At 46.2% G+C, this 56,062-nt stretch carries 60 protein-coding genes, 3 tRNA genes and 2 pseudogenes (2 of these 65 only partly in view); 34 read left to right on the top strand and 31 right to left on the bottom strand.

The features are described from left to right. The 4 genes from GACE_RS00970 to GACE_RS00985 all read right to left on the bottom strand — a co-directional run. Window positions 1-161, bottom strand: the beginning of a protein-coding gene (locus GACE_RS00970; protein ID WP_048090443.1) for a DNA recombination protein RmuC. Its footprint begins 865 nt before the window's first position; 161 of the gene's 1,026 nt are visible here — the first part of the coding sequence; the start codon lies at window positions 159-161; its stop codon lies beyond the left edge, outside the window. Window positions 162-320: 159 nt separating this feature from the next. Beyond that, complete coding sequence (locus GACE_RS00975; protein WP_048090444.1) at window positions 321-1,022, bottom strand: HFX_2341 family transcriptional regulator domain-containing protein; 702 nt, start codon at window positions 1,020-1,022, stop codon at window positions 321-323. A gap of 69 nt (window positions 1,023-1,091) precedes the next feature. Continuing rightward, window positions 1,092-1,481, bottom strand: coding sequence for a hypothetical protein (locus tag GACE_RS00980; protein ID WP_148305887.1), 390 nt, complete (start codon window positions 1,479-1,481; stop codon window positions 1,092-1,094). Between the two features lie 14 nt (window positions 1,482-1,495). Next, window positions 1,496-2,515 carry a hypothetical protein gene (locus tag GACE_RS00985; protein WP_148305888.1) on the bottom strand — a complete coding sequence of 340 codons (1,020 nt, stop codon included), beginning with the start codon at window positions 2,513-2,515 and terminating at the stop codon, window positions 1,496-1,498. A 176-nt stretch (window positions 2,516-2,691) separates the two neighbouring features. On the opposite strand from GACE_RS00985, the gene GACE_RS00990 reads away from it, so the two are divergent. Continuing rightward, entirely contained in the window at window positions 2,692-2,964 is a 273-nt protein-coding gene (locus GACE_RS00990) for a hypothetical protein (protein WP_048090449.1), read from the top strand. 52 nt (window positions 2,965-3,016) lie between these two features. Here the strand turns inward: GACE_RS00990 and GACE_RS00995 are convergent. The 12 genes from GACE_RS00995 to GACE_RS01050 form a co-directional block, all read right to left on the bottom strand. After that, a tRNA-Val gene (locus tag GACE_RS00995) sits at window positions 3,017-3,089 on the bottom strand. A gap of 23 nt (window positions 3,090-3,112) precedes the next feature. Beyond that, a complete protein-coding gene (locus tag GACE_RS01000; protein WP_048090450.1) occupies window positions 3,113-4,075 on the bottom strand; it encodes a nucleotidyltransferase domain-containing protein in 963 nt (320 codons plus the stop codon). Further along, on the bottom strand, window positions 4,056-4,625 hold the full coding sequence (locus GACE_RS01005) for an HVO_0476 family zinc finger protein (RefSeq protein WP_048090452.1): 570 nt from the start codon (window positions 4,623-4,625) through the stop codon (window positions 4,056-4,058). The genes GACE_RS01000 and GACE_RS01005 overlap by 20 nt, the downstream gene beginning before the upstream one ends. A gap of 2 nt (window positions 4,626-4,627) precedes the next feature. Then, a complete protein-coding gene (locus GACE_RS01010; RefSeq protein WP_048090454.1) occupies window positions 4,628-5,416 on the bottom strand; it encodes a DNA-directed RNA polymerase subunit D in 789 nt (262 codons plus the stop codon). 28 nt (window positions 5,417-5,444) lie between these two features. After that, on the bottom strand, window positions 5,445-5,846 hold the full coding sequence (locus tag GACE_RS01015; RefSeq protein WP_048090456.1) for a 30S ribosomal protein S11: 402 nt from the start codon (window positions 5,844-5,846) through the stop codon (window positions 5,445-5,447). Window position 5,847: 1 nt separating this feature from the next. Then, on the bottom strand, window positions 5,848-6,372 hold the full coding sequence (locus tag GACE_RS01020) for a 30S ribosomal protein S4 (protein WP_048090458.1): 525 nt from the start codon (window positions 6,370-6,372) through the stop codon (window positions 5,848-5,850). Between the two features lie 10 nt (window positions 6,373-6,382). After that, on the bottom strand, window positions 6,383-6,829 hold the full coding sequence (locus GACE_RS01025; protein ID WP_048090460.1) for a 30S ribosomal protein S13: 447 nt from the start codon (window positions 6,827-6,829) through the stop codon (window positions 6,383-6,385). A gap of 130 nt (window positions 6,830-6,959) precedes the next feature. Then, a complete protein-coding gene (locus tag GACE_RS01030) occupies window positions 6,960-7,202 on the bottom strand; it encodes a hypothetical protein (protein WP_048090462.1) in 243 nt (80 codons plus the stop codon). Window positions 7,203-7,329: 127 nt separating this feature from the next. Further along, window positions 7,330-8,292 carry a diphthamide biosynthesis enzyme Dph2 gene (gene dph2, locus GACE_RS01035; RefSeq protein ID WP_048090463.1) on the bottom strand — a complete coding sequence of 321 codons (963 nt, stop codon included), beginning with the start codon at window positions 8,290-8,292 and terminating at the stop codon, window positions 7,330-7,332. Continuing rightward, window positions 8,264-8,824: a hypoxanthine/guanine phosphoribosyltransferase gene (gene hpt, locus GACE_RS01040; RefSeq protein WP_048090466.1), complete on the bottom strand. Its 561-nt coding sequence runs from the start codon at window positions 8,822-8,824 to the stop codon at window positions 8,264-8,266. Before hpt ends, dph2 begins: the two co-directional genes overlap by 29 nt. Then, window positions 8,824-11,085 (bottom strand): pyruvate, water dikinase, encoded by a 2,262-nt coding sequence (gene ppsA / locus GACE_RS01045; protein ID WP_048093470.1) that lies wholly within the window; start codon window positions 11,083-11,085, stop codon window positions 8,824-8,826. Before ppsA ends, hpt begins: the two co-directional genes overlap by 1 nt. Window positions 11,086-11,483: 398 nt before the next feature. Next, window positions 11,484-12,698 carry a dihydroorotase gene (locus tag GACE_RS01050; RefSeq protein ID WP_048090468.1) on the bottom strand — a complete coding sequence of 405 codons (1,215 nt, stop codon included), beginning with the start codon at window positions 12,696-12,698 and terminating at the stop codon, window positions 11,484-11,486. Between the two features lie 74 nt (window positions 12,699-12,772). Between GACE_RS01050 and ftsZ the strand changes: the two genes are divergently transcribed. The 7 genes from ftsZ to GACE_RS01085 all read left to right on the top strand — a co-directional run bounded on the left by ftsZ (window position 12,773) and on the right by GACE_RS01085 (window position 16,999). Continuing rightward, on the top strand, window positions 12,773-13,861 hold the full coding sequence (gene ftsZ / locus GACE_RS01055; protein WP_048090470.1) for a cell division protein FtsZ: 1,089 nt from the start codon (window positions 12,773-12,775) through the stop codon (window positions 13,859-13,861). Between the two features lie 33 nt (window positions 13,862-13,894). Then, window positions 13,895-14,068, top strand: a complete 174-nt coding sequence (locus tag GACE_RS01060; RefSeq protein ID WP_048090472.1) for a protein translocase SEC61 complex subunit gamma — start codon at window positions 13,895-13,897, stop codon at window positions 14,066-14,068. Beyond that, window positions 14,065-14,520, top strand: coding sequence for a transcription elongation factor Spt5 (locus tag GACE_RS01065; RefSeq protein ID WP_048090474.1), 456 nt, complete (start codon window positions 14,065-14,067; stop codon window positions 14,518-14,520). Before GACE_RS01060 ends, GACE_RS01065 begins: the two co-directional genes overlap by 4 nt. A gap of 3 nt (window positions 14,521-14,523) precedes the next feature. Further along, window positions 14,524-14,997 carry a 50S ribosomal protein L11 gene (locus GACE_RS01070; protein WP_048090475.1) on the top strand — a complete coding sequence of 158 codons (474 nt, stop codon included), beginning with the start codon at window positions 14,524-14,526 and terminating at the stop codon, window positions 14,995-14,997. Between the two features lie 161 nt (window positions 14,998-15,158). Further along, window positions 15,159-16,385: a translation initiation factor IF-2 subunit gamma gene (locus GACE_RS01075; RefSeq protein ID WP_048090477.1), complete on the top strand. Its 1,227-nt coding sequence runs from the start codon at window positions 15,159-15,161 to the stop codon at window positions 16,383-16,385. Then, the gene (locus GACE_RS01080; protein ID WP_048090481.1) at window positions 16,352-16,771 is read left to right on the top strand and encodes a PIN domain-containing protein; all 420 of its coding nucleotides are present in this window, start codon (window positions 16,352-16,354) and stop codon (window positions 16,769-16,771) included. Before GACE_RS01075 ends, GACE_RS01080 begins: the two co-directional genes overlap by 34 nt. 9 nt (window positions 16,772-16,780) lie before the next feature. Next, entirely contained in the window at window positions 16,781-16,999 is a 219-nt protein-coding gene (locus GACE_RS01085) for a hypothetical protein (RefSeq protein ID WP_048090483.1), read from the top strand. On the opposite strand, the gene GACE_RS01090 is transcribed toward GACE_RS01085, so the two are convergent. Genes GACE_RS01090 through GACE_RS01100 form a run of 3 tightly spaced genes read right to left on the bottom strand, consistent with a single transcriptional unit; the run spans window position 16,996 to window position 19,801 of the window. Beyond that, window positions 16,996-17,865 (bottom strand): ATP-binding protein, encoded by an 870-nt coding sequence (locus GACE_RS01090; protein WP_048090485.1) that lies wholly within the window; start codon window positions 17,863-17,865, stop codon window positions 16,996-16,998. The genes GACE_RS01085 and GACE_RS01090 overlap by 4 nt on opposite strands. Next, window positions 17,862-19,316, bottom strand: coding sequence for a site-2 protease family protein (locus GACE_RS01095; protein WP_048090487.1), 1,455 nt, complete (start codon window positions 19,314-19,316; stop codon window positions 17,862-17,864). The genes GACE_RS01090 and GACE_RS01095 overlap by 4 nt, the downstream gene beginning before the upstream one ends. A 32-nt stretch (window positions 19,317-19,348) precedes the next feature. Beyond that, window positions 19,349-19,801, bottom strand: a complete 453-nt coding sequence (locus GACE_RS01100; RefSeq protein WP_048090489.1) for a hypothetical protein — start codon at window positions 19,799-19,801, stop codon at window positions 19,349-19,351. Between the two features lie 53 nt (window positions 19,802-19,854). On the opposite strand from GACE_RS01100, the gene cutA reads away from it, so the two are divergent. The 9 genes from cutA (at window position 19,855) to GACE_RS01145 (ending at window position 29,643) form a co-directional block, all read left to right on the top strand. Further along, a complete protein-coding gene (gene cutA, locus GACE_RS01105) occupies window positions 19,855-20,166 on the top strand; it encodes a divalent-cation tolerance protein CutA (protein WP_048090491.1) in 312 nt (103 codons plus the stop codon). 35 nt (window positions 20,167-20,201) lie between these two features. Beyond that, window positions 20,202-20,864, top strand: a complete 663-nt coding sequence (locus GACE_RS01110; protein ID WP_318249243.1) for a nucleotidyltransferase domain-containing protein — start codon at window positions 20,202-20,204, stop codon at window positions 20,862-20,864. Between the two features lie 23 nt (window positions 20,865-20,887). After that, window positions 20,888-22,387, top strand: a complete 1,500-nt coding sequence (gene lysS, locus GACE_RS01115) for a lysine--tRNA ligase (protein ID WP_048090495.1) — start codon at window positions 20,888-20,890, stop codon at window positions 22,385-22,387. Beyond that, window positions 22,384-23,376 carry a radical SAM protein gene (locus GACE_RS01120; RefSeq protein WP_048090496.1) on the top strand — a complete coding sequence of 331 codons (993 nt, stop codon included), beginning with the start codon at window positions 22,384-22,386 and terminating at the stop codon, window positions 23,374-23,376. Before lysS ends, GACE_RS01120 begins: the two co-directional genes overlap by 4 nt. A 4-nt stretch (window positions 23,377-23,380) precedes the next feature. Continuing rightward, entirely contained in the window at window positions 23,381-23,689 is a 309-nt protein-coding gene (locus GACE_RS01125; RefSeq protein WP_048090497.1) for a DUF2551 domain-containing protein, read from the top strand. Further along, window positions 23,670-24,431 carry a polyprenyl diphosphate synthase gene (gene uppS / locus GACE_RS01130; protein WP_048090498.1) on the top strand — a complete coding sequence of 254 codons (762 nt, stop codon included), beginning with the start codon at window positions 23,670-23,672 and terminating at the stop codon, window positions 24,429-24,431. The genes GACE_RS01125 and uppS overlap by 20 nt, the downstream gene beginning before the upstream one ends. A 10-nt stretch (window positions 24,432-24,441) precedes the next feature. Beyond that, the gene (gene prf1 / locus GACE_RS01135; protein ID WP_048090499.1) at window positions 24,442-25,665 is read left to right on the top strand and encodes a peptide chain release factor aRF-1; all 1,224 of its coding nucleotides are present in this window, start codon (window positions 24,442-24,444) and stop codon (window positions 25,663-25,665) included. Next, window positions 25,665-27,314 (top strand): arginine--tRNA ligase, encoded by a 1,650-nt coding sequence (gene argS / locus GACE_RS01140; RefSeq protein WP_048093472.1) that lies wholly within the window; start codon window positions 25,665-25,667, stop codon window positions 27,312-27,314. The genes prf1 and argS overlap by 1 nt, the downstream gene beginning before the upstream one ends. A gap of 112 nt (window positions 27,315-27,426) precedes the next feature. Next, on the top strand, window positions 27,427-29,643 hold the full coding sequence (locus GACE_RS01145) for an amino acid permease (RefSeq protein ID WP_048090501.1): 2,217 nt from the start codon (window positions 27,427-27,429) through the stop codon (window positions 29,641-29,643). On the opposite strand, the gene GACE_RS01150 is transcribed toward GACE_RS01145, so the two are convergent. Both GACE_RS01150 and GACE_RS01155 read right to left on the bottom strand, forming a co-directional pair. Then, complete coding sequence (locus tag GACE_RS01150) at window positions 29,644-31,740, bottom strand: minichromosome maintenance protein MCM (protein ID WP_048090503.1); 2,097 nt, start codon at window positions 31,738-31,740, stop codon at window positions 29,644-29,646. A gap of 117 nt (window positions 31,741-31,857) precedes the next feature. Beyond that, window positions 31,858-32,589, bottom strand: a complete 732-nt coding sequence (locus tag GACE_RS01155; RefSeq protein ID WP_048090505.1) for a histone deacetylase family protein — start codon at window positions 32,587-32,589, stop codon at window positions 31,858-31,860. A gap of 90 nt (window positions 32,590-32,679) precedes the next feature. On the opposite strand from GACE_RS01155, the gene GACE_RS01160 reads away from it, so the two are divergent. From GACE_RS01160 to GACE_RS01170, 3 genes are all read left to right on the top strand, one after another. Then, the gene (locus tag GACE_RS01160; RefSeq protein ID WP_048090507.1) at window positions 32,680-32,928 is read left to right on the top strand and encodes a hypothetical protein; all 249 of its coding nucleotides are present in this window, start codon (window positions 32,680-32,682) and stop codon (window positions 32,926-32,928) included. 100 nt (window positions 32,929-33,028) lie between these two features. Further along, window positions 33,029-35,356, top strand: coding sequence for a formate C-acetyltransferase/glycerol dehydratase family glycyl radical enzyme (locus tag GACE_RS01165; RefSeq protein WP_048090509.1), 2,328 nt, complete (start codon window positions 33,029-33,031; stop codon window positions 35,354-35,356). 2 nt (window positions 35,357-35,358) lie between these two features. After that, complete coding sequence (locus GACE_RS01170) at window positions 35,359-36,252, top strand: glycyl-radical enzyme activating protein (protein ID WP_048090511.1); 894 nt, start codon at window positions 35,359-35,361, stop codon at window positions 36,250-36,252. Between the two features lie 21 nt (window positions 36,253-36,273). Here the strand turns inward: GACE_RS01170 and GACE_RS01175 are convergent, their stop codons facing one another. Further along, complete coding sequence (locus tag GACE_RS01175; protein ID WP_048090512.1) at window positions 36,274-36,846, bottom strand: hypothetical protein; 573 nt, start codon at window positions 36,844-36,846, stop codon at window positions 36,274-36,276. A gap of 218 nt (window positions 36,847-37,064) precedes the next feature. Beyond that, window positions 37,065-37,244, bottom strand: a pseudogene (locus GACE_RS12040) (IS6 family transposase); the annotation flags it as partial. Window positions 37,245-37,563: 319 nt separating this feature from the next. Here GACE_RS12040 and GACE_RS11855 point away from each other — a divergent pair. Then, window positions 37,564-38,058, top strand: a pseudogene (locus GACE_RS11855) (LabA-like NYN domain-containing protein). Between the two features lie 563 nt (window positions 38,059-38,621). On the opposite strand, the gene GACE_RS01185 reads toward GACE_RS11855, so the two are convergent. Further along, window positions 38,622-38,693, bottom strand: a tRNA-Cys gene (locus GACE_RS01185). 70 nt (window positions 38,694-38,763) lie between these two features. Continuing rightward, window positions 38,764-39,669, bottom strand: coding sequence for an IS481 family transposase (locus GACE_RS01190; RefSeq protein ID WP_048090395.1), 906 nt, complete (start codon window positions 39,667-39,669; stop codon window positions 38,764-38,766). Between the two features lie 320 nt (window positions 39,670-39,989). Here GACE_RS01190 and GACE_RS01195 point away from each other — a divergent pair, with 320 nt between their 5' ends. From GACE_RS01195 to GACE_RS01205, 3 genes are read left to right on the top strand one after another with little or no spacing between them, the layout of a single operon-like run. Next, the gene (locus GACE_RS01195; protein WP_048090519.1) at window positions 39,990-41,069 is read left to right on the top strand and encodes an AAA family ATPase; all 1,080 of its coding nucleotides are present in this window, start codon (window positions 39,990-39,992) and stop codon (window positions 41,067-41,069) included. Between the two features lie 2 nt (window positions 41,070-41,071). Next, a complete protein-coding gene (locus tag GACE_RS01200) occupies window positions 41,072-41,707 on the top strand; it encodes a DUF3226 domain-containing protein (RefSeq protein ID WP_048090520.1) in 636 nt (211 codons plus the stop codon). A 37-nt stretch (window positions 41,708-41,744) separates the two neighbouring features. After that, window positions 41,745-43,025 (top strand): thymidylate synthase, encoded by a 1,281-nt coding sequence (locus GACE_RS01205; RefSeq protein ID WP_048090522.1) that lies wholly within the window; start codon window positions 41,745-41,747, stop codon window positions 43,023-43,025. 6 nt (window positions 43,026-43,031) lie between these two features. On the opposite strand, the gene hxlA is transcribed toward GACE_RS01205, so the two are convergent. Further along, window positions 43,032-44,330, bottom strand: coding sequence for a 3-hexulose-6-phosphate synthase (gene hxlA, locus GACE_RS01210; RefSeq protein ID WP_048090523.1), 1,299 nt, complete (start codon window positions 44,328-44,330; stop codon window positions 43,032-43,034). 83 nt (window positions 44,331-44,413) lie between these two features. Between hxlA and GACE_RS01215 the strand changes: the two genes are divergently transcribed. After that, window positions 44,414-44,800: a hypothetical protein gene (locus GACE_RS01215; protein ID WP_048093474.1), complete on the top strand. Its 387-nt coding sequence runs from the start codon at window positions 44,414-44,416 to the stop codon at window positions 44,798-44,800. Here the strand turns inward: GACE_RS01215 and GACE_RS01220 are convergent. Together GACE_RS01220 and GACE_RS01225 are read right to left on the bottom strand one after the other, a co-directional pair. Then, on the bottom strand, window positions 44,794-45,972 hold the full coding sequence (locus GACE_RS01220; protein ID WP_084063632.1) for a tripartite tricarboxylate transporter permease: 1,179 nt from the start codon (window positions 45,970-45,972) through the stop codon (window positions 44,794-44,796). The two genes, GACE_RS01215 and GACE_RS01220, sit on opposite strands and share 7 nt — an antisense overlap. Further along, the gene (locus GACE_RS01225; protein WP_048090525.1) at window positions 45,936-46,604 is read right to left on the bottom strand and encodes a hypothetical protein; all 669 of its coding nucleotides are present in this window, start codon (window positions 46,602-46,604) and stop codon (window positions 45,936-45,938) included. Before GACE_RS01225 ends, GACE_RS01220 begins: the two co-directional genes overlap by 37 nt. A 40-nt stretch (window positions 46,605-46,644) precedes the next feature. Here GACE_RS01225 and GACE_RS01230 point away from each other — a divergent pair, with 40 nt between their 5' ends. From GACE_RS01230 to GACE_RS01250, 5 genes are all read left to right on the top strand, one after another. Then, window positions 46,645-46,911, top strand: a complete 267-nt coding sequence (locus GACE_RS01230; RefSeq protein WP_318249323.1) for an NMD3-related protein — start codon at window positions 46,645-46,647, stop codon at window positions 46,909-46,911. Next, window positions 46,901-47,857 carry a TPD domain-containing protein gene (locus GACE_RS11115; RefSeq protein ID WP_052400169.1) on the top strand — a complete coding sequence of 319 codons (957 nt, stop codon included), beginning with the start codon at window positions 46,901-46,903 and terminating at the stop codon, window positions 47,855-47,857. Before GACE_RS01230 ends, GACE_RS11115 begins: the two co-directional genes overlap by 11 nt. 87 nt (window positions 47,858-47,944) lie before the next feature. Further along, window positions 47,945-48,481 carry a hypothetical protein gene (locus GACE_RS01240; protein WP_048090529.1) on the top strand — a complete coding sequence of 179 codons (537 nt, stop codon included), beginning with the start codon at window positions 47,945-47,947 and terminating at the stop codon, window positions 48,479-48,481. A gap of 58 nt (window positions 48,482-48,539) precedes the next feature. After that, complete coding sequence (locus GACE_RS01245) at window positions 48,540-49,082, top strand: hypothetical protein (protein WP_048090530.1); 543 nt, start codon at window positions 48,540-48,542, stop codon at window positions 49,080-49,082. Window positions 49,083-49,120: 38 nt separating this feature from the next. Then, window positions 49,121-49,882, top strand: a complete 762-nt coding sequence (locus tag GACE_RS01250; protein ID WP_048090531.1) for a DUF169 domain-containing protein — start codon at window positions 49,121-49,123, stop codon at window positions 49,880-49,882. On the opposite strand, the gene pdxT is transcribed toward GACE_RS01250, so the two are convergent. Together pdxT and pdxS are read right to left on the bottom strand one after the other, a co-directional pair. Next, the gene (gene pdxT, locus GACE_RS01255; protein WP_048090532.1) at window positions 49,874-50,461 is read right to left on the bottom strand and encodes a pyridoxal 5'-phosphate synthase glutaminase subunit PdxT; all 588 of its coding nucleotides are present in this window, start codon (window positions 50,459-50,461) and stop codon (window positions 49,874-49,876) included. The genes GACE_RS01250 and pdxT overlap by 9 nt on opposite strands. After that, window positions 50,458-51,465 (bottom strand): pyridoxal 5'-phosphate synthase lyase subunit PdxS, encoded by a 1,008-nt coding sequence (gene pdxS / locus GACE_RS01260; RefSeq protein WP_048090534.1) that lies wholly within the window; start codon window positions 51,463-51,465, stop codon window positions 50,458-50,460. Before pdxS ends, pdxT begins: the two co-directional genes overlap by 4 nt. A gap of 60 nt (window positions 51,466-51,525) precedes the next feature. On the opposite strand from pdxS, the gene GACE_RS01265 reads away from it, so the two are divergent. From GACE_RS01265 to GACE_RS01280, 4 genes are all read left to right on the top strand, one after another. Further along, window positions 51,526-52,608, top strand: coding sequence for an LUD domain-containing protein (locus GACE_RS01265; protein ID WP_052400170.1), 1,083 nt, complete (start codon window positions 51,526-51,528; stop codon window positions 52,606-52,608). Between the two features lie 30 nt (window positions 52,609-52,638). Then, complete coding sequence (locus tag GACE_RS01270; protein WP_048090536.1) at window positions 52,639-53,526, top strand: malate dehydrogenase; 888 nt, start codon at window positions 52,639-52,641, stop codon at window positions 53,524-53,526. Window positions 53,527-53,593: 67 nt separating this feature from the next. Further along, window positions 53,594-53,676: transfer RNA gene (locus GACE_RS01275), tRNA-Ser, on the top strand. Window positions 53,677-53,811: 135 nt separating this feature from the next. Continuing rightward, window positions 53,812-54,591 carry a PDDEXK family nuclease gene (locus tag GACE_RS01280; protein ID WP_158413782.1) on the top strand — a complete coding sequence of 260 codons (780 nt, stop codon included), beginning with the start codon at window positions 53,812-53,814 and terminating at the stop codon, window positions 54,589-54,591. Between the two features lie 3 nt (window positions 54,592-54,594). Here the strand turns inward: GACE_RS01280 and GACE_RS11120 are convergent, their stop codons facing one another. Continuing rightward, on the bottom strand, window positions 54,595-56,062 hold the 3' portion of the coding sequence (locus GACE_RS11120) for an N-6 DNA methylase (protein ID WP_052400171.1). Its footprint extends 578 nt past the window's final position; 1,468 of the gene's 2,046 nt are visible here — the last part of the coding sequence; the start codon falls outside the window, past its right edge; the stop codon is at window positions 54,595-54,597.

The following is a 56,062-nucleotide window of genomic DNA, read 5'->3' on the forward strand; positions in this document are numbered from 1 at the left end:
GCACCCTCGACCCACTCTGGCAGACTTCTGTTCATGTCCTCGAATTTTCTGCCAATCTCCTCGATCCTGCTCTCGGCACTTCTCTGTCTCAGTATCACGTAAACCAGAACGGCAAGAACAGTGATCAGCAGCGCCACGTCATAAAATTCTGTCACCTGCATTACACCACCTGAAGTTGATTGGTCTGATATTACTTAAATCTTTTGTTCAAGTTTAAAAATGCTTGGATATAAAACGCGTTCGATGTATGATGAACGCTGAATGGATTCACAGAGATGCAAATTGGAAAATAAAACCATATCGTTTCAATGCAGAAAACCTTATTGCCTGTCCAGAGCTGCGGTTATCGCCTTTCCAAGCTCTGTCAGTATTATTTTCACATTTCTGCCATGCTTTTCTCTCTTAACAAACCCTGTCCTTTCAAGCTTTGAGAGGTGGTGGCTAAGCCTGCTCCTTTCACTCTGGAATTCTCTTCTTCCCTTGCCAATTTCCGGATTGAGCTTTATTACCAGCTCATCGAGGGATGATACACCGTCTCCTATGGCTTTTAAAATCTCCATCTGCTCCCTTCCGGGGAAGCTTACCGGCAGAATGGGCAGCTCCACGATCTCCTCTATCCCTTCTTCCTCGTCGTTTTCGCCGTACTTCGGAATTGATGAGAACACCCTCGAGTTCGTGATGCTTGCGGCAATGTATGCTGCAATGGCGAACGTTCTGAGAGAGCCGGAGACGTTGAACACGACCTCATTGCCGGTCTCCCGTTCTCTCTCGGCTATCTCCACAAGCTCGAGAACGGCGTTCATGATGTTTTTCTTGTCAATCTCCACGATCTCGACGTCAAATATTGTTTTGAGCTCGTCGGCTATTTCCTTAGCAACTCGTCTGGCCTTCCTCTCACCGCTCGTGTCGGGCTTTCCAACTGCGAGAATGATTCTGGTGACGGGCAGTTCCCTGAGGGTGCGGATGGATTCGATAATCCTCTCCTTCGTGTGTCCAACGAACGTAATCTGGGTTACAGGCATGTTGATTGATGGAATCAGTAATACTTAAACTTTGCGTTCAAGCTAAATAAAAAATGGAAGAGTTTATTCTCACCAGAACTTCCTGTAGGCCTTTTTGAAACAATCACTGTGGTAGTAGAGGCCCACGTAGTATGCCCAGCTTTCAAACACCGGCTCACCGCACACCGGACAGAGAGCCTTTCCCTCCGGTTCACCCATGTAGCGGACGGGTTTTATCAGGTCTTTTTGCCTGAGCTCTTCAACCCTCTCAAGCTTCCTTCTGTCCACCTCTCCCAGAAACACACGATTTTCTCCAGCAACAGCCTCGGCTCTCACCACCGTTCCATCACAGACGATCTCCACGTAATCAGCCTTCTCGACGTCATTTCTATTCTTGCGGTAGTACAGATAGTAGGGTAGCTCGACGTCAATAAGCTTCAGGAAAAGAACGGGAGGAATCCGAATTCTGTCCACAAACATCACCTCCTCAAAAATCAGCAAACGTGCTCCAGTATGTGGAACAATTTCTTTTCAAACTCTCTTTCGAGCTTTTCCGCTATTTCAAATGCCTCAAAAATGTCCTCAGGAATGCTCACACGCAACCCTGTCAGCTCTTCGAGCGAAAAAGTTCTGTCCTCCGGAAGTCCGTCCCTGAACCTTTCCTCCAGCACGATTATCAGGTCGTAGTCGAGAACGGGCTGTCTGAAAACCTCGAACTCGAGACACTCCACCGATTTTGGTTTGAAGTCGTCGGAGTTTCCGTACAGCTTATCTATCACTTCCCGTGCAAACTCGTGCAGCTCTTCTGGCTCCAGATACGCTGCAGAGTCAACGAAAATTCCCAGCTCACGATCGTCCACTGCTCTCTGGAGGGCAAATCTGGCGATTGGCCCGATGAGCGAGTCATCTTCGGAGACGATCAGAATTCTTTTCGGCACCATGGGATCGAATATATCGAAGTATGTGCTGTAAAATGCATATCTCTCGTCAATGCGGCAGTTTAACTCTCTGCCAATATCGATGAGCATTTTCTGCATTTTTTTCAAGTTCTCTTCATCTCTCACCCTGCCATTCACGTCCAGAAACTTCCCGTTGACAATCGCCATAAGCCTCGCGAGAGCGTAACGGGCATCACTCCCGAAGTGGCCGTAAACTGAGTAAACCGGAAGGTCGTTCAGAACGACGTCGGTCAGCCCGAACCTTAGGCCTGTTATGAACAGCCTGTCTATTCTACTAATCCCAGAGCTTGGATCGCTTAGCACGTAGATTTTGGCACCCTCAAAAACCTCGCCGGTTCTCGCCCCCTCCACGCCGGGCTCCACCACAACAGTTGTTCTTCCAGCCGGAATAACGAAAAACCCTTCTTCACTCAGGATTCTTCTGATCTCGCCAACGCAGCTCACACATGCTTCTTCTTTAAGCTCCGCAATCGTGCACCTGTCTCCTACGGGGCACGAGTAGCCAAAGGTTCTGCATTCTCTCAGCTTCAACCTCTCGTCTTCTACACGCAACATTTTCGCACCTCCGGCCCCCACTCTCAGCAGGCAGGTTGTCGGGGCCAGGCAAACCTGCCTGCAGAAATAGTTGAATATGGTTATGATACTTAAATTTTTTGTTCAAGTTTATGTGAACGAAATCCACAGTAGAATGAGGGTTATGCATTTAAATACGAATCTCGCCAAACAATTCTATGCCCTATCCTGTGAAATTCTTAAAAGCCGCCGCCGAACTCGCTTTCAAATACGTTGATGAGGATGACAATGAACCGGACAGCTCACCCGCTGTCTCTGTAAGGAGTCCTGAAGACCCGGGAACCCCCATCTTGCTCACTGGCAGAGAAAAGAACGTTGAAACTTTCGTCAACTACATCCTCGCAGGATACGGGGAGCATAAGGTCTCGATCGACGGACGCTTTGGGTCTGTGGGTTTTGAGGGCAATGGGATTGTCATGGACTTCATGTGACCTGCGTTAAAAGCCGCAAAATTGTGTCTTAATTTTTTACTCAAGGGTAGCATGGGTCCGCCCGGATTCGAACCGGGGACCTTCGCCTCGTCAAGGCGACGTCATAACCACTAGACCACGGACCCTCACTCATTCAAATCGAGGTAGATTAATAAAAATTTTGGTTAAGATACACATCCACTTCCGCCTTTTCGAGCAGGGTTTTCGAGACGAGGTACTCGTCTTCGGTCTCTCTCGTGGTTCCGACTATGAGGTAGTATTCGCCGCTGATTTTTTCCAGAACACCGTAAGCCTCGGCAACTTCCCCTTTAAAAACCTGACCTGCGTAGGTGTGAGTGTAGCTGAGTACTGCCTTTACTTTTTCGTGGTCTATCGGGTAGTATGCAGGATAATCGAAGATTGAGGACTCGTCAACAACTCTTGCGATCACCTTTGCCTTACCCAGCTTTTCGCCCGTTTCTTCCGGGATTGGTTTGTCCAGCTCGTCGTAGCCTCTCACATATAGAAGGTCGAAATACGTGTTCCCGATAAACGCCCGGTGGTATTTCCTTTTCTCGTGTGCAATAAATGCATCGTAGGATAATGGCGGCTTTCGCTTCCGGTATATGAATTCCCAGGTGTCGCTATCAGGCTCAAGGAGTTTCTTTCTCTCAATGCCTTTTTTTATTTTTTCTCTGCCTTCAAACCAGTATTTTCCATAGATTATGAAATCGACATCGCTTTCGCCGGTCTTCAGACCTATGAGTCTCGATCCTGTGACTCCCATCTGGTTTTCTGGAATTCCGGAGAAAAATGAGACTACCTTTTCAACCTCTGCATCCATGACGTCCATCAGCCTCTCTTCCGGTTTGAAGACCTCATCTATCATGCTGTAGTCAACCCTGAATATTCCCTCTGAAGGATAAAAGAATTCTCTGCCTGCTTCAATTGCCTCTGCATGGCTCAGTTTTCTGTATTCTCTACCACCTTTAAACCTGCCACCCTTTCCGGGGGCATATCTCAGAAAGCACTTCACACTCTGCTCGTTCCTGTAGCCAACTACTGAAAAATAGAGGTTCTCCACTCTGATGAAGTCCCGGAGCCGGATGGGTTTATCTGATGAACTGAGCATAAATCCTTCTGATTTCCTTTGCTTTGGCGCTTCTCCCATCCTTCCTGAGCAATCCGCCATTTATCAGCTTTATTCTTGTTATTCTGTATTTCCTTCCCTCGATGGGGATTACCTCTCCAACACTGAACTCCACTTCTCCGGGAGTGAATATCTCGTAGGGTGTTGTTACAGCGCCTTTGTGAAGGCTGAACCTGACCTTAACCTCTCCAACGTCTCTCAACCACACAGTTTCAATATCTCCAGCACCAGCAACGTCAACCCTTTTCCCGTTTTTCAGTTCCAGAGATGTTATCTCCCCGAGCCTGTATCCTTCCTCAGTCTCCACAACGATTTCTTCTCCCACTGTCAGGGTTTCCGAGGGGCTGGCTTCAATCTTCCCTCTTTCCGAGTAATTGTCCTTGCTGATAATTGCTCTGATCTCGATTTTTTTCTCTTTTTTGTATTCTGTAACGCTGCTGCAGACTTCACACTGAAAAAGATTTTTTGAGGGATTTATGAGCCTGTGGGGGGTCTCATCTTTACATGTATCGCAGAATATCTCTTTTATCATTTTTACAGCTCGTCAACGATTTTTATCATCTCTTCAGCTTTGCTCCTGAGTGCGGCGAGTGCCCTTCTGGCTATTTCTTTGACATCCATCTGCCCAACAGATTCAACTTTGAATGCGAAATCATCAGTCTCTTCAATTTCAATGGCATCCTGTTCACAGACTTTTATGCAATCTCTGCACAGAGAGCAGGCGTATTCGTTAACAACCTCCGCTTTTTCGTCTTTTATTTCAAAAACGCCCTTTGGACATATTTCGAAACATTTACCGCATCCCGTGCAATTTTCTCCATTGACCCTTACCTTTGCAAGATTCCTGTATGTGCATACAGAGACGGGCTGAAACTTTGCATGCTCTCTTCCAAACCCGAGTCTTGCCACAGCCTCGAGCATTAACTGCTGCCCCTCGTAAAGCTCCACAACAGGGATGTTGTCGAAAACTGGCCTGGTGTCGGGATCGTCGGATATGAAGTCTCCCGAATAAACGACCTTCGGCCCCTCAATGTTGAGCCTCAGTGACACCTGACAGCTCGGACATCCCTCACCCTCGCACACGCACTGGTCCTGCAGGTTGAACTTGTCAATGTTTGTTTTCAGGGGAATGAGTCCGATTCTGTGAGCGAGTATTTCGTCGTAAAGGTAGGATGAGTTCATGTAGAAGTCGACATAGTCCACGGCCAGTGTTGGGACGAGGCTCTTCATCGCCCTTCTCCAGGCGTTGGCGAATGCAGGATAGGAATCTCTGAGGATAAATTCGGCATAGGTTTCATCAGCCTTAACAAACTCCACTTTCATACTGTTTCACCAAAAAAGAATGGGGGGTTTAGACCCTTCTACCCCTCTTGCCGCCTTTGGGCCTTGTTCCGTCGTGAGGTATCGGAGTTACATCTTCGATTCTTCCGATTTTGAGACCTGCTCTTGCAAGAGCTCTTATGGCTGCCTGTGCTCCAGGTCCCGGGGTTGTATGCTTGTTGCCACCTGGGGCCCTTACCTTTATGTGAACGCCCTCGATTCCCTTGTCCTTGGCAACCTCCGCAACCCTGAGCGCTGCCTGCATTGCTGTGTACGGGTTGGCTTCATCTCTTCCCGCCTTCACGACCATACCGCCGCTGATTCTCGCTATTGTCTCGCTACCTGTAATGTCCGTTATTGTTATGATCGTGTTGTTGTAAGATGAGAAGATGTGAGCAATACCCCAGACAGATTTCTTTTTCTTTTCAGCCATATTATCCCTCCACCACCTGCTGTTTTGTAAACGGTGAGTTTGCATAATACCCTATCTTGCCCTCCATTTCTCTCTCAACGATAAAGCTCGGAGATGTTACTCTCCTTCCATCCACGGCGATATGCCCGTGTACTATCATCTGTCTCGCCTGCTTTATCGTCTTTGCGAGGCCCTGTCTGTAAACTATCGTCTGCAACCTTCTCTCAAGGAAGTCCTCAACCTTGAGGTTCAGGATATCGTCAAGGGTAGCGTTCTCGGGAAGAATACCCATCCTGTGGAGCTTCTTGATTACCTGCTGTGCCTTGGCTTTGGCTATTTCACCCTCTCTGCCGGGATAGTTAACCTTTGCAAGCAGGTCTCTTGCAACTCTTCTGTACTTTCTGAGGAGGTTCTGAAATCTCCAGAGTTCTCTCTTGTTTCTGAGGCCGTATTTGATCACTAATGGCATCTCCCTTTCGAGTCTGACTCTATCCCATGGCTTGGTTGGGGTGGTGTACTTCTTTCTTGCCTTTTTAGGATCACCCATTCAGCTCACCTCATTTCTTCCTTCTAATAACTCCTACCGTGGCACCCTTTCTGCCGGTAGACCTGGTTCTCTGGCCTCTCACCTTGTGGCCTCTGGCGTGCCTGACTCCTCTGTATGCCTTGGCTCTTATCATTCTCTCAATGTCAAGCATCCTCGCGAAGTCTATATCCTTGTTCAGCAGGTGAAGGTCTTTACCGGTGTGGTAGTCCTTTCTCCTGTTCAGCATCCATGTAGGCAGGGACTCTATTTCCTCTTCGACAAACTTCTTCAGCTTTTCCAGGTTCTCGTCGTCCAGTTCTCCAAGTTTAACCATTCCGTCCACGCCGAGCTGGTTTACTATTGACCTTGATAATCTCAGCCCTATGCCCTTTATTCCTGTAAGAGCGTGAATTACTGGCTTGTTCCCATCCAGGTCAGTATCAGCAATTCTCACAATGTGTTTGAAGCCGTCCTCCATAGTTATCACCTTCTGCCAACTGCCTTTAAGAGAAGATATTTAAAGATTGCTGATGCGCCGATGGCAGAATCCTGCCTCCCGCCGGGAGTGGGTTTCGGAAAATCTGAATAATGGATTGACAAAAAACCGATCAGTTTTTGTTGAGTACGATAACTTCCGCTTTTGGCTCCCTCCTTCTGAAAGCAAAATCTTTTGCTGCGACTATGGCTTCACAGAATGGAACGCAGTCAAAACATCTGTTTCTCAGCAGGTTGCATTCAAGAACATTGACTTTTCTGTTCTTGATATCTATAACAATTTTGGTTTCGGTTCTTCTGACCCTCACCTTGACTGTTAATTCACATCCATCGCATGGGTCTTCATACCTGTTCATAATATCTCCTCATTATTGTTATTGTCATCAGTAAATGAAATCTGGATTTGAACCCATATAAGTTTTGCGATACTGATCCGGTTGTGAGAATATGTGACCCAGGTACAAAAATTAAACATTGTTAATTTCAAATAAAATCGAACACGTATTCATCTCTCAGCCCCATGGCTATCTCGAATTCCTGGGGCGTTATTATGGGTCTGCTGAATCTTCTGGTGTCGTCGTAGGCAATTCTCGGGCATGCAGTGTTTACATAGCAATCAAACCTGAAATTTTCAACAATCTCTGGGGTGATCTCATCGGCGACTATAATTTCCACCTTAAATCCCCGTCTGTTTGCCTCTCTCTTTAACCTTTTTGCGAGGTTCAGTCTGAACTGACCGGGCTTGGATGATACAAGTATTCCAAAGCTCTCAGACATCTTTGCCTTGGATATGAGGATGTACCTTTTTTTGATGAAGTCCTCAGTTTCCACTTCGATAACCTCGTCAGAGTGAGGCTGGTAGGCATATGTCTTCTTTCCAGAGTATATTCCTGCCCCTATTGCGTGGAACATTCCGTCGCCTATGAACAGCACTGCATCACTTTTGCTCTCTCTGAGGCATGAATAGTTGCAGCCGAGAACCTGGCCTTCAAATTCCACCCCTCTGCCTGACTTAAGCTCAACCTGAAATCCTGCATTCTCGAGAATTTTTTTCACCTCTTTGAACTTCCAGGCGTACGTCAGAGTTCCTACGATGGCGATCTTTCTCTCGGGAATGTGTTTCTTTATTTTCTCCGGGTTAACTTCATAGTTCACCGTGTACGGTACGTAGATAACATTTGGTATGTCGACAAATCTGCTGTGGCCGAAGTGAACGAGCACATCCACATGTTTTAAAAGCTCGGTATCGAGATCGCATGCTCCGTATGATGCCTTTCCCGATATTATCGTTTCAAGGCCTCTTTTTTCGAATTCACCGGAAATTTCCTTGACATAATATTTCAGTCCATCAGGAAGCTGCAATCCAACTGTTCTGGCATCTCCAATTTTTTCAAAAATATTTGGAAAATTGATTTTATCAAATATGGTCGATGACTCTGACCCCATCTCTGCTAACCTCTATCTTCACGAGGCTTTTAACGTTGTACCCTGCCTCTCTCAGCTTGTTTGCTCCTTCCCCCTTCTCCACAACTGCAACGAAGTCTTTCACAACCGCTCCGGCCTTCTCAAGAGCTTTGAGGGTGGCAAGCGCAGTCCCTCCTGTGGAGATCACATCGTCAACCAGGATGACTCTGTCGCCTTTGTTAACTCCGTTGATGTACAGTTTTCCCTTCGAATATCCCGTCTCCTGATCGACCACAATCTCGTTTGGAAGGTCGTATGCTCTCTTTCGGACAACAACGATTGGAATGCTTACCGCGAGGCTGAGGGCCATCGCCACGGGTATCCCCATTGCCTCAACGGTAACGATCTTGTCCACGTCAAGGTCCGCTATTCTGATTATGCCCGAAACTGCCTCCCTCACTATGTCCGGGTCAAGCTCCGGAACACCGTCCGTGAGGGGATGAATAAAATATGGATAGTCCCCCTTCATTATCACCGGAGCGTTTTCAAGGCTTTTTACGAGCTTGCTCAGCATCACTCATCCCTCAGTCTGTCGAGCATTATTCTCTTTTCTACCCTCGCGACAGTCTCTCTAACCCTCTCGACAGCATCAGGGTTGGCAGACACACTGTCTATTCCGAGCCTAACGAGTTTTTCGACCACCTTCGGGTAGCTTCCTGCCTGTCCGCATATCGATGTCTTAACACCATGTTTTCTGCACACCTTTATCACGTGCTCTATGAGCTTCATGACTGCTGGATGTGTCTCGTCATACAGATATGCGACGTTTTCGTTGTTTCTGTCCACGGCTATTGTGTACTGGGTGAGGTCGTTTGTTCCGAAAGATACGAAGTCAATACCCTCTTTTACAAGGTCCTCTATTATGATTGCAGCTGCGGGGGTTTCCACCATAATGCCGAACTCAATTTTGCTCAGCGGAAGCCCTTCTTCCATTATTATCTGCTTGGCTCTCCTCACTTCATCCACTCTTGTTATCAGCGGGAGCATTATACCTATGTTCGTGTAACCCTCTTCGACAAGCCTCTTTATTGCTCTTATCTCCGCTCTGAAATGTTCCTCTTCTATGAGGTCTCTCCTTATTCCTCTGAATCCCAGCATGGGGTTTGCTTCGATTGGTTCGTCTTCTCCGCCTTCCATTGCCCTGAACTCGTCTGTCGGTGCGTCAATTGTCCTTATCCAGACTGGCTTTGGATAGAATGTGTCAACAACGACTTTCATGCCTTCGTAAAGTTTCTGGACGTATTCCTCGACTTCTCCGTCTTTTATGTATTTCATCGGGTGTTTGGGCAGGCCGAGAACCATGTGCTCTATCCTGAACAGCCCCACTCCATCTGCCCCTGTTTCAAAGGCTCTTTTTGCACCGTCAGGGATGGAGATGTTTACCTTGACTTCGGTGGCCGTGATTATTTTTCCGCCACCAGCCAGAACTTTTGGTTTATCTTCTTCCGTTTTAAGCTCCACGGCGCCCTCATAAACATTGCCTTTTTCACCATCCACAGTAACAATCATTCCGTCCTTCAGGATCTTAGTCGCCTCCTTTGTTCCTACAACTGCCGGCACTCCAAGCTCCCTGCTGACAATTGCGGCGTGGCAGGTCAGTCCACCCTCGTCAGTTACAATGGCCGATGCCCTCTTCATCGCCGGAACCATGTCCGGGGTGGTCATGGTTGTAACGAGAATGTCGCCCTGTTCAACCTTGTTTATCTCCTTCTCGCTGAAGATAACCTTCACCTTTCCAATGCCAATACCTGGAGAAGCTCCAAGACCTTTGATAATAACCTTCAGATCACCGCTCACCTTACTCTCCTCCTTTGTTCCTCCTTTAATGGTCGTTATGGCACGTGACTGCAGGATGTATACCCTGCCCTTTTCCATTCCCCATTCAACATCCTGGGGATTGCCGTAATGGTTTTCTATAAGCTCGGCATACTTCACAAGCTCCTCAATCTCCTCGTCAGAGAGAACTCTTTCATTGGACTTTTCCGGAGGAAGGTCGACCGTTACCGTCTTTCCGTTCTCGTCTTTTGTGATCATAATTTTCTTTTCTCCAATTGAAACATCAACGAGTTTTCCTGCGTTTCTGTCATAGATATAGGTGTCAGGAGTTACAGAACCGCTGACAATTGCCTCACCGAGACCAAAAGCGGCCTCGATTATACACAGCTTTTCTCCGGTTACGGGGTGTGAGGTGAACATCACTCCGCTTTTCTCGCTGTTCACCATCTTCTGGACAACAACAGCTATGCTTACTTCCTCATGTTTGAAGCCCTGCTGAACCCTGTAGTATATCGCTCTCGGTGTGTAGAGGCTGCTCCAGCACTTTCTGACCCTGTCCACCACATCTTCTTCGCCTCTTACGTTGAGGTAGGTCTCCTGCTGACCCGCAAAACTCGCCTCAGGCAAATCTTCTGCGGTGGCCGAGCTTCTCACCGCAACGAAGACTTCCTCACCCTCTTCTTCACAGAGCTTTCTGTAGGCCTTTTTTATTTCTTCTTCAATGTTTTCTGGAATTTTTGCCTCTTCAATGAGTTTTCTTATTTTTCCGGAAACCTCGTTGAGGTTATCGGTATTTTCAACATCAAGACCCCTCAACAGGTCGTTTATGTGATACCACAAGCCCGTAGCTTCCATGAACTCGATGAACGTTCTGCTATCAACCACAAAACCGTTTGGAACCGGAATTTCGTTTCTCAGAAGCTCTCCAAGGTTCGCACCCTTTCCACCGGCAAGTGGAACATCGTCTTTTCCGATTTCGTTCAGCCAGAGAATGCCCATAAACATCACCCGATTGAGAAATGGTCAGTAAATTAAAAAGATTTTTCATAGTGTGCAGGGTCGTGTGAGGAATATGTCGTCTGGCCATTTGACTATAAAAAATAATTGCAGATAAAGTGTTGCTCCGCCAACCGACCCGAGATCACGTTTTTCACACGGGCGTGGGAAGCGGAGCAATAATACTATGGAGTATTCTCTATTAAATGTTTCTACCCGTGCAGTATCTGTTATTGGTGCGGGAACACCCACCTGGATTTATTTCTGGAATTTCCTTAGTTTTGCTTCAACGAATCTCTTGCTGAGCCTTTCCCTCCTGCAGACCTTTCTGCTCTGGTTCAGCTCGAAGTAGTAATCCAGCAATTCGTCATCATCCATGCCCTAATTCTGAGTACAGGTATTTATAACACTGTACCGGTTTTGTAAACCCTCCCAAAACCCTCCGCAAGCTCACCCCTCTCTTTTGCGAATTCTCCTCTCAGAATAACTGTGTGGGGAAATACTGCCGGAAAACTCTCAAAGGGACTCCATTTGTGGAAATAATGGAGTTTCTGTGGCTTGATTTTCTCCACCTTTGAAATATCAAATACTGCGAGATTTGCGTAGTTTCCTGGTTTTACTGCTCCGTATCCATTAAAACCGAATATTTCTGCAGGATTTTCCGAGATCACCTTCGCCACATCAAAGATGTCCAGTTTTCCATAGAAAACAAGTCCCATGAGGAGAGGGTAGAGGGTTTCAACGCCGGGATAACCTGAGGCTCCGTTCTCTTTTTCCTCTGGGGAGTGGGGGGCATGATCTGAAGCAACAACGTCTATCTTTGAAAAATTGTCGAGCAGAAACTTCCTGTCATTTTCGGTCCTGAGCGGAGGGTTGACGTTCACGAAGTTTCCGAGTCGGCTGTGATGGGATGCATCAAGCAGGAGGTGGTGGGGAGTAACCTCTGCGTATGCGCCTTTTTCTCTGATGGTTTCAAAAGCCTCTCTTGTGGATATGTGGCAGAAATACCTGCCCTCAGATGCAAGTTTTTTAACTGCAAGAATTTCAGCTTCTCTTTTTCTGTGTAAAAAGTTAGGGATTTCGTTAGATTCCACAAACTCTGGAAGTTCAGCATGTATTGTCGAGAACGATGTAACCTTTTCCACCATTTCTGTCGTGGCTTCCACATCTTTGTTTTCGTGCTGCAGGAAGATCTCTCCAACTGCCGGGTTGTAGCCGTTTTTCTTTATTTTTTCTGCAATACTGTTTATCTTGGGGAAATTTCTTCTGGTAAGACCAATGTTCAGGGAATAATCCACGTTAACGAATTTGCTTGCAAGTCTCATCCTTTTCTCGTACATTTCCTCGCTGTCGATAAATGGCCTGGAGTTTGGCTGATCGACGACAAGGCAGATTCCGCCGTTCAACGCGGACAGGGTTCCATTTCTTATCGTTTCTTTATGGCTTTCGTCAAAATCTCTCAGGTGAACGTGAACGTCTATGCCTGCAGGCATTATAATTCCCTTCAGTTTTTTTCCTGAAATTTGCTTGCTTATTTCTACTATTTTGCCATCTTCGATTTTCATTCCTGCAGTTACTATGGTGTTTCCCAGCAGAATTTTTCCGTGGATGAGCATTAAAGAGAACCCCTAAACAAAGATTTAAATACTATTCTGGAAATTTAGGTAAAAAAATCAGCGGGGAGAGGATTATGGATTCAATAGTGAAAGAGGCTTTAAAGAGGGCAAATCAGGAGAAGAGACCTTTTACGAAAGAGGATGAGGATGACGAAATTCTCGAAATGCTTCACGAGCTGAGAACCGTTATAAGGGTTGTGGGAGTTGGGGGAAGCGGATGCAATACTGTTACAAGGATGTACGATGAGGGAATCGAAGGTGCAGAACTCATCGCAATAAATACGGATGTCCAGCATCTTTACTATACGAAGGCTGATAAGAGAATACTGGTTGGAAAGAAGAGAACAAGGGGTCTTGGAGCGGGAAGCCTTCCACAGGTTGGTGAGGAGGCAGCAAGAGAGAACGAAGAGGAGATCAAGGCACTGCTCGAAGGTTCTGACCTCGTATTCATTACATGTGGTCTCGGTGGTGGAACTGGTACCGGGGCTGCTCCGGTTGTTGCTGAAGCAGCTCAGGATGCCGGAGCTCTTACCATAGCTGTTGTAACTCTGCCATTTACGGCAGAAGGTGCTATAAGAAGGGCGAACGCTGAAGCAGGGCTTGAGAGGTTGAGGGAGGTTACAGATACGGTCATTGTCATTCCGAACGACAGGCTGCTGGACGTTGTGCCAAACTACCCGATACAGCTTGCATTCAAGGTGGCGGATGAGGTGCTGATGAGGGCGGTCAAGGGCATAACTGAGCTCATCACGAAGCCGGCTCTGATAAACCTGGACTTTGCAGATGTCAGGACAGTGATGGAGAAGGGCGGGGTTGCGATGATTGGACTCGGTGAGGCCAGCGGCGAAGACAAAGCATCTGAAAGTGTGAGGAAGGCATTGAAGAGCCCGTTGCTCGATGTGGACATAACCGGCGCAAAGGCGGCGCTGGTCAATGTTACCGGTGGTCCGGACATGACCATTGAAGAGGCAGAAAGCATCGTTGAGGAGATTTACAGCAAGATAGATCCCGATGCCAGGATAATCTGGGGTGCAATGATCGATCCATCGCTTGAAAATACGATAAGGACTCTGGTAATAGTCACAGGCGTCAAATCACCTCAGATCTTTGGAAGAAAGGGTCCAGCGGTAACGAAGAGATACGGAATTGACTTTGTCAGGTAAACCTTTAAAAACCGAGTTTGGTGAGCGGAAGATATGCTCAGTGAAAAATTCAGGGATTACATCAACATACTCAAGATGACCAGAAAACCGGATAGGGAGGAGTTCGTGACTACTCTGAAGGTATCCGTGGCTGTGATGCTGGTAATTGGTCTGATAGGCTTCATAGTCTATCTGCTTATGGATGTACTGCCGGGGTATCTGGGATGAGCAAGTTCTTTATAGTGAAAACGACGGCAAATCAGGAGAAAATAGTGGCGAACCTGATGGCAGCGGCTGTTAAAAAGAGAGGCATAAATCTTTATTCAATTCTGTCTCCGAAGGAAATCAAAGGATACATCATTGTTGAGGCGGAGAGCAACGAGGATATTGTCAATGCAATAAAGGGTATTCCTCACATCAAGGGGCTTGTGAAGGGTGAAGTGAGCTTCACGGAAATTGAACATTTTCTGAAGCCCAAGAAAGCTGCTGAGCAGATCAGGGAAGGTTACAAGGTCGAAATCATCAGCGGACCGTTCAAGGGTGAAATGGCCATTGTGAAGAGAGTGGACGAGGCGAAGAATGAAATAACGGTCGAACTCCTTGAGGCTGTAGTTCCAATTCCTGTAACGGTTAAAGCTGACAACGTTAGGATTCTTGAAAAAACGGATGAGGAGGTGTAATGGATGCCACAGGTTGTTGAAGTTCTTGTTCCAGGAGGGAAAGCAAGCCCGGGACCACCACTTGGTCCGGCCATAGGTCCTCTCGGACTAAATGTCAAGCAGGTAGTGGATAAGATCAACGAGGCAACGAAAGACTTTGATGGATTGCCGGTTCCTGTCAAGATAATAGCAAATGAAGACAGAACCTTTGACATCGAGGTGGGTGTTCCACCTGTTTCGGCACTGATAAAGAAGGAACTCGGAATTGAGAAAGGCTCCAAGGCAACAGGAAGGGAGTACGTCGGAGATCTCACAATGGAGCAGGTGTACAAGATTGCGAGGATAAAGGTAAAACAGATGCTCTCGTATGACCTGAGGGGAGCGGTGCTGGAGGTTCTCGGAACTGCCGTTTCAATGGGCGTAACTGTGGAAGGAAAGCATCCCAAGGAAGTTCAGCAGGAAGTCAAGGAAGGAAAAATCGAAATTCCTGCCGAATAATCCCCTGTTTTTTAATTTTAATACCTTTTAGAGACCGTGGTGTTCTATCTTTTTCCTCTGTGGGTTGCCTCAACTTTCCCCCAATACGTTTCTTGTATGTTATCCAGTTAAGGGCATCTGGAGTAATTATGTTTAAATATCATTTCTTCCTGCTTAGCCCTATGAGTGATGACGTTCCATTGCCAGAAGTAAATATAGGTATGGTTGGTCATGTTGATCACGGTAAAACTACTCTTGTTGCTGCATTGAGTGGTGTGTGGACCGACAGGCACAGTGAAGAGCTCAAAAGGGGAATTTCGATCAAGCTCGGTTATGCCGATGCAACCTTCAGAAAATGCCCCAAGTGTGAGGGGACAGAGGCATACATGGTGGAAAAGGTGTGCCCGAAACACGGTGTTGAGACTGATATTCTCAGAACCGTGAGCTTCGTAGACAGTCCCGGGCATGAGACGCTGATGGCTACAATGCTGAGCGGTGCCGCTCTGATGGACGGAGCAGTGCTCGTTATTGCTGCAAATGAGAAATGTCCCAGGCCACAGACCAAAGAGCATCTGATGGCTCTGGAGATTATAGGTGTCGACAGGATTGTCATCGTGCAGAACAAGATCGACATCGTTTCAAAGGAGAGGGTTTTGGAGAACTTTCAGGAGATAAAGGAGTTTGTCAGAGGTACCATAGCTGAAAATGCCCCTGTAATTCCGGTATCTGCCCAGCAGAGGGTTAACATTGACGCGCTGATTGAGGTGATTGAAGATACAATACCGACGCCTGAGAGGGATCTGGAGTCTCCTCCGCTCATGTATGTTGCCAGGAGCTTTGATGTCAACAAACCCGGAACTGATCCGGAGAATCTTGTGGGAGGTGTTCTGGGAGGCAGTCTCTCGAGGGGCAGACTCAGGGTGGGAGACGAAATAGAGGTCAGACCGGGAATAAAGGACGAAAGGGGGAATTATAACCCCATTCACAGCGAGGTCGTGAGCATCATGGCCTCAGGCAGACAGATTGAGGAAGCCACGCCCGGAGGCCTCATCGGCGTTGCCACAAAACTCGATCCGTTCCTGACAAAGGCTGACGGGCTTGTGGGGAATGTCGTGGGCCATCCTGACAAGCTTCCCGACGTCCTGTTCGACTTCACGATGGACGTGCATCTCCTTGAAAGGGTTGTTGGTGCTGAGGAAGAGCTCAGAGTGGAAAAGATAAAGATGAATGAACCGCTGATGCTTGCCGTTGGAACATCCATCACACTCGGGGTTGTAACATCTGCGAGAGATGATGTTGTTGAGGTAAAGCTGAAGAGACCCGTCTGTGCTGAGAAAGGCTCTAAGGTTGCTATAAGCAGAAGGGTTGGCTCGAGATGGAGGCTGATAGGCGCCGGAACTCTAATCTGAAGAGCGTAATAATTGACACGAATGTTTTAATTTACATTTTCACACACAGGGTTGACGTTTTCAGTCAGCTGAGGGAGCTTGGATTCAGGAGATTCATATTTCCGGAACAGACCATTGAAGAGCTGAAAAAGCTTCAGCTCAGCCTCGATGGGCTGGAAAAGAGGGCTGCGAAATTTGCCCTGAAGCTGATTGAGAACTGCAATGAATGTGAAATTTTTCACGTGGATGCAGAGGGGAACGACAACGCAATTCTCAGGCTGGCGAAGATGTTTTCATCCACCGTAATAACGAACGATAAACGCCTGAGAAAGAGGGCCAAACTGGAGGGAATCCCTGTGGGGTATCTGAGAGAGCTGAGATATGTCGAGGTTGAGGATGATTTTTGAGGAATCTCCATGAATTCTCAGTTTGACGGCCTTGCAGGGCGATACGACAGATGGTATGATACACATTCTGATTTGTTTGAAAAGGAGCTTGGGACAGTCTTTAAGCCTGACCCTCTTTCTCCTGAAATTGGTGTTGGGACAGGAAGATTTGCAGTTATGGAGAAAAAGATGAGCAGGCTTGTTTGCACGGATAACGACTTTGTATGCTATCTGTGCAGGCCGCTTTAGCTGGACTTTTTCGAATACTTCATGACGTTTCTGCAGAACTGGCAGATGCTGGATGTCGTTATCTCTCCACACTTCTTGCAGTACTTGTACTCGGTTTTCTCATCCCTGCGCTCTCTCGCCAGATTTCTGAGGACCGAAACTCTGTAGCCCGGAACCCTTTTTTCTATGTCATACACTATCTCCTTCCACACGGTTGATGGGGCGTGCGGACACTCCTCGCTGACAAAGGGCAACTCTCTTGCCAGAACGTAGAGGAGATTTTCACGCTCGCTCATTTCGTACAGGGGCCTTATTCTTCCAATCATCCTGTCGTATCCCTCTATCCTTGGTTTCTGCTTTTCACTCCACTCAATGTTTCCCGAATACATGTTTTTCAGCAGGTTCGCCAATATGTCTTCAGCACAATGCCCTGTCGCAATCAGATCGAACCCGCTTTCCCTCGCAAACCTGTTGAACAGGTACCTTTTCACATTGCCGCAAACGGAGCATGTTTTTCTCTTAACATCGTCTATCCTGAATCCGTAATCCTCTATTCTCACCACGTTCAGCTCGACATCAAGGATGCTGGAAACCTTCTGCGAGACTGCAAGGGATTTATCTGAATACCCTCCTATTCCGAGGTGAATGAAAAATGCCTCAAGCTCGAAATTCAGTTTTCTGGAAAGGGACTTCAGAGACATGAGCATTGCAACACTGTCCTTCCCGCCGCTCAGCGCTGCGAGGACTCTCTCATTTTTCCTTACCATTCTGTATCTTCTGACGGCAGATTCGACGGCACCCTCGTATTTCCTTATGAAACATTCCCTGCAGTAATATCTTCCCCTGAATTTTTCGAACGCCTTTTTCCCGCACGATGAACACATCATCTCGGCATGTTCGGTATGACGATTGAAAGAATTATCGAACCGAATATCAGTATTGAGAGGAACCTTGTGGATGCCTCTGCCACCCTTCTGCCACCGATCTTCTCCACAACGTCATAGTACACCCGTCCACCGTCCAGTGGGAGGGCTGGCAGGCAGTTGAAGAGACCAACATAGAAATTGATCCATCCCACCCAGTAAAATGTGTTCAGCGCAAAGAATATCCAGTCTCCTACCTGGGATGCAAAGAACGCTGTTATCGGGTATGAAAAGCTGTTGAAATAGACGATCGGCATTGAGATGAGGAAGAGCCAGCCTGCTGGATGAAGCAGCATTGACGGGATGTTTCTGAGAGTGTTAAGAATATTTTCAGCATAATAGTAGCTGAATGTGACCCCTGCAAAGTATTCCTCTACCTGAACACCTATGATGCCCCTTCCATTGCTGTCCCTGAGAGTGATGTCAAAGTTCCTGAACCTGTGTCCGTCGTAAACCTGGAGTGTTACCTTGTCCCCTCCTTTTTTCTCCTTCATTATTTTGAGAAAGTCGTCGAGTGTGTGGATTCTAACTCCATCAACACCTGTTATTATCCACCCTTCTCTGAATCCAGCTTTGTCTGCCGGGTAGTTTTTCACCACTCCGGCAATTTTCACTCCTGTAACTCCTTCAATCGTAACAGTCCTTCCATCCTTGAGTGTCAGAGTTATCCTGTCTGAATTTCCAACCGCTTTTGAAATGTCCTCCGGAGAGTGTATTTCAACGCCGTTGATCTCCATCACTATGTCTCCCGTTTTCAGCCGGGGATCATCGGATTTCAGCACGGCTACGGATGGTGTTATGAACCCGAGCAGGTAGAAAAATACTGAAAACGCGATAATGGCTGTTATAAAATTGCTTATAACCCCCGAAGAAAAAACTCTCAGTCTTGTTGACCTCCCTGCTTTTTGCATCAGTTCCTCCTCATCTGGCTCTGCAAATCCTCCCACAGGCACTAAGGCAACGAGGATTCCCAAGGATTTCACCCTTATGTTTTCTGAGAGGGCTGAGACTGCGTGGCTGAACTCATGGACTATGAGTGTTACAATAAGGCCGATAAGGCCCCACACTAAGGGGATGAATTTGTTCACGCCGGGGATGAGAAGGGCGTTTCTCGGGCTTGTAAGCTCCGAGGGTGGCGGTGGGGAGGTCAGCAGTGAGTAATCCATGAACAGTATCAGGATGAACATGAACACCATTCCAGCAAAAACGGCAGGTATGCCGGCGTTCCCGAGTATGATCCAGAGCCTTCTGTACCTCGCAAGTTTTTTGAGCAGATTGAGGCCTTTTTCTGTTCTTATCATCAGTATCGGACCATAGGAGCTGATGTTCCTCCTTTCGAGAACGCCTTTCTGTTTCAGCAACTCAACGATTCCCCAGTATATGAAGAACACGAGTAATCCGAGCTGAACGTTCATTGGGTTAAGGATTTGGTATTAATTAATAAAGTTTATTCAAACTCCTTTCCAAGAATGCGCTCTTCAATGCTGATTGTTTTTTCGAATTCGCTTTTGATCTGTGGTCTTGTAAGGTAAAAGAGCAGTCCTGCACCAATGGCGAGATTTGGGAGTGAAATGGAAATCATTCCGAGGGAAATAAGACCATACATGAGATGAAACGCTGAAACAATTATTGCGACATTTCTTCCCCAGTTTCTCCTGAGCAGGAGGCCTATGCCGGATAGAAGATACAGTATGGAAAAAACGACAGATGTGACAATGAATGCATTTGCAATCTGGTCTGTGTCTATGTTTTCCGGTATTTCATAACCTGCGGAACTTACACTTTTTTCAAACTCACTTATAAAGTCTTCTTTGGTCAACGCCACCGTCATGGCAATGTATGCCGAGACAGAGAACATGGTGAGCATGAAAACCGACACAATCACGATTCCAGTTTTCATACTATCCTGCTCAATGGTTAAAAATTTAAATACGTTGCGAATGCCTACTCATTATGTATTATTTCATTTACGTTACCACTCCCACCGAAGATGAAGCAAAAAAGATTGCAAAGCATTTGCTTGAAAAAAAGCTCGTTGCCTGTGTTAACTTCTGGAAAATAAACTCGATGTACTGGTGGGAAGGAGAGGTGCAGGAAGACGGAGAGTATGCGATGATCCTTAAAACAAAGGCTGAAAAGTTTTCTGAAGTCAGGGATGAGATAAAGAAAATACACAGCTACACCACTCCATGCATCTGCGCGATCAGCATTGAGGAGGGCAATCTGGAGTTTTTAAGGTGGATTGATAGCATTGTGGAAGGATGAGAGGGAAAACTGCTACCTTTGGTCAGCGGAAGAGAGTGAAGTATTCACACGAGAGATGGAAGTTGCTTGCGGAGAAAAGGAAGATAGCTGAAGAAATCATGGACACTCTTGAGAACCATGGAATACCCTCTATTGTCTACGGCTCTGTTGCGAGAGGGGATGTGAAAAAGAGCAGCGATGTTGACATTTTCATACCTCTCAACATCCCGTCTTACAAGGTTGAACTGGCTTTAAGGGATTTCAGCATTCTGGAGCGAAGGATAATTCAGGCCACGCCGAATTATGCCATTAAAGGTGAGATTGCGCTTGACATGGCCAATGTGAGCTTTCCACTTGTGAAGATGCGGGATAAGGAGCTTGACTTTTACAGGTTTGGCGGTTTTCTCGATCTCGATATGCTCAGGAGAGATGAGCGGGTTGCCGGAGTGGATAAAAGGCTCATGTTGATTGTTCCCGTGAAGGATGGTCATATGGAGATTCCTGCCAACGAGATGGACAAGAGTGAGCTTGCAGATTATCTCGACGTCGGTATAGAGATTGTAGAGGAGAGATTCAGAGTTCTTGAGAGGAGGAGAGAGATTGGGCGAACTGGGGTGTTTGTAAACGAACCCGTTCCGGAATTTGAAAGTTTTGAGTCCCATCTTTCTTCTCTTGCTCTTGAAAATGTCTTTCTGAGAAGGAGGATGAAACTTTTTTAAAACCTCTCTTCGGCTGAAAAGCGATGAGCGATATAATTCACTGGGCTGATGTTATTGCTGAAAGGATTCTATCTGAAAAGGATAGTGTGAGGATAGCCACCGGAATAACTCCCAGCGGTCACATTCACCTCGGAAATCTGAGAGAGATGCTCACGGCAGATGCAATACGAAGGGCGATCGATGAGAAGGGTGGTAAAGCTGAGATTGTTTACATTGCGGATACATTTGACCCCCTGAGGAAAAGATATCCGTTTCTTCCTGAAGAATATGAAAATTACGTGGGAATGCCTTTGAGCAGAATTCCTGATCCGGAAGGATGTCATGAAAACTACGCAGAGCATTTTCTCCAGCCATTCCTCGAGTCCCTCGAAATTCTTGGCATTCCTGTAACGTTGAAAAAGGCTCATGAGATGTATGAAAGCGGAGAGTATACCGGAAAAACGAGGACGGCTCTTGAAAAGAAAGATGAGATAGCAAAAATTCTGAAGGAGGTATCCGGGAGAGATGTTGAGGATGGCTGGAGCCCGTTCATGCCTGTGTGCAAAAACTGCGGCAGGCTGAATTCCACAAGAGTTACGGGTTTTGATGGAAAAAAGGTGAGCTATATCTGCAGAAGCTGCGGACATGAGGGGGAGAGCGACCTTACTGAAGGCAAACTGGTCTGGAGGGTTGACTGGCCTGCAAGGTGGGGTATCCTTGGAATTAATGTTGAACCATTCGGAAAGGATCATGCTGCTGCTGGAGGCAGTTATGATACCGGAAAGAGGATAGCAAAGGAGATCTTCGGAATAGAACCTCCTTTCCCCATCGTCTACGAATGGATAAATCTCAAGGGCAAGGGGGCAATGAAGAGTTCGAAGGGCATAGTCGTTCCGGTCAGAGAAATGGTTGAGATTCTTCCTCCAGAGATCGTTAGGTACATCATCATAAGATCAAAACCTGAGAGACATATCGAGTTTGATCCCGGTATTGGTTTGCTGGATGTGGTGGATGAGTTCGAAAATGCCTATCACCAGGGAGACAGAAGTGTCGAACTGTCTCTGGTCGAGAATGTTGTTTATTCTGATGTGCCATTCAGACATCTTCTGGTTGTCGGGCAGATTGCTGAATGGGACCTGGAAAAGGTACTGGAGATTCTGGAAAGAAATGGACATGAAATTGACGAGGATCTTAAGAGAGATGTTGAGAGAAGGCTGAAGTATGCAAGAAAGTGGCTTGAGAAATACGCACCGGAGAACCTCAAATTCTCTGTCAAAAAAAGCAGAGATGAAATCAAATCCGGGTTCAGCGAGGACGAAAAGCGGTTTCTGAACGAGTTTGCTGGATCTCTTGAGGATGACATGGATGCAGAAAAGCTACACAAACTGGTTTATGAAGTCGCTCAGAAAGTCGGTATAAAGCCTGAAAAAGCTTTTCAGGCGATTTACAAGGCAATTCTCGATACGAAGCATGGTCCGAGAGCCGGATACTTCCTGAGTTCTCTTGGGGTTGATTTCGTAAGAAAGAGGTTCATGGAGATATGAAGTTCAGAAGGATCGAGGCTGGCAGCTATTACTCCTATCTGTCTGAGGGCTGCAGGCTCTGCAGAAAAGGGGCCAAGATGGTCCTCTTTATAACGGGGAGCTGCCCCCATAACTGTTTCTACTGCCCAATATCTGAGGACAGGCGTGGGAAGGATGTGGTCTTTGCGAATGAGCGTTTCGTGGAGAATCTTGACGACATCGTTGATGAGGCTCTGAGCATGTCGGCGGAAGGTGTTGCGATAACGGGGGGTGAGCCTTTAACAAACCCGGAGAGGGTATACGAATTCCTTGAAATCTTCTCGCATGCCGGATTGCACACCCACATCTATACAAGCATCCCCGTCCGGGAGAGCATGATTTCGAAACTGTCTGAAAAGGGCCTGGACGAAATAAGATTTCACCCTCCAGAGCTTGAAAATGCTGAAATGTATGAGGCACCCCTGAAGGCAGCGAAGAAATCCGGAATTGAAGCTGGTTTCGAGGTCCCTGCTTTGAGATTTGATGAGGTTGTTGTTAAAATCGTGAACGGGAATGATGCATTTCTCAACGTAAATGAGCTCGAGTTCTCCGATTCCAATTACCGCAGGCTTATGGAAAGTGGCTGGGAACCGGGAGACTTTTATCAGGCCATAGGGAGCAAAGAGGTTGCCGATGAATACGCCCGGAAGGTCGATAAGTTTCACTTTTGCAGCGTGAAGTTCAAGGAAATAGCCCAGTTCAGGCGAAGGCTGATAAGAATGGCCTTCAATATGCCTGATTTTTACAGAGTTACAAAGGAAGGGACGGTGATATGTGGACTGGTTGAAGGCAATAAGGATGAAATCAGAAAATTCTTAATCCGCATGAATGCCCAGTTTACTGAGGTTGATGAGGGCTTTGAAGTTGATGTAGGTGTGGCTGAAAAGCTGAAGGACAGGTTTTATGCGTCGATTATTGAAAGGTATCCCACTGCAGAAAGGTTGATACTTGAAAAAGATCCGCTGAGGTGAGGACTTGAGGGCAGAGGAAATTGAAAGACGATTGAGGAAGTATCTGGAAAGAGACAGGACAGGTGTGAGGAAGAGCCTAATAAAACTGCTCATTGGAGGCAGAAAGTATACGACTGGGGAAATACACGAAATGCTGAAGAATCAGGGCTTCGAGTTAAACCCGAGGGGAGTTTCAGCAATGGTCGGACTCATGAGTGCAAGACTGGGCATTTTAAAGGTGGAGATGGGAGAAAAGAATAGATACTGTCTCAAAAGCGAGTATCTTGACCTGGTTAAGAATGTTTTGACGGAGTATGATAGCGAAAATCTATGAGCTCAGATTGTTGAGGAATGTCAGGAAGGGGGAAATCCCCAAGCATGTTGCGATAATAATGGATGGTAACAGGAGGTATGCCAGAAAGAGAGGCATGCCATCCCACATGGGCCATTTTTTTGGATCCCGCAAAGCCGAAAAGGTTCTGGACTGGTGCAGGGAAATCGGAGTCAGGGTAGTCACACTCTATGCCTTTTCAACCGAGAATTTCAGGAGGAGCGAAGAGGAAAAGAGGAATATCTTTGATCTGTTCAGGAAGGAGATGAACAGACTCCTTGAAGATCCAAGAACGCACAGAAACCGGATGAGAGTAAGGGTGGTGGGATACAGAGGTATGCTTCCCGACGACCTTGTTGAGGTGATTGAGCGGGTTGAGCGAAAAACTGCAGGATATGACAGGTTTTTCCTGAATATTGCCTTTGGTTATGGGGGAAGGCAGGAAATAATTGACGCTGTCAGGAATGTACTCCGGAAGGTCAGGGAAGGGAAAATTAAGCCGGACGATATTGATGAGAGGTTGATCTCCCACCACCTCTACTCGGATAATGGTTACGAGAACGTGGATATCCTCATAAGGACCGGAGGGGAGCAGAGACTTTCCAACTTCCTGCCCTGGCAGTGTGCCAACAGCATAACGTATTTCGTTGATGTTTACTGGCCGGCCTTCAGGAAAATAGACCTTTTGAGGGCTATAAGAACCTGGCAGAGTTTGAGGGCGAGGTATTATAAAGCAATGGTGTGAGGTGATGGTCATGGATAGCAGGCTTAAATATGAATTCAGAAGAAAACTCGAAGAACTTGAAAAGTTTAAGGGTAGGGGTACCGAACTGATCACCCTTTACATTCCTCCTGATAAGAATATTGCGGATGTCTCCGCTCAGCTTAGGAATGAGCTGAGTCAGGCCCAGAACATAAAATCTAAACAGACAAGGACGCACGTCACTGCTGGACTCGAAGCGATACTGCAAAGGCTGAAACTTTACAGAAAACCTCCTGAGAATGGAATGGTGATCATCAGCGGAGTTATTGATCTCGGAGGTGGAAGGGAGAAGCACATAACTGAGATCATTGAACCTCCCGAACCCGTGCCTCTCTACAAGTATCACTGCGACTCGACATTTTACCTTGAACCTCTGAAAGAGATGCTTGCCGAGAAAAAGGTATACGGATTGATTGTGCTGGACAGAAGAGAGGCGGCAATAGGTATCCTCAGGGGCAAGAGAATAGAACTTCTTGCATACGCAACTTCCAACGTTCCCGGGAAGCACAGACAGGGTGGTCAGAGCAGCGTGAGGTTTGAAAGGCTCAGAGAGATTGCCATCCATGAGTTCTACAAGAGAGTTGGAGACAAGGCAACGGAAGCTCTGCTTCCCTACCGGGAGGACCTGCTTGGGATTCTAATTGGGGGGCCCTCACCGACCAAGGAGGAGTTTTACGAGGGAGGTTACCTCCACCACGAGCTTCAGCAGAAGGTTATCGGGCTGTTTGACGTCAGTTATACTGATGAAAGTGGCCTCTATGAGCTTGTGGAAAAGGCAAGCGATGCGCTGCAGGAACTCGACCTGATGAGGGAGAAGAAGCTGCTGAACCGGTTCATGAAGGAGGTTATAAAGGACGGGAATGCAGCTTATGGTGAAGAGGAGGTTAGAAAGTATCTGAGTCTGGGTGCAGTTGACACTCTGCTGGTTTCTGAAGATCTGAGGTATGAGAGAGTCAGGTACCGATGCCCTGTCTGCGGAGAGGAGAAAGAGGTTACCATGAAGGAAAATACTGATAAAGAAATGATCTGTGAAAAGGATAATGTCAGGATGGAGGAAATCGAGAGAAAGGACGTCATTCTTGAGCTTGCCGAGCTTGCGGAGGCAAGCGGAGCTAAAGTGGAGTTCATTTCAGGGGAGTCAGAAGAGGGCGCCATGCTTAAGAACGCATTTGGGGGTATTGCAGCCATTCTCAGGTACAAACCAGAGGGATGGTAATGTTCAGGCTGTTTTATGATGAGGTTAAAAAAGCAACCGGGTTTGAAGATAAATTTCTGAGAGAAAGCGAGCATGCAGACCTTGCAAGCACAGTTGCGTTTAAACTTGCAAAAGAGCAGAAAAGAAAGCCCCAGGAAATTGCCGAGGAGCTTGTGGAAGATTTTGAATTTTCAGGGGATTACATTGGTAAAATTGAGATAGTCAATGGCTATATCAACTTCTTCGCCAGCGAGGAGTTTTTTGAAGATACTGTTAATGCCGTGCTGGATGAAGACTTCAGGTACGGAGAACTGAAGCTTGGGGGAGAGGTCCTTATAGAACACACGTCTGCAAACCCCGATGGGCCGCTGCATATCGGCCATATAAGAAACTCCATAATTGGCGACACTCTCGCAAGAATTTTCAGAAAGGCTGGCATTGATGTTGTGACTCAGTATTATGTCAACGACATGGGAAGGCAGGCCGCAATGGCCGTGCTGGGAGTTAAAAGATACGGTCTTGGCGAAGGAAAACCGGATCACGAGGTTGCAAGGGCATACATAAGGATCAATGCAGATGCTGAGGAAGACGAAGGCATAAATCAGGATGTGGAGAAACTGATGATCGAGTATGAACAGGGAAATGAGGAGGCAATCAAGCTGTTCAGAGATGTGATCGGCAAGGCTCTTGAGGGTATAAAGGAAACACTTGAGACGCTCAACGTCGAACATGATGGATATGTGTGGGAATCGGAGTTCATCAGGAACGGTTATGTCGACAGGATCTTTGAAATGCTTGAGGAAAAGGGGTTGCTTGAGCAGGATGGAGTCCATTACATCGACATGAAGAGGTTCGGGTTTGACAAGGATGTTATACTCAGGAGGGAAAACGGGACCACTCTGTACATAACGAGAGACCTTGCATACCACCTCTGGAAGAATGAAAATTACGAAAGGTTTGTGAACGTACTCGGGGCAGATCACAAGCTCATAGCAAAACAGCTTTCTGCAGTTCTTGAGGCGATAGGGCTTAGGCCTCCAGAAACTGTGTTTTTTGAATTCGTATCTCTGCCGGAGGGGTCAATGAGTACAAGGAAAGGCAAGTTCATCTCGGCGGATGAACTTATTGAGAAGACTCTGGTTGAGGCAGAGAAGATACTGGCCGACAGGGATTTTGATGCGGAAGAGAAGGAGAGGGTGGCAAGGGCTGTGGCGGTCGGTGCACTGAGGTTTGACTTTGTCAGGGTTTCGCCAGAAAAGCCCATGACCTTCGACTGGAAAAAAGCTCTGGACTTTGAGAGGCAGACTGCGAGCTACATTCAGTACACCCATGCCAGAGCGTGCAGCATAATGCGGAAAGCAGTAGAGAACGGCTACGCTGACCTCGAATTCAGTTATGAGCACATGGACGAAGTGGAGAGATCTCTGATTCTCCTCCTTTCGAAATTCTCGTATGTGCTGGAAAGAGTCGTGAACACTCTGAGGCCGAACGTGTTTGCCGAGTATGTCATGGATGTCGCCGAGAGATTCAATGATTTCTATCATCGAAATCCTGTTCTCGTTGAGGACAGTCATCTGAGGATGCACAGGCTTGCCATTGTTGATGCCACGAGGATTGTGCTGAGAAACGGTCTCGAACTTCTTGGAATTGAGGCTCTGGAAAGAATGTAGACCTGCAGTATCCTTAATTTACTGTTTTTTATAACTCTCTTTCCCTTCAGGTTCACTGCAGTTAAAGAAACCTTTATCTTCTCAGCGCTTTGAAAACCTTTCAGGTGGTTCTGTGCAGCGGAGTGTTCAGGTGTCTCTGAGCAGAGATCTTTCTTTTTTTGACATAACGATGATCGGAATTGCCGGGATGATAGGTGCCGGCATTTTTGCATTAACGGGCATAGCAGCTGGAATTGCTGGGCCGGCAATACTGTTCGCTTTCCTTCTTAATGGGCTCATTGCGACGCTTACGGGTCTGGCGTACGCAGAGCTTGGGTCATCCCTTCCTCAGGCTGGTGGAAGTTACCTCTGGATAAAAGAGGCGATGGGCAAGTTTCCGGGATTTCTGGCAGGCTGGGTTGACTGGGCAGCCCATACAATAGCCTGTGCCCTTTACGCAGTTACGTTTGGAGCCTTCTTTGCTGAACTTGTTATCGGTTTTGCAGGCATCCCCCTTCCAAGACCAGCTCTGGCAAAACTCTCTGCCTTCTTGATGATCACTTTTCTTGCCTACGTTAACTACAAGGGTGCCAAAGAGAGCGGAAAACTTGGTGGAATAGTGACGATTCTAAAGGTTATGATTCTGGTGGTTTTCGCATTGTTTGGCATTTACAAAACGTTCACGTATCCTGACTGGTTGGGATCATACACGCCATTCATGCCAAACGGAGTTTCGGGAGTTCTTGCGGCCATGGGTCTCACGTTTATTGCGTTCGAGGGCTTTGAGATAATTGTCCAGAGCGGAGAGGAGGTTAAGAATCCGGAGAGAAACATTCCAAGGGCCATAGTTGTCTCACTCTGGACTGCTGTTGCAATTTACATCCTGGTTGCATTCTCTCTGCTTGGTGCTGTGAAGGCAGATGAACCAAGCTGGATGTTTCTCGGAAAGCTTGCTGAACTCAGTCTTGTGAGGGTTGCTGACGGAATAATGCCCTTCGGTGGCTACATGATTCTGGCGGGAGGTATTATCTCCACGATAAGTGCCATGAACGCAACAATTTATTCATCCTCGAGAGTTGTGTTTGCGTTAAGCAGAACCGGTTATCTCCACAGAATTTTTTCTGACATCAATCAGAAGACCAGAACTCCACATTACGCGATATTTTTCAGCTACATCATTGTTGCAGTCTCTTCTCTGGCACCCATTGAAACTGTGGCGTCTGCTGCAAGCTTCATGTTCATAATTCTGTTCATCCTTGTGAATCTGTCCCTTGTGGTTCTCAGGCTGAGGCGTCCGGATATAAAGAGAAGCTTTAAACTTCCTCTGGCCCACGTTCTGTCCATAGTGGCGATAGTCTCCCAGCTTGTGGTTTCATATTACCTGATAACTCAGCTGGAGCACGGCCTGCTTGTATTTGCCATAACGCTTGCCTGGATATTTCTCGGGGCGTTTGTTTATTTTGCATACTCGGAAAAAGAGATGGAGAAGAGAATTCAGGAAGAACTTGTTACCGTTTACTCAGAAGCTCCGGTTGAAAGAAAAGAGTTTACGATCCTTGTACCTGTTGCAAATCCGGTCATAGCAAAAAAGCTTGTCCGGTTTGCCGAGATTATCGCCAGGCAGAGGGATGGAGCGGTAATCGTCATGAGTGTTGTTAAAGCCCCAATGCAGACACCACCTTCCGCACTGAGGGGTGAGGTTAAGGAGGCAAAGGAGCTCGTTGAGAACCTGATATCTGGTCTCACTGTACCCTCCGGGGGGATTGTCAAGGTGGGACACAGTATTGCTGAGGCAGTGATAGCAGCCTCGGAAGAGGTCGATGCAGACCTGATTGTCATGGGCTGGAGAGGGAGGACCTTCAGAAAGGACGCAGTGCTGGGTAGCACCATTGACCCTGTCCTGATGAAGGCCGCATGTGATGTCCTCGTTGTCCGGTTTGAGTATGGAGAACATGTACCTGATTTCAAGACGATTCTCATTCCCGCCGCCGGTGGCCCGCACGTCGAACTCGCCTGCGAAATAGCAGGAAACATTGCAAGGGAAAGGCACGGGATGGTAAAGCTGATTCACGTTGGAAGATCTGCTGAAGAGAGGAAAAAGGCGGAGAAGGTGTTTGAAAAGCTCGCTGAAATGCTGGAAGGTATAGATGTTGAGACCGAGTACGTGGTGGACAGCGATCCTGCCCTGAGAATCGCCAGAGAATCTGAAAAATTCGATCTCACGATCATTGGGGCGAGCGAGAGGACCTTCCTTTACAACTTTCTGAGAGGTCTCTTCCCCGAAAAAATCATTGAGAATACTGGCAGAACTGTGGCCGTAACGAGAAAATGGGTGAGGTTTGTTAAGTAATCAGTAATTGTGGACGACTCTGTAGTGGTCCGGTCTCGGGCAGTAGATTTCTCCTCTTTCTCTCATTTTTATCAGCAGTTCTCTTGTTTTGACCTTATCTATTCCCTGCTTCTCAGCCTCATCAAAAATCTGTTCCTCCGGGACTCCTTTATCATATTCTTTTTCGAGCTCCTCTATTATCTTCTTCAGAACCATTATCCTGTCTCTCTGCGTTTTTGACGTGCCGGAATATGCGTAGTCTATGTCGATCTCTCCTGTCTCAGGGTCCATCGCTATCTGTTCGAGACTCTTCCTTATTATTCTGATTACTCTTTCAACGTCCTCTACTTCGACTCTGTCGGAAAGTCTGATTCTTGCAGATGCTTCGGCCAGCCTAATGAGTGCTTCAAGCTGTCTTGCTGTTATCGGAACCGGGGAATTTTCCTTGGCTTTTCCTCTCATTCCCACGTAGAACTCAACTATTCTTCTCTCAGCCTCCTCTGTTAATACCGGAAAAACAGTCCTTTTGGCGTAGGCAACGTATTTCCTGAGCAGATCTGGCTCTATTGCCGGTGTAACCTTTTGAATCTCTGCCTCAAGGCTCTGTCTTGTGTATTCGCTTGAAACATTCTTCATTTTTTCGAGCTTTTCTCCGAGTTTGTGGGTTTTCAGTATATGGGTGGCAAGGGCTTTGTCCCTTTCGACGTCGGGATCGTCAGTAAGGACGAAGGTCAGGTCAAACCTTGACATGAGGGTTGGAGACAGATTTATCTGCTCGGCTATTGGCTGATATTTGTCGAATCTGCCGTATTTCGGGTTTGCAGCTCCAAGGAGGGCACATCTTGCCTTCAGAACAGCATTGATACCCGCTTTTGCAACGCTGATCGTCTGCTGCTCCATTGCTTCGTGCAGAGCGCTTCTGTCTTCAGCCCTCATCTTGTCTATCTCGTCCACCAGCGCGATACCCTTGTCTGCAAGAACGAGCGCACCGGCTTCGAGAGTCCATCTGCCATCGACTTCATCTCTCACCGCAGTTGCCGTCAGTCCGGCTGTGGTTGTTCCCTTTCCAGTGGTGTAAACGCTTCTCGGTGCTATTCTGTGGACGTATCTCAAAAGCTGAGACTTTGCAACTCCCGGATCTCCCACGAGGAGGATATGAATATCTCCTCTGATCTCCGTCCCGTCCGGGAGTCTTTTGGGCACGCCGCCAAAAAGCTGCAGGGCTATTGCGAGCTTTATGTCCTCGTATCCGTAAATTGATGGTGCAATACTCCCCACTATTTTTCTGTATATTCCCTCGTCCTCAGCAAGCTCGAGAATTTTCTTTTTGTCCTCTTCCGTTATCTCGAATTCTTCGTACTCCTGCTGCAGAATCTCTATTGAATTTCCCTCGATGAAGAGATCCATGTGGGTCAGCTTTTTCATCCCCTGGCCTCTCGGATTGGCTCTCACGATGCCGTTTATCACAACCCTGTCTCCGGGGTTTATGATCCCTGAAATATCTCCCTCCAGGTAAACATCGATGCTCTGCGGCTGCTCTCCACCCTTCAGATTTTCCGGATATTCCTGGATTTTTATTCTCTGGCTGTCTATAAGCACGCTCTCTTCTGGCACAAACGTGAAGCGTTTGGATTTGCATGCCGGACACTCATAAGGAGGCTTCAGAACACCCTCTTCCTGATAGACCTTAACCTTCTTGCCGCAGTTGCCACAGAAGTATGCCGCCTCAACAATTTTCGGCCTTACCTCCGTAACCTTCCTTACTATCCCCTCTATTGCCACGAACCTGGATATGTGTTCCGCTCTCAGATCTCTTATCAGTATTCTCCTTGCGAGCGGGAGGTTGAAAAACCTGGGAATGCAGTTCTCGAGTTTAACATCGTAAATGTTGTCTGTAAGCTCGATTCCTCTTCTGGCATCGTCGATTACCTTGTCTGGATTTGAGAAAAGCTCCTCTGCAAGAGTACCCTCTTTGAAGATTGTGAGGTGTGACAGGACATCCACGTTTATACTTCTGACTCCAAAACTCCCAGTTGAAATTCTCCCGGCTATTTTGTTAAGTTCATCCTGGTAGTAATTCTGAAAGAACTCTCTCCAGATTGCGGGACTGCTCAGCATGGTATCTACCTGTGTGAGAGGACGGAGTATTAATCGATTGTGGATGTGTAATTTTATAATATGCCTCAAATTAGTATGAATGAAAATCTGGCAGACCCAGTTTCATTGTGTTTGCATTCATTCGAGACCTCTGAGGAATGCCTTTACGTTTTTCCCGAGAACTGCGTGGTTGTATCCTCCTTCAAGCACTGCAAATCTCCTGCCATTGCACCGATATTCAGAATACTCCTTCAGAATTTTGCCTATCTCGGTGTAGTCTCCCCTGTCGAGAATACCTCCCCAGTCCTCTTTTGCACGATCGAATCCAGCGGAAGCGGCAACAATATCATATTCAGAGCTTTCAAGGAACTCTGCAATGCCGTTAACATCTCCGCCTTTCATGTGGAAGTAACTCACCCTCTCATTATCTCTGAAGGTGTTTGCAGTCCCGTCACCAAAATGCAGGTCAAAATCCACGATTGCTGCACTCTTGATCTTTCCCCAGATGATGAGCTTTCTCACGGCTATTGCAATGTTGTTGAAATAGCAGAACCCCCATGCGCTGTTTGGACTCGCGTGGTGCCCGGGAGGGCGTACGGCGGCAAAAGCCGGCTCCTCAAATGCAATCTCCGAGGCAAGAATTGCCCCACCTGCTGCAAGAACAGCCACATCGTAAACTCCTGTTTCGTTTCTGACCCACTCATAATGCCGTTCGGTGTGGACAAGAAGAATGTCTTCTTTTTCGGCCTTTCCAGGCTCCACGATTTCGTAGTCTTTCAGCTCGCTTATTATTGCCTCCATTCTGCCCTCTTCAGCAGCGGGGTCTGCCGTGTAAACCCTGTAAAATTCTGGATGAAACACGATTTTCATAATGTTGATTGCTCCTGTTTTTACTAAACCTTTCCCGATAACCTTAACGGAAACGAAAATGTTATCTAACTTTCTTCTCTCCTCAAACCCATGACCTGGCTTTCAGAGCTTGTCGGCTCTGAAGAGGTCTCTTCTATCGAGCTTCTGAAGTGGTTCAGGGATAATTCAGGAGGAGTAGCATGCACGGGCTGCGGGGCAGACCTTGAAAAGGTTGTGTGGTATCTTGACTACAGGGATGGCGGAGATATAAAAGTGAAGGACAGAGGAAATGTCGGTGTCTTTGTGGTCTGCTGCAGCTGCGGAAAAGAGATCCCGCTCAAAGAATTGTTCTGTAACTGATTTCCGGTTTTTCCCTGTTTTTTGCGGGTCCGGAAACTTTAATTATTAATACTTCACTTTTTGCGAAACCTCTAAATATGTACTTCACGAGACTCGTTTTATGGACCGAATTTCTATGCTTGTTTCGAATGTTCAGAAGCCTGCCAGGCTGAGCATTGAAAGGGCGGCACTCTACACAGAATCCATGAAGGAGAGCGAAGGAGAGCCGATGCCCGTAAGGCAGGCGAAGGCTTTGAAGCATATACTTGAGAACATCCCGATTCAGATTCTGCCCGGAGAAATCATTGTCGGAACGATGCTTCCAGACCCTCCGGGAGCGATTCTGTTTCCGGAAGGGGTTGGTCTGAGGATAATAAACGACCTCGAAAGCCTTCCCGGGAGGGAGAGCAACAGGCTTGTGGTTGATGAGGAGGATGCCAGAATTCTTGTGGAGGAGATAGCTCCTTACTGGGAGAGCAGGAACATTGAGGCCTTCGCGTCAAAGCTCATGCCGGACATAATGGAGGTCATGCTTTCAGGCTCGCTTTTCGTTCTCACGGAGCTTGCCGGGATATCTCATGTTGCCGTGAACTACCCGTACCTGCTCAATAGGGGTTTCAGGTGGTTCGTGGAGGAGAGCGAGAGGAGGATTGCCGAGATCAGGGAAAGCGGATGTGAGGATGCAGAAAAGCTCGTTTTTTACGAGGCCACAAAAATTACAGCTGAAGGGATGACCCGCTTTGCCGAAAGGTATGCCGGGCTTGCGAGGAATATGGCTGAAGAGGAGGGTGACGAGGCAAGGAGGGAAGAGCTTATCAGAATTGCAGAGATCTGCGAGAGAGTCCCTGCCGAACCGCCAGAAAGCTTCCACGAGGCAGTGCAGTTCGTGTGGTTCGTTCAGTGCGCACTGCATCAGGAGAACTACGAGCAGGGAATATCCATGGGCAGGATAGACCAGTACCTGCTGCCCTATTATCTGAAGGACCTCAGGGAGGGCAGAATCGACAGGAAAAAAGCCTTCGAAATCCTCGCGAACCTGTGGGTGAAGCCCAACGAGATCGTTCCTCCGTTCGACTCTCTCTTGGAGCTTTACTTCTCAGGGCAGGCCACGAATCAGGCTCTTACCATTGGAGGGGTTGACGGCAGCGGCAGTGATGCGACCAACGAGCTCTCGTACCTCATGCTTGAGGTCACGAAAGCGATCCCGCTAAGGCAGCCCAACGTCCACGTCAGAGTCAGCTCGAAAACGCCCGACAGCTTTCTGGAGATGCTTGCCGGGATCATCGCCGAGGGGAAGAATAACGTGGGGATATTCAATGACGAGGCTGTCTTCAGAGCGCTCAGGTTTGCCGGGGTTGAGGAGGGCGATGCGTGGAACTACTCCACGATCGGGTGTGTGGAGATCTCACCGTTCGGAAATGCCTTCACGTCAAGCGATGCCGCGCTGATAAACGTTGCCAAGGCTCTGGAGTATGCTCTCAACGGCGGACAGGACATGGTCTTCGGCTATGAGTTTGGCGTGAAGTCTGAAAAAAGACCGCAAACTCTCGATGACGTGATCTCCGCGTTCAGGGAGCAGCTCGCCCACATAGTGAGGCTCGTCGTTACAGGCTCAAACATTCTTGAATACGCAAACGCGTGCGTGAAGCCAACCCCTCTGCTGTCACTCTGCGTGGAGGACTGCTTTGACAGGGGGCTGGATGTGACCGAAGGAGGGGCGAAGTACAACTTCACCGGAATTCAGGCTGTCGGCATTGCGGATGTTGCAGATTCGCTTGCGGCAATGGAGCATGCGCTGAAGAAGGGCTACACGCTCGAGGAGATCATAGAGGCGTGCAGGAGCGACTTTGATGGATACGAGGGGCTGCAGTCAATCCTGCTCAGCGCTCCGAAGTATGGAAATGATGGCGAAGCTGACAGGTACGCAAGGATGGTTCTGGAGGTGTACTGCGATGAGGTTGCAAGATACAGAAACTTCAGGGGCGGGAGGTTCACGGCCGGCTGCTACCCGATGACCACAAACGTGGCCTTCGGTTTCATGACCTCCGCACTCCCATCAGGCAGGAAGCAGGGAATGAGCCTGAACAGCGGAGTCTCCCCGTCAACGGGAATGGACAGGGAAGGCGTGACGGCGGCGATAAAGTCAGTAAGCAAGATCAACTATGACAAGCTATCGAACGGAGCTTCCTTCACGGTCAACCTCGACTCCGGAATTCTCGGAGGTAAGGGCACTGGAATTATCAAAGCCTTAATCAGGAGCTTCGTCGAGCTGGGAGGGATGCACATTCAGTTCAACGTTCTCAACGAGAACGTGCTGAGGAAGGCTCAGGAGGAGCCGGAGAAGTACAGGTGGCTGCTCGTCAGGGTTGCGGGGTGGAGCGCCTACTTCGTGGAGCTCTCAAGAAACGTCCAGGACGAGCTGATCGCAAGGATTTCCTGCAGGCTGTGAGCATGAAGGGAAGGATATTCAGAATCCAGAGGTTCTCGATCCATGACGGCCCGGGGATAAGGACGACCATCTTTCTCAAGGGCTGTCCCCTCAGATGTGTGTGGTGCCACAACCCGGAGTCGCAGAGGTTTGAAGCTGAGATTGCCTACAGGGCTGAGAAGTGCACCTCATGTCATAGATGTGTGGCTGCATGCCCCGCAAACGCATTAAAGCCAGAGTCTTCAGGGATTGAGGTGGACAGGGATGTCTGCAATGGATGCGGAGAGTGCGTGAAGGTCTGCATGAGCGAGGCTCTGTTCATCTACGGGCAGGACGTTGAGCCGTCCGGGATTCTGGATGAGATCAGGAAGGACGCTGTTTTTTACAGAAACTCCGGTGGAGGGGTCACCTTTTCAGGAGGTGAACCGTATTCTCAGCCCGACTTCCTTCTGGAGACGCTCAGGCTGTGCAGGGATGAGGGAATAAACACGGCCGTAGACACATCCGGACACACGCCATGGAAAAACATCGAAAGAACTCTGGATCTCGTAAACCTTTTTCTTTACGACCTCAAGGATTACGACAGCGCGAGACACAGGCTGCTGACCGGGACAGGGAACGAGCTGATTCTGGACAACCTGAGAAAGCTTCTTCCCGCATCAGATGTTGTGGTCAGGATTCCATTCATCCCCTCGTGCAACTTTCAGAGCCATGATGATTTTCGCGCTTTCCTCGACCTGCTGCTGAGGCTTGATGCCGGGAGGGTGGATGTGCTGCCCTACCACTCACTTTCGAGGGACAAGTACAGGTGGCTCGGCAGGGAGTTTTTCGAAGTGAAAGAGGGGCCCGATTACAGGGAGTTCGTGGAGATGCTGGGTGAAGCGGGGATTGATGTGAGTGTGGGAGGTTACTTCTGATGGAAGCACATCTGCCAGCCCTCACTTCTCAATCCCGTGTTTTTCATCGATCCGGTTTTTCAGAGAGTACCCATCAAACGTGTCGGAATGCCTGTAAATCATTTTTTCCAGCAGTTCGAGCGTAAAGAACTCCGTTACGGTGTTTTTTTCAAAAACAGTCCTGGGTCTGATGTCCACCATCTCCGGAAGATGGAATCCCGCAGGCAGCTCGTCAATTATCTCATGCAAACCCCATCTAAGCTCATGCCAGAGTGCGCCAAACTCGTCCATCTCCCGCAGGAAAATCGATGCCTGGATGTACGATTCCGGAGTTCCATCTCCGTCGAGGACCATCGACGGTAAAAGCGCTTTCTCGGGCTTTGGTGTGCCGACTTCGTCAAGCTTAGCGCACTCCCCAACTTCTGGAAAATGCCCCTCAGGGACAGCCCAGACCACGCCCTTTCCCTGCAACCCGTCCCTGAACACATAGGCAATAAGCTCGAAACCCTCTCTGACCTTCAGCCTCCCGAATAACCTCAGGACCTCCATCGGGCTTACAGGAGATTTCTGCCAGCCATTTTTTGCTGGAACTCTCCACAGGTCTTCAGCATCCATGTGGAGCTTTTGAAGCTTTTTTGCTGGAAAATAGAAGATTTTTTTTAGTTTTTTTCAAATTACCATCTCCGGAGTGTACTGTATTACCAGTCTGCTCTGGAAATATATATCCTTTCGCCATTGTTTGAATCGGAGAAAGTTGTGTGCTGTTGACGAAACTAAGGTCTGAACTTGAAGAAAGCGCATTTAGAAATTGATTTCGAGCATTGTCAAGATAACTACCTCTCCACATTATACAACCCAACAAAATTTTCCAGCCAGCTTTGAACAGACTCAAAGGAACTCCTGAAAGGAAATCTATTCCAGAACCTCCCAGTCCTGCCCTTCAGAATAGAAAAGAACTCTTCAACCGCATTTCTCGTTCCAAAGGTCTCATGCCTGTAACATAATTCCTGTCTTTATAAAGCCCACCTGTGCTTTTCCCAAAGAGAGTCCGTAGAAGTAGAGCAAAGCTGGGAGTATTTTCAGCTCTAACTTCTTTTTGTTTCTGCGAAAGACTTTTTTAGCCTTGATCTTTTCTATCAGCTGCTGGATTGGGGGTTGTATGCGTTTTATTTTGTGTTTTTATTTTTTAATGTTATTCTTGACAGTGCCCGTTAGAGTTTCCAGTTACGAGCCATTGTATCAGCATGTGGGGCTTTCCTCACACACTTTCCAAAATCATTCATATACTTCCTCACATGCTATGCGACTATGTTAGATCGAACCGACAGAGTAATGATCTTCATCGATGGCTCAAACCTGTTTCATGCCTGCAAAGCGTTCAGGCAGGGATTCAAAATAGATTACGAAAAGCTCAGAGATGCTCTTGCTGCTGGAAGGAAGATGATAAGGGCATACTTTTATGCCTCCTTCAATCCTGAAAATGAAGAAATAAAAGAGAGGCAAATCAGATTTTATAACGCTCTATAGGAGGAGGGTTTCCATGTTGTGACAAAACCATTGAGAAAAAGAAATGATGGTTTAATTGAGAAGGGCATAGACATTGCTTTGGCAGTAGACATGCTTTCTCTGGGTTTTCGCAAAGCCTATGATGTCGCCATACTGGTTAGCGGCGATGGGGACTTCATCCCTGCTGTGAAAGTAATTAAATCTCTGGGGCTGAGAGTCGAGGTTGCAATGTTCAGGAACGCTTTGAATCCAGATTTGAAAAGGATCGCGGATAGGTTTATAGCACTTGATGAACTGGCTGATAAAATTGAGAAGAAATAGCTCTTATTGCGGGTGGCCGGCCCAGCAGGGCAGGTCTACGAGGACCGTCCTGGGGGAACGCCCCCGCCACCCGCAGAGTTCTTATCAGAAATACTAACGATGCAACTGATATATATGGATTATGGTATATCATTGAGCATTTGAATATCCTTATTTATCATCTGAAGAGCTCAAATACTTCTCAGCCTCTTTTTCAAACTTCTCTTCCCCTGAAACGCCCTCACTGTAAACCCTTTCTTTCTATTTCTTCGAGCAGTTCGAGGATGCGTTTTCCTGTCGGTGTGAGGACATATACTTTCCTGCTCCTGCCTTTCCGTGTTTTACCAAGAGCTTTTCTCATAAACTCATTTTTTGTAAACCAGTCAGGACGATCGTTAAAATTTGATTTTGGAAAAGAACACACTTTGAAGGGCCTTGGATAGTTTATGGTGTGGGTGAAAATCCATAGTCAATGTCCTCCCGCGGAAGATAAGAAATTGAACCCCTCGGTTGAAGTCATCATGATAAAAAAGTCAGAGGTACTCGGCCTTCTTGAGGGTAAGGATCCGAACTTAAGGTAAGAGAGCCAGGGCCCGGATTCGAACCGGGGTAAAGCGGATCTGCAGTCCGCCGCATAGCCCCTCTGCCACCCTGGCCTACACAACACTGACAAGGAACGTTTATTTAAAAATTTTGGTCAGCCGAGAAACCTGTAGTTTCCTAAAATCATTTCCCACCATCAAACCACCTCCACGAATAACTCAATATTCTCTCAGGAGTCAACTTTCTCAAAAATGCTTTATAGGGAGTCTCCAGTTCATCTAAGTTGAGACTCATGTGGGGTCTTTTGTGATTGTACCACTCCATGAATTCATCTACTGTATCGAAATACTTGATTTTAGCTTCCAGCGTTCCATAGAACCTCTCTATCTTTCCATTCGTTTGTGGGTGATTCACCCTACCCACAATATGCTTAATTTCATTCTCTGCAAGGAATTTCTCAAATTTAGATACTCCTTTAGCCTTCTTCTCCCCTGCAGATGCGTAGAACTGAGTACCTCTATCCGTCAGGATTGATTCCGGCCTGCCATAATCATCCATGGCTTCTTTTAGCACTTTTATGGCATTCTCAGATGTTGCTTTATCAAATACTCCGTAACCAGTAATCAGACGGGAAGCATCGTCCAGATAAGCAATTATCCACTTCCCGTTATAGAAAAACCAGTCTGCATGCCATAATTCCATAGAGTGCTTTCTCTCATACCTTATCCACTTTTTACGCTTTTTCTTGTTCTTCTCCTCCTTAGCATAGCCGTTCATTCTCAACACTTCGTGTATTTTGTTCTTGCTTATTCTGTAACCTCTTTCCTTTAAGATTGTTTGGAGAACTACTGCATTACACCTGTACTCTTCATAGGCTTCTTTTATGGCTTCTATTTCTTCTTCTGATAGTTCTTTTTTAGGTCTACCTGGTTTCTTTGGCTTTGGTATTTCTCCAGTATCTTTGTATTGCTTGTAGATCTGATTTACTCTTCTTGGTGTTATGTTTTCGATCTCTGCTATCTCCTTTGTCGGTGTACCCTTCTCTTTCTCTCTGATAATCCATTTTATCGCTTTCTCGTCAAGTTTCACATGGGGGTTTGTTGAAGTGGGAAATAATTTCGGGAAAAGACAGGTGAGCATTCATACAGGATTTATACAGGCTGGAAAAAATCATGCAGTCCAGCACCAAAAGTAGCAGAAAATTTCGCTGCTCATCTTTTTCCGAAAAAGCAGAAGCCTAAAAGAATTAGTTTCCAAGAATTGCAACAAAAAAGATATGTCAGAGAATTACCGGGTTGCCTCAATCTCCAGAAACTGCCCAAAATCTTAAACAGGCATGAAACACGGACAACATATCAGAGGCAACATTTAAATCTGAGTGATTGAAGATTTGTTTCAGAGGGTCAAAAATGTACAAGTCATTTGAAATACAAAATTTCAGGTGTTTCAGAGAGTTTCACATAGACCAGCTAAGGAGAATTAACTTAATCGTTGGAATGAATAATGTCGGAAAAACTGCATTACTCGAGGCTTTGTTTATTCACTCCATCCTAACAAACAAAAAAGTAATGGATTCTGAAAGGTTTGTATATGGATCTCTAAAATATATACTCTCAAAACTCTGGCTACTGCGTGGCCTAACTCCACATAAGATGCCCAGTTTCAGACGAAAAACGGAAATAATGCTGGAATCACTGTTTTTTGATTTCGATACGGACAGAGAGATGACATTTAAAAGTACAGAATATGACAAAGAAGAGCATAAACTAACAATAAAAGTGCTGAAACATGCAGGAATTAAAGACTACGCACATATAGACTGGATATACGAACATCCACAGGCATTGGAAATTTCTTTCAATATATCTTCATATATTTACCCCTACCCTCCTGAAATAAACCACAAAGCGTCCATATCGCCAAACAGAACGATAGACTCCGTGGTTTTTCTGGCATCATCATACAGGCCAGATCCAACACTCGACTCAGAAAGACTTGGAAATCTCGAGGTGCAGGGAGAAGAAAATGTGATCGTGGATGCTTTAAAAATTATTGAACCTCGCTTAAAAAGACTTTTTGTCAGAGTTGTAGATGAAGTGCCTATAATCCATGGCGACCTCGGTTTTAGATCCAGAATACCGCTACCTTTGATGGGAGAAGGGATGGTCAAACTTTGTAGCATAATTCTGGCAATAGCAAATGCTAAGGACGGGGTAGTTCTAATAGATGAAATAGAAAATGGATTTCATTACTCCATTCAAAGCAAAGTATGGACAGCCATAGGAAAGGCAGCGGAAAGGTTCAACGTTCAGGTTTTCGCCACAACCCACAGCAGAGAATTTATTGTCGCAGCACACGAAGCATTTTCAGATGACAAATACAATTTTAGACTGTATAGGCTGGAAAGAATAGGCGACGAAATAGAGGCCATACCATACGATAAAGAATCCTTGGAAGCCGCTCTGGAGATGGATCTGGAGGTAAGATAGTAATGGCCAGAACCACCATCCTAACAAAGCCAATCATATTACTCGGAGAAGGAAAAGACGAGGAATTGTTCCTTAGGGCTTTGATAGAATACATGGGATTAGACGAATATATTCAGGTTCTGGAATATGGTGGCAAAAATAGACTACACCAGTTTATGAGAGCATTCGTGAACACAACAGGATTTAAGAACGTTAAAGCAATTGGTATTACGAGAGATGCTGATGATGACGGGTTTGAAAACGCGTTTAAGAGTGTTCGAAGTGCATTAGCTAGCGCCAACCTGCCAACGCCAGAAAGGCCCTTTGAAGTAGCCGGAAACAAACCGAAGGTGGCCATTATGATATTGCCAGACAACAGCTCGAATGGAAAGCTGGAGGACCTATGTCTGGAATCAGTAAAAAATGATCCTGCAATTGAATGCATAAATTCGTTTTTTCAATGTCTTAGTGAGAATAAAATCGAACAAAGAGATAAATCAAAAGCGAGAGTTCACGCATTTTTGGCTACGAGATACGAACCTGATAAAAGATTGGGCGAAGCTGCTAAAGCAGGATACTGGAATTTTGGCAGTCCTGCATTTAATGAGCTGCGCGGGTTTATCAGATTGCTTTCAGAATCCACAAAGACCATGGATTAAAAAAGCCGAGGTCATAAGAATGTCCGGGGTGTCCTGAATGCTCATCGCAAAAGACCCTGAAAAGCTCCAGAAAATGCTGATCTCAAAGATAATTGACGAGAACCGGAAATTCTCGTCTAAATACGGGACAGAACTGAGAGGAAAGCCCCAGCTTGTTATTTCTGAAAACCCGGCTTCAGACTTTGAGCCGGATTCAAGCGGCTGGAGAGCCTGTGGAGAAACGTATTCAGAAAGAGTTGAGGACTGCATCAGTGATGCGATAGAGAAGCTTAAAAAGGTTCCATACTCCCGAAGAGTCTCAATCCCCGTTTGGAGACCAAAAGACCACCTGTGTGATACGCCCCCGGCAATAACAGAGATAAGTCTCCTTTACGCAGATGGCAGGCTGCATGCTACAGCATTTTTCAGGTCTCTTGATGCCGTAAACTACTTCATGCCAAATTTCAGCTTTGTCAGCCATGTTCTGGAAGAGGTCTCCGGAAATGCCGGTTTCGAAGCCGGAAGCGTGGCGATGCTGATCTCGATCCCCCACATTTACGAGAGAGACGTTGACAGGGTGAGCAGAAGACAGTACACAGAAATTTTCGGATTTCACAAGCTCGGCACTCATATAGTGGAGGATTACCTGTCTTCCGCCTGGCATTCAGCCCTTGAAAACATCTACTACAATGGGGACGCAAAAAGGACGGAGTGGGGCGAGCTTTTCGAAGGACAGGAAGAGAGCAGATACATCCACAGAATGTTCATAGAAGTGAAGAATCCGGAAGAGAACCAGATACACGACAAGGCACCGTTCACGAAAAAGTATGGTGTTGAGTATGCCCACGACTACGTCATTCATGCGGGTGCAATAGACAGAGAGGTTAGAGAAAACATACTCAGGGAAGGGGAAACATACACCTATGCTGAGAGGGCAAGATACTGCGAGAAAGACGATGTAAGAGTCGACCAGCTGTACACCGTAATACAGAAACTGAAAGAGAGACAAAGCAGGAGAGATTGCTACATAGGAATTTCAAGACCATGGGACATCACGAGCGATGAGCCGCCATGTCTGAGGGGGTATCAGTTCGGGGTCAATGAAACATTTTTCGGACTGTTTTACATGCGTTCAAACGATGCCTACGGGGCCATGCATGCAAACATGTTTGCATTCAACCTGCTTACCAGATATCTCGCAGAGATGTGCGGGTTCGACAGTCACAGATACTACCACTTCGCTCTTGACGCCCACATCTATGGAGAATTCATAGAATCTGTAAGAGAGATACTCGAACCGGAAACTCCGGGATACATTGACATGATTGAAAAAAGATGAATCAGCTTACTGGACCTTTTCCCATTTGTAAAGTTCCACAATCTCAGCAAGAGTTCTTCCCTTGTCCTCTATCTCGCCCCTGATTCTCTCCTCATGTTTTTTGACCTCAAGTGCCCTTCTTGCAATCTCATACGCCCTTTCCTTAGGTATCACCATCACTCCATTGTCGTCAGCAACAATCCAGTCACCGGGGTTGACCTCAATCCCGCCACATTCAACTTTCACGTTAATCTCTCCAAATCCCTTTGGCTCACCGGCATTGGGAACCTCTCTTTTTGCGAAGATCGGATAGCCGAGTTCCCTGATATCGTCCACATCCCTCACAGCACCATCAATGATTACCCCTTCAATCCCCTTGTTTATGCAGCTCCTTGTTGCAAGCTCACCCCACACTGCCGCATTGTCTCCCGAAACCTTTATGACGATCACATCTCCCTTTCCAGCAACATCTATTGCCTCGACTGGCTTTGCCCAGTCACCATCAAAGGCGCTGACAGTTACGGCCTTACCCACAATCTTCTTTCCCCTCACGACAGGGTGCACGTCTCTCATGGCCCTTGCCCTGTGCATCGCATCGCTGATATTGGGCGTGGAGACCCTCATCAGAATTTTCCTTATTTCCTCGTCAAGCTCTCTTTTCCTCAATTCCACCTTCTTTCCGCTTTTCCATGCATTATCCACTGCCGCCCTAACCTTCCTTGCAGACTCCACAACATTTCTTGACTTCGTTATATTGCTGCCCACAATAACTATGCTTGCGCCCAGAGAAACGCAGTTTGCAGCCTTTTCAGCATCCAGACCGCCTGCTGCCGCAACAGGGATGCTGACCTCGTTCGCAACACTTGAGAGGATTTCGAGAGGATCCATACCCTTCATCTGCTGGTCTATTCCAACATGCACGTTTATGTAATCCACACCGAGCTCCTCAAGCTCTTTCGCCCTTTCAACCGGGTCGGGGACGTTTATCATGTCCACCATAATCTCGGAGCCGTACTTTCTTGCTGCCCTGATTGCCTCCTGGATCGTGGAATTGTCGCTCAGTGCAAGGATTATCACAATGTCAGCCCCACTTTTTGCAGCCATCTCCACCTCGACATTTCCGGTATCAATGGTCTTCATGTCGGCAAGAGTTTTCACCCTGAACCTCTTCTTGATCTCCCTTATAGAATCCATCCCCTCGCTCTTAATGAGGGGTGTACCCACCTCAAGCCAGTCGGCACCACCTTCAAGAGCCTCTCCTGCTATCTCAACAGCTCTTTTTAACTCAACAAGGTCAAGAGCAACCTGAAGTATGGGCTTATCCATGATTTCTTTTCCCCGGAGAAGTATTTAACGTTGATGGGGTTGTGGAGGTGAAGCTTTTAAATCCTGGTCAGATTCTCTGGCTCATGAACATTTCATACCACGGACCTGCAGTTATTGACGATCCTGAAAAATTTGAGTTCCGGGATTTTGTCAGAAACGCTGTTGGTCTCGAGGTTCAGAGGGTGTTCTATTTCAATAAAAGGCTGTATATTGTGGATTTTGAAACCCTCCACGGCATTGTGGAAGACAAATTCATAGTCGTGGAAATCATAACATACTCGGCGTTTACTGAAGTAGACGGATACAGAAGATGGATCATCTACCACAACCATGACGACAGCTGCGAATACACCGACAGGGTGAACATGCTCAGGGGAGATACGACGATAATCCCCGTTGTCAAGACGGGAGATAGATTCGTCAGAAAACTGGAAGAGCAGATAGAAAAGGGCAGGTTCAGAACTCAGTAGAGGATTGCGGGAAGAATTATTGCACCCATGCAGTGGATTCTCCTCACCCTGAATAAAAGTGTGAGCATCCCGATTGCAGATGCAACAGAAAATACTGCAATCCCCTCAAAGCCGGTGAAGTATAGAACAACGAGGACCAGAAATGCAATCACTGACCTCGATAGCTTTGATGGACTTACCCTGCTGAAAAGACCCATAGCCGGAACCGAGATCAGCAGAGAAAACGCCATGGCTGCAAAAGAGGCGGACAGAGCCAGTATGGGCAAATAACCATAGTTTTCAGGAGATGTGAAGTAAAGGAAAGCGTCTGCAGTTCCGCTCCTGACTCTACCTGCTGATTGCAGAATTGCAAAATTCAGGATCGTGTTTGCAGTATTCGCAGAGCTTATCGAGGCTATGTACCTTTTCTCATCATCCCCTCGCCCAACAGATATTGCCGTTGCCACGCCGGAACTTATTCCCGGAAAAAGCGAGACAAAAAGACCCGAAACCGTTCCCCTCAGGACGTTTTTAAATTCCGGAAGAACGAATTTAATCCTCTGATCAGGAATGCCCTCAGAATTCATCCCTGCGACGAGGGTTGGAAAGGCAAAAAGGCCGGTTAGAATAGGGAAGAGCATGGAAATACCTTCGGAATAGAAATACCTCAGCGAAATAATGCCTGTAACGCCTGAAAGCAGAAACACAACCGCTGCCAAAAACCTCTTTTTCCACTTTGCGAGACTGCCGCCAAATCCATCATCTTCAAGGAGGATCAGGTATGCTGTAACAGCGATTAAAACAGGGGTCGTGAGGGGTGAGACGTCTGCGGATTTACCTGCCAGCAGAATGATGTAGTAAACCGGAACGCATAACAGAGACGAAAGAAAGCTCGAAACAGCTGAAATGGATATTGCTGCAAATCCATCACCATCAAGAACCATTCTGTGAGCGGGAAATACTGCAAGCGAAGTATCTTCGTCAGGCACGCCGACGAAAACGGCCGGAATTATGCTGACCACAGAATAGACGGCTGAAGAGACGAAGATCATTATCGCAATCTCACTACCAGTAAAACGGGCAGAGAACAGAGAAGATGCCCCAAGAATTAACGCCGAAAAAGTATTTGGGTGTATTCCAGGTACAAGTCCGGCAATCACTCCGAGTATGAATCCCAGTAGCTCTGGAGCCATTTTCTGCCAATAAGTTTCTCGATTCTCTCCTCGTCCTCACCACTAACCTCAGACATTTTCGAAACGCTCATCCCGTGCCTCTCCGCCAGCATGTGGAAGTAGTCTGAGGCAACATCATCTTCATCAATATCCCACATGCCGGAGAACATGGGATGGCATTCTTCCATGAACTCAACCAGCTCCTCAAAGTCCATCTCAAAAATATCACCAATGGTTTTTCCAAGGAGATTATCTGCGAGAAGCTCCATCAGAGCCTCTCTGAGGCTGTGAAGAGTATAGCGACTGTTTTCTGGAGAGTATTTTCCAATTATGGAATCAATCTCCTCAGTACTGTAGCTGAATACCCTATCTTTCCCACCCAGACTGGCAGAAATATTTCTGAGGATTGTGTAGGTTCCACCATCAACGGGAACTTTTCTGCTTTTTCCCGGCTTTCTCAAATATACTGCATAGATTTCTCTCCCGTTGCGACTCGAAGCAGAAATGTCTCTTTTAGTCAGGTTCTGGATTTCCTCAACATCTGCAAGGGTGGAAAGTACGAGCCTGATCAGCGCATGTTCAACATCATTTTTCCTGGAGGCCACATTTATGTACTGCAGATCTTCCTCAATCTCCACAAGTCTGTAAGACATCGCGGATAAAAACATTAAAACAGTTATTAAAATTTTGGATGTGAAACATCCTGCACTGATTCAACTGAGAGGAAATGTTAAAAAGCTTGAGAGATTTATAGAAAAACTGGAAGGTGTTGAGATAGTGGAGAATAAATACGGAATGGATATCTATTTTGAAGATGTCAACGATGCGAGACAGGCGCTATCGAAAATAAAAAAGCTGGCAAAAGTGAAAATAAAATCAAGCACGAAATACGCGGGTTTGAGAAGGGGGCGAGTTAGATGGTTTTTTACATACTCTGTGAGGCTCGAAAATGAAGATTGATGAATACTTTATGCTGAAAAAAGACCTGAAAGGCTTCAGAGATTTCAGCAAGTACGAACAGACATATCCAAGAGGAACACTATTTGGAATTCTGCTGCAAAAAAGAATAGACAATGTCAAAAGAAGATACGGCGATTACACCTCAAGGCTTCCAGAACTTGCAAACCACTGGGAAAAGAACAAGGAGATTCCCGGGTGGCTGAGATTGCCACCAATCATGAGAATAAAACTCCTGATGAAAGCACTCGGCATGAGCAAAAAGGAGATTCTCAAGCAATTCTCCAACCCGGAGAACAGCGAGTTCGAAGATCTGGTATGGTCCGCGATATACAAGGATTTCATATACTCTCCAATAGCTGTCAGAAACCAGTTCGCAAGAGGGAGGGTCGGAGAGCTGATAATCAGGGACTACCTGGAAAGTCAGGGAATTGAGTTCAAGGATGAGAAACAGCTTAGACCTGCAAAAAAAACTCCCGATTTCTACATTGAAGACCAGCTTGAGATTGACGGCAGAGTTATTAAATGGATAGAAAGCAAAGCGCTTTTCGGAGATTACCGAACACACAAACTATACTCAAAGAAACAGTACCTGCCATATCTCGAAATGTATGGGGACGGTGTCGTGATATACTGGCTGGGCAAACTGGACAACCTCGAATCACATGCAATGCTTAAGGACTACAGCTTCATCCAGAGCAAGTCGAAATTCTTTCTATTGGACATGAAGGTTTTTCTCGCCAATAAAAACGAAGAGGAACATGCAGAAGCTCTCGGCGCCAGTGTTTATCAGTGGGATGTGGAAGAAGATGTGAAAACCAAGGCCTTCCTTGACGAAACCCTCAAGCTCTTTGACTCCATAGAGAGAAATATAATCGTAACTGGCTGGAACAGGAGTTTAAGGACTATTCTCCGAAACATGGGCCTGATTCCGGTGGTTCTCAAGTAAAAAACTGCCAATATCGGTTCATATAACTTTTTAAAAACCCCATCTACAACAAAGCTTATATAATGACACGAAAGTTACCTAATCTCAATGTCGGTTATAGATGTGATCAAATCAGTGAAAAAAGGAGAAGATGTGCTGTTCATATATCCCGATAACGATGTTTTCCTTGCATTTTCAAAATTAATAACGAAAACTTACGGTAAAGATGAGATAGGATGGTTCGTTTTCAATGAAATTGCCAAAAAAAGGCTTGAAAAACTGTTCAAGATCTTCAACAATGACTTTTCAAACAAAATATACACCAGCTATGACGAAATAGACCGCAGATTTGTGATAGCCTACGGCTACCACTTCTATGCCATATCAAGCCATTTTTCAGATGATGCGCTGATAAGGCTGATCCTGGACGATGATATAAGCCTGTTCTGCTTTATCTACGACAGAGTCGTGGAGGAAAAGAGAATTCTGGTTCTGAAAGACCTTTTCGACTATGTTGTGGACATCAGGGAAAAAGAGGCCCCGCTTGATAAGGAATTCTTCTACAGGGTGAAGGCATACGTAATGCCACATATCGACCACTCGGCATACGTCAAAATTGATGAGAGATACAACCTGTTCGAGTGAGCTGGCTGGCAGAGCGATTAAGGTAAATTATTTAAAATTAACAAAGGTCAGAATGTACATGGATCTGTCCGAATTCCTGCACACTCGTGAGAACGAAAAAATACTGATCAGCTATCCATCAAACGAGGTATTCTTATCCGTTTCAAAGACGATAGCAGATGCCAAGGGCCGTGAAAAGCTTGGCTGGCTTGTTTTCGATGAACTGGGAAAAAGCAGGCTGGAAACATTTTTCGAGAAATTTATGCCATACGCTCCGGAGTTCCCCGGGAAAATTTTCAAGAACATTGATACGCTGGAAAATGGCATTGAGACGATCTTCTGCTACGGTTTCCACTTCGCCAAACCAAAGTGTGGAATAAAACCAGTTTTCAAACTAATCCTCCAGAAAGGCAGAACGATATATTTCTTCCTGCTCGAAAACTCCATTGAAGAGAAAGAAGAAGTGATAATAAAAGACCTCTTTGACGCTATTGTAAAAATCGAAGAAAAGGACATTACTTTCGAGAAAAAATACACCTACTCGGTACGGGAATACGTGTTTCCATTCAGATATTTCTCAGGAACCTTCAGAATAGGCGAAGACTACAGCATACTGGAATAAAATGCGAAATTTTTAATATTTAATGTTGACGTTAACTTATGAAAGCATCGGAATTCAACCGTTTTGTTGAAAAATATATTCGTCCATCCACATACCCCATTGGGTTCAGGCTTGTGAAACATGAAGGAGAGGTTCCGGAAAAAGCCAGGCGATTTGAAGGCATAACAATATGTCAGGCCTACAACATGGCAAGGAGGTATAAATGGACGGTTTATTTTGATGCGAACACCATCTGCCCCATCGGACTTGTCGCCTACGGGTTTTGTGAGGCAGATGAGCTTTACAGACGGGGTGAACTCGCATACGATGCAGGATACGCCTCAACGAAAGAGGCGGGAATTGAATTCGAAAATGCAGTTGCAAAGCTCAGAACAGGCGAATACTCAGGTGCCTTTGTTTTCCCTCTGGAAAGAGATGAGGCAGTACCGGATTTTGCCGTCATTTACGGAACCCCCGCCCAGATACTGAGGTTAATTCACTCTGTTCTCCACGAGAGAGGAGGGGCTTTCGAGACAAGAATACTGGGCAGAGCTGCCTGCAGCGAATATCTGGAAGCATTCATAGAGAAAAAACCAAGATTCGTTCTCCCATGCTATGGGGACAGGCTGTTCGGTCTGACTCAGGATGACGAAGTTGCTTTTGCATTTCCCTGGAGTATGGCGGAAGAGATAGCAAGGAACCTCGAAGCAACTCACAAACGGGGGATCAGATATCCTGTTCCAGCCACATCCCTCAGACTGAAGCTGAGCCTTCCGAAGAGCTATGAAGAATCCCTGAAGAATATGAAAAAATCAGATTAAAGAAAGGAAATACTCGTGAACCCTCGTATCTCCTGAGAGTTCAGGATGAAACGACAGACCAATAACATTTTTTTCCTGTGCCGCAACCACCTTTCCCTCAAAAGTGGCCAGGATCTCGACATCCTCACCAACGTTTTCAACAACAGGGGCTCTTATGAATACTGCATTTACCCTGCCTACTCCTCTGAATTCGAGTTCAGTTTCGAAACTCTCCCGCTGCCTGCCAAAGGCGTTCCTTTTAACCCTCACATCGAGAAGTCCCAGCAATCTGGTGCTCGTTTTTTCGACCTGCTCATCCCCGTGTTTTGATAAAATTATGAGGCCCGCACATGTCCCCATAACAGGATGTCCGCTTTCAGCAAGCTCTATGATCTCTTCAGCAATTCCGTCCTTCCATATAAGCTTTGATATGGTCGTGCTTTCCCCGCCAGGGATTATGACTGCATCACTCCCCGAAACCACTCCCGGTTTCCGGACAGCAGTTACACTACCATCGATTCCGAGCTTTTCCATGGCGAGCTCTGTTGCCACAACATGTTCTTCAACGTCGCCCTGCACGCCAACAACCGCTACCCTCATACCCCTCTTTCCTGCATCTGCACTTCGAGATCCGAAACATCCAGGCCCTTCATCGGTTCCCCAAGGTTCTTGCTCACCTCTGCAATCACATCAGGCTCATCGTAGTGTTCGACCGCCTGAACTATTGCTTTAGCATACGCCTGCGGGTTTGAGGACTTGAATATGCCCGAACCCACAAATACACCATCTGCGCCGAGCTGCATCATGAATGCTGCATCTGCCGGAGTTGCAACACCCCCCGCTGCAAAGTTCACCACCGGGAGTCTTCCGAGTTTTCTGACCTCAACCAGTACATCGTAAATGCCCTCAATTATCTGAGAGAAAGCGTATTCCTCATAGACCGTTTCCTTCATCAGGACATCAATACCGACTCCAAACTCATCATATATTGCAGAAGGCAATCTGAGGTATGCCTTGGAATAAATCTCAGCAAGCCTGTAAAGCTCGTTGTCGTCCATCTGCCCAACCTTATCGATGGCGTAGTTCATCATCCTCATGTGCCTTACGGCCTCAACAACGTTTCCTGTCCCAGCTTCACCCTTGGTCCTTATCATCGCCGCTCCTTCCCAGATTCTCCTCACAGCCTCTCCGAGACTTCTTGCCCCGCAGACGAAGGGCACTGTGAACTTTCTCTTGTCGATGTGATAGAACGGATCAGCGGGCGTGAGTACCTCACTCTCGTCAACCATATCAACCCCAAGAGCCTCAAGCGCTCTTGCTTCAGCGTAATGGCCTATCCTGACCTTAGCCATTACGGGGATCGTTACCGCATCCATAATTTCCTGAATTATCCGGGGATCAGCCATTCTGGCAACCCCGCCTGATGCCCTTATATCGGCGGGGACTTTATGAAGAGCCATAACCGCAACAGCTCCAGCTTCTTCAGCAATAACAGCCTGTTCAGGAGTGGTAACATCCATTATGACTCCGCCTTTCTGCATTTTGGCAAATCCTCTTTTAACAAGCTCGGTTCCAAATCTCAGTTTTTCGATTTCCATAGCCATCACCCGTGACTGTATCAACTAAGATGGTAAATGTTTTTTTAACTTACGCATACATTGCTTGTGGTTATTAAAAAAGCAAGAAAAAACCTCACCGAGAGACGGCTCAGAATACTCAACAGAGAATTTTTCAGACTTGCTGAAGATGTCCGGAAAATAAAAGAGCATTCTATTGAAAATCTCGAATACCTGATTGATACGGCCGTAAAAAACCTTGAAAAAAACGGATTTGAAGTATATTTCGCAAAAAACGTTCGGGAAGGCCAGAAAGTGGTGCTGGACTTTTTCGAGGACTCGTCAACCGTTCTGAAAGCAAAGTCAATGGTGAGTCATGAGCTTGATTTAAACTCTGCTCTCTCAGAAAAAGGGATCGAGGTGTGGGAGACTGACCTGGGAGAGCTTGTGATACAGATGCTGAACGAGAGACCCAGGCACATGACCATGCCCGCAATACACATAAAAGCCGAGGAGGCGTTCAAAGTTCTGGGAGTCCAGGATTTTGAAGGGCTTAAAGCCAAGGTGCGAAAACTGCTCAGAGAAAAACTGGCCAGAGCAGACGGAGGAATAACCGGAGCCAACGTGATATCATCGGATGGCTCCCTGTTTATCATAGAAAACGAGGGAAACGCGAGGCTCGTAAGTGCGCTGCCTGAAAAAGTCATGACGGTTACTGGGGTGGAGAAAATCGTTGACAGCTTTTCATCTGCCGTGAAGGTTTCGGAAGTCATATGGAAAAGTGCAGGATACTACAGCCCGTCGTACCTCAACGTAATATCAGGTATCAGCAAAAGTGGAGACATAGAAAAAAGAATAATTAAAGGTCTGCACGGACCATCTAAGCACGCGATCCTGTTTCTCGACAACGGGAGAATGAAGGCAAGGGATTCAGCATTTAAAGAGACCCTTTACTGCGTCAGATGTGGAGCATGCCAGTTTTCCTGTCCGAGCTACGAAGCCCTGAATGCTGACTGGGGGACTGTTTACAGCGGAGGAATTGGAGCGGTGTGGAACTACATTACTGGATCGGAGTCCAATCCATTCTACTGTCTGAATTGCGGTGCATGTGTTGAAACATGTCCTCTGAGGATAGATGTCCCGGAAATGCTGAGAAAGCTGAAAATGATAAAAATTGGTAAAATTAATTAACATCCACGTTAAATTGCGCTGGGTGGTACAATGAAACTCGGTTTTGTCGGAGCCGGTAGAGTGGGTGCAACGTCCGCATTCACGTGTCTTCTGAATCTGGATGTTGACGAGATCGCTCTGGTGGATATTGCTGAAGATCTTGCCGTGGGAGAAGCGATGGACCTGACACATGCCGCTGCCGGAGTTGACAAATACCCCAAAATCGTTGGTGGGAGCGATTATTCCCTGCTTGAAGGAAGTGATGTGATAGTCGTAACCGCAGGACTTGCGAGAAAGCCAGGAATGACGAGGCTTGATCTGGCAACAAAAAATGCAGGAATAATAAAGGATGTGGCAAAGAACATAATGGAAAACAGTCCCGAGAGCAAGATAATTGTCGTAACAAACCCGATGGACGTGATGACATACATAATGTGGAAAGAAACAGGAAAGCCCAGAAATGAGGTATTCGGAATGGGTAACATGCTCGACTCATCAAGGCTGAAAGCCACTCTCTTTTCACAGGGGGCGAGAAACATAAGGAAAGCATGGATCGTCGGAGAACACGGAGACAGCATGTTCATCCTGTGGAGTCAGGCAGATTTTGACGGAGATGTGGACAGGAGCAAAACTCTGGAAGAGGTCAGATTTGTGGCTGCAGAAGTCATCAAGAGAAAAGGAGCCACGATATACGGGCCGGCTGTTGCAATATACAGGATGGTGAATGCCGTCGTCAGCGACACCAAGGAAGAAATTCCGACCAGCGTAATACTTCAGGGAGAGTACGGCATAGAGGATGTTGCCGTTGGCGTTCCGGCAGTAATAGGATCGAACGGTGTTGAAAGGGTCGTTGAATACGAACTTACCGGAAAAGAGCTGAACGCTCTTAAGAACTCCGCATCCATACTGAAGGAGAGGTTAAAAGAGCTTGGCTACTGACTCCCTTTCTTTTTTGCGGGAATTAAACCAAAATTTAAATATTCAGAGTGCTTACCATAAAACCTGAGCCGGGGTTGCAGAGAGGCACTGCGGTGGACTCGAGATCCACTGCCCGATGAGGGCACCTGGGTTCAAGTCCCAGCCCCGGCGTCCATTTTCGAAATAATAAGTCCCTTGAACTAGTAGCTAATGTAAAGACGATTCGAAAACATTATAATAACAGACCTGAATTTTTGACTAACAGCTAGGTTTTCAATCACCAAGATCGCAGGAGAGATGATAACGTTGTCCGATAAAGATTACGAAAATATGATTAAAGGACAAAAAGCGGCAAGAATTGGTTTAGATAGCGAAAAAGATATTGTACATATGATCAACAACAATCCGAATTTTCAAAAATCAATGATAGATGGTTTATCCAGTATTGGATATGGTAACCCTAGCGAAATAAGGGCATTTAAAAATGGTTCAAAAATAGATATTTATATAGTACTAGATGATGAAAAAATTGGCGTAAGTATAAAATCTATCAGTAAAGCGGATTTTCATCAACTAGATAGAAGACGGCTTGAAGATTGGAAAATCTTACTGGATATGCCAGATTATATTTTTGATATATTAAAAGATGCAATACTTCGAATTGCAAAAAATAGCAGTGCCAAATTTATACTTGAGAAAGATAGGGACGAGATTGGTAACTTCTTCAATAACAAGCTAAAAACCATATTGGAGGAGATATTCAGAAGAAGTGAGTCAAATCTGAAGTTATTCATGATAAATGACAAAACAAGACATAGAATTTATGTATACAATATGGACGACGTAATTGAATTTTTGTATAAGAATGCTCACAACAATATATCTTTTACTAAAAAAGGAATAATAAAGCTCGGGGATTTTATAACTGTTCAAAGAAAAGGCGGAAATGGAGAACGTGTGAAAAAATATAAGAAAACCGATTGGAGACATCCTGGCAACCATTTACAGTTTAAATTTTCACCAGTAGGTTTCGCAGAGTACATTGAACGAACTGGCGATATAAAATTTTTCACAATAGATTACTGAAAATTAACCAAAAAATTTGTATAATTCATCAATAATTTTTTCAGGATTCTCTACATTTATGGCTTTAAGTATGGATAAGTCTAGATCATACCTGTACTTCTGGTTTAATTGATTCCAAAAAGGTGGCAGTGGCCTATCCAATATTTCATCGATAATAGTTATTATTTCTACAAGGCTATTCCTGTTAATTGAATTTATGTTAATTACTGGCAGCTCAAGGTAGTCTCTTTCCAAAAGTCTTGTCCATGTTTCTGAGATTTTCCTACCAAACAGCGTAAGCATCGAAATAAATACAGTACTATTAAACCAAGCAACAAGAAGTTTCGCAATCATATCATTTTTATCTTTAACTATATAGAAATTCTTAGATGCTGCTACATGACTTCTAGTATAATTTGCAAACACACTCCTACGTTTAAACAACAAATCTACTTTATCTGGTATAAACACTTGTCCAAATGGTCTTTTAGTAGTTATTTGTCTATAAACATGACTGTACCAGTACTCACCGTAAGCATTTATAGCCGGTTTTGCTGCACCTGAATCTATTCCCCACTTTATGTAATGTCGTAAATCGTCTGGCAATTCCTCAAACTTAAGCGGGGGGACTGAAAGCATAAAGGTGTTGACATCTGCCTCAATTTTAGAGCTATATATACTTGGTTTCCTTAGAGTTTTAACTAAAAATCCACTATCTAGGCTTAACTCAACTCCATTAGTGTCTTGTATTCGTATTATTTGTCCATTTTCTACGACTTTCCAATATTTATTAGGAACAAAGAAAAAGTCTGGACCATACATCTCAACTCCTCTTACAATACTCCTATCGCCTAACACATCATCCCAATAACCAAGTGTGCCATTTTTTAGCCCTTGTTTGAAAATATCTGTAATGATGCTGACTAGCTCTTTTTTCCCCAAAAAAGCCAGCCAGTTGAGTTCCATAAATCTTGGTAGATCATATAAATCCACAAAATTTTCGTTGTATTTTGGCATATTCCCAGATATAATGGCACTAGCCAATTCTTCTACATTGTCATTTAATTCGCAAAATAATGTCCGTTTATTATTTTCAGCATATCCTTTAGTGGCCACGAGTATCAGTTCTTTAAATCCACTATCCTCTGAAAAAGATGCTTTAGAAAAGTTACTAACCACACCAAGAATACCATACTTCTTTCTTAAAAATGATTTATACCCTTTCCCATATATCGTGTAAAAAGTAGAAGCGGGCAAAACAGTAGCAATCAGTCCACCATCGTTCAACACGTAATCGCACAAAAACATAGACAAAATTTGAAGGCTAGGTTCTTTCCTAGTTATGAATTTCTTGTAGTTCAGTTTGCTTATAACTTCAAGTAAATAGCTACGATAACCTTTTTCCAAATACTTCCACCTAGTAAATGGTGGATTTGTTAAGATAATGTCTGCCTTAGGCAACTCCGTCTGTTTTGCAGAAGATAAAGATGAA

Source organism: Geoglobus acetivorans (genome assembly GCF_000789255.1).
Lineage (GTDB): Archaea > Halobacteriota > Archaeoglobi > Archaeoglobales > Archaeoglobaceae > Geoglobus > Geoglobus acetivorans_B.

Bases quoted from the DNA above. Each gene is read 5' to 3' on its own strand.
- GACE_RS01050 (WP_048090468.1), bottom strand. From the start codon at position 12,698: ATGCTCATCCACGGAAAAATTCTGCTGGGAAACACCATAGTAACTGCA.
- ftsZ (WP_048090470.1), top strand. From the start codon at position 12,773: ATGGATTCAATAGTGAAAGAGGCTTTAAAGAGGGCAAATCAGGAGAAG.
- GACE_RS01150 (WP_048090503.1), bottom strand. From the start codon at position 31,740: ATGCTGAGCAGTCCCGCAATCTGGAGAGAGTTCTTTCAGAATTACTAC.
- GACE_RS01080 (WP_048090481.1), top strand. From the start codon at position 16,352: ATGGAGGCTGATAGGCGCCGGAACTCTAATCTGAAGAGCGTAATAATT.
- lysS (WP_048090495.1), top strand. From the start codon at position 20,888: ATGAGCGATATAATTCACTGGGCTGATGTTATTGCTGAAAGGATTCTA.
- GACE_RS01270 (WP_048090536.1), top strand. From the start codon at position 52,639: ATGAAACTCGGTTTTGTCGGAGCCGGTAGAGTGGGTGCAACGTCCGCA.
- GACE_RS01010 (WP_048090454.1), bottom strand. From the start codon at position 5,416: ATGAAAGTGGAGTTTGTTAAGGCTGATGAAACCTATGCCGAATTTATC.
- hxlA (WP_048090523.1), bottom strand. From the start codon at position 44,330: ATGGATAAGCCCATACTTCAGGTTGCTCTTGACCTTGTTGAGTTAAAA.
- argS (WP_048093472.1), top strand. From the start codon at position 25,665: ATGTTCAGGCTGTTTTATGATGAGGTTAAAAAAGCAACCGGGTTTGAA.
- hpt (WP_048090466.1), bottom strand. From the start codon at position 8,824: ATGCTGAGCAAGCTCGTAAAAAGCCTTGAAAACGCTCCGGTGATAATG.
- GACE_RS00985 (WP_148305888.1), bottom strand. From the start codon at position 2,515: ATGTTGCGTGTAGAAGACGAGAGGTTGAAGCTGAGAGAATGCAGAACC.
- GACE_RS01095 (WP_048090487.1), bottom strand. From the start codon at position 19,316: ATGAACGTTCAGCTCGGATTACTCGTGTTCTTCATATACTGGGGAATC.
- GACE_RS01070 (WP_048090475.1), top strand. From the start codon at position 14,524: ATGCCACAGGTTGTTGAAGTTCTTGTTCCAGGAGGGAAAGCAAGCCCG.
- ppsA (WP_048093470.1), bottom strand. From the start codon at position 11,085: ATGGGCATTCTCTGGCTGAACGAAATCGGAAAAGACGATGTTCCACTT.
- GACE_RS01120 (WP_048090496.1), top strand. From the start codon at position 22,384: ATGAAGTTCAGAAGGATCGAGGCTGGCAGCTATTACTCCTATCTGTCT.
- GACE_RS01215 (WP_048093474.1), top strand. From the start codon at position 44,414: ATGAACATTTCATACCACGGACCTGCAGTTATTGACGATCCTGAAAAA.
- GACE_RS01155 (WP_048090505.1), bottom strand. From the start codon at position 32,589: ATGAAAATCGTGTTTCATCCAGAATTTTACAGGGTTTACACGGCAGAC.
- GACE_RS01220 (WP_084063632.1), bottom strand. From the start codon at position 45,972: ATGGCTCCAGAGCTACTGGGATTCATACTCGGAGTGATTGCCGGACTT.
- GACE_RS01240 (WP_048090529.1), top strand. From the start codon at position 47,945: ATGTCGGTTATAGATGTGATCAAATCAGTGAAAAAAGGAGAAGATGTG.
- GACE_RS01025 (WP_048090460.1), bottom strand. From the start codon at position 6,829: ATGGAGGACGGCTTCAAACACATTGTGAGAATTGCTGATACTGACCTG.
- GACE_RS00990 (WP_048090449.1), top strand. From the start codon at position 2,692: ATGCCCTATCCTGTGAAATTCTTAAAAGCCGCCGCCGAACTCGCTTTC.
- GACE_RS01205 (WP_048090522.1), top strand. From the start codon at position 41,745: ATGCTCATCGCAAAAGACCCTGAAAAGCTCCAGAAAATGCTGATCTCA.
- GACE_RS01065 (WP_048090474.1), top strand. From the start codon at position 14,065: ATGAGCAAGTTCTTTATAGTGAAAACGACGGCAAATCAGGAGAAAATA.
- GACE_RS00975 (WP_048090444.1), bottom strand. From the start codon at position 1,022: ATGCCTGTAACCCAGATTACGTTCGTTGGACACACGAAGGAGAGGATT.
- GACE_RS01030 (WP_048090462.1), bottom strand. From the start codon at position 7,202: ATGAACAGGTATGAAGACCCATGCGATGGATGTGAATTAACAGTCAAG.
- GACE_RS11115 (WP_052400169.1), top strand. From the start codon at position 46,901: ATGAAGATTGATGAATACTTTATGCTGAAAAAAGACCTGAAAGGCTTC.
- dph2 (WP_048090463.1), bottom strand. From the start codon at position 8,292: ATGGGGTCAGAGTCATCGACCATATTTGATAAAATCAATTTTCCAAAT.
- GACE_RS01165 (WP_048090509.1), top strand. From the start codon at position 33,029: ATGGACCGAATTTCTATGCTTGTTTCGAATGTTCAGAAGCCTGCCAGG.
- GACE_RS01005 (WP_048090452.1), bottom strand. From the start codon at position 4,625: ATGATAAAAGAGATATTCTGCGATACATGTAAAGATGAGACCCCCCAC.
- GACE_RS01200 (WP_048090520.1), top strand. From the start codon at position 41,072: ATGGCCAGAACCACCATCCTAACAAAGCCAATCATATTACTCGGAGAA.
- GACE_RS01195 (WP_048090519.1), top strand. From the start codon at position 39,990: ATGTACAAGTCATTTGAAATACAAAATTTCAGGTGTTTCAGAGAGTTT.
- GACE_RS01060 (WP_048090472.1), top strand. From the start codon at position 13,895: ATGCTCAGTGAAAAATTCAGGGATTACATCAACATACTCAAGATGACC.
- GACE_RS01170 (WP_048090511.1), top strand. From the start codon at position 35,359: ATGAAGGGAAGGATATTCAGAATCCAGAGGTTCTCGATCCATGACGGC.
- cutA (WP_048090491.1), top strand. From the start codon at position 19,855: ATGTATTATTTCATTTACGTTACCACTCCCACCGAAGATGAAGCAAAA.
- pdxS (WP_048090534.1), bottom strand. From the start codon at position 51,465: ATGGCTATGGAAATCGAAAAACTGAGATTTGGAACCGAGCTTGTTAAA.
- GACE_RS01245 (WP_048090530.1), top strand. From the start codon at position 48,540: ATGGATCTGTCCGAATTCCTGCACACTCGTGAGAACGAAAAAATACTG.
- GACE_RS01075 (WP_048090477.1), top strand. From the start codon at position 15,159: ATGAGTGATGACGTTCCATTGCCAGAAGTAAATATAGGTATGGTTGGT.
- GACE_RS00980 (WP_148305887.1), bottom strand. From the start codon at position 1,481: ATGTTTGTGGACAGAATTCGGATTCCTCCCGTTCTTTTCCTGAAGCTT.
- GACE_RS01085 (WP_048090483.1), top strand. From the start codon at position 16,781: ATGAATTCTCAGTTTGACGGCCTTGCAGGGCGATACGACAGATGGTAT.
- GACE_RS01000 (WP_048090450.1), bottom strand. From the start codon at position 4,075: ATGCTCAGTTCATCAGATAAACCCATCCGGCTCCGGGACTTCATCAGA.
- GACE_RS01015 (WP_048090456.1), bottom strand. From the start codon at position 5,846: ATGGCTGAAAAGAAAAAGAAATCTGTCTGGGGTATTGCTCACATCTTC.
- GACE_RS01090 (WP_048090485.1), bottom strand. From the start codon at position 17,865: ATGATGTGTTCATCGTGCGGGAAAAAGGCGTTCGAAAAATTCAGGGGA.
- GACE_RS01175 (WP_048090512.1), bottom strand. From the start codon at position 36,846: ATGGATGCTGAAGACCTGTGGAGAGTTCCAGCAAAAAATGGCTGGCAG.
- GACE_RS01160 (WP_048090507.1), top strand. From the start codon at position 32,680: ATGACCTGGCTTTCAGAGCTTGTCGGCTCTGAAGAGGTCTCTTCTATC.
- prf1 (WP_048090499.1), top strand. From the start codon at position 24,442: ATGGATAGCAGGCTTAAATATGAATTCAGAAGAAAACTCGAAGAACTT.
- GACE_RS01250 (WP_048090531.1), top strand. From the start codon at position 49,121: ATGAAAGCATCGGAATTCAACCGTTTTGTTGAAAAATATATTCGTCCA.
- GACE_RS01225 (WP_048090525.1), bottom strand. From the start codon at position 46,604: ATGTCTTACAGACTTGTGGAGATTGAGGAAGATCTGCAGTACATAAAT.
- GACE_RS01100 (WP_048090489.1), bottom strand. From the start codon at position 19,801: ATGAAAACTGGAATCGTGATTGTGTCGGTTTTCATGCTCACCATGTTC.
- uppS (WP_048090498.1), top strand. From the start codon at position 23,670: ATGATAGCGAAAATCTATGAGCTCAGATTGTTGAGGAATGTCAGGAAG.
- GACE_RS01020 (WP_048090458.1), bottom strand. From the start codon at position 6,372: ATGGGTGATCCTAAAAAGGCAAGAAAGAAGTACACCACCCCAACCAAG.
- pdxT (WP_048090532.1), bottom strand. From the start codon at position 50,461: ATGAGGGTAGCGGTTGTTGGCGTGCAGGGCGACGTTGAAGAACATGTT.